This is a genomic window from Novosphingobium rosa NBRC 15208 (assembly GCF_001598555.1).
Taxonomy (GTDB): domain Bacteria; phylum Pseudomonadota; class Alphaproteobacteria; order Sphingomonadales; family Sphingomonadaceae; genus Novosphingobium; species Novosphingobium rosa.
Genome location: NZ_BCZE01000040.1, coordinates 1 through 54,539, shown reverse-complemented (window position 1 = coordinate 54,539; position 54,539 = coordinate 1). Strand labels below are relative to the sequence as shown.

Sequence of the window (54,539 nt, the reverse complement as noted above, 5' to 3'; positions counted from 1 at the left end):
CCGGGCAGAATCGCTATGCGCGCCCATTCTTCCGGCAACGGTAACGAAATTCGAAGGCGAGAATCATGTCCCGTATTTGCGAACTGACTGGCAAGGGCCGTCAGGTTGGCCACAATGTGAGCCATGCCAACAACAAGACCAAGCGCGTCTTCCTGCCTAACCTGCAGAACGTCACGCTGCTGTCGGAAGCCCTGGATCGTGGCTTCAAGTTCCGCGTTTCGACGCATGGCCTGCGCTCGGTCGAACACGTCGGCGGCCTGGACAACTGGCTGCTCAAGACGGCTGACTGCAAGCTGAGCCGCAACGCCCTCAAGGTGAAGCGCGAACTGAAGAAGGCTGCCGCCGTCGCCGCCTGAGCGACTTAAGGCAGATTTCAGCGCCAGCAAAAAAGGCGCGGCAGATTCGTTCTGCCGCGCCTTTTTGTTTGTCCGGAATCCTGAAAGCAAAAAGAAGATGCGAGGGTCATCACCCGCGCCCTCCGGCGGCAGGGACGTTTGCGCTGCCCCCTCACGTGGCGCTTCATCCGTGTCGGGAGACATAACGGGGGTGCAAGGGGCGTAACGCCCCCTGCTTCCATCCCTTCACCCCTGAAAACAAAAAGGGGCGGCCCTTTGCAGGCCGCCCCCCAATGCTCGATCAAGCCATGAAAGCTTAGAAATCGACCTTCGCGCCGATGCGGAAGTAGCGACCGATGATGTTCGCCATGCCCCAGGTCGGGTTGAAGTTGTAGTTGCCGTAGGCGGCCGAGGGGTCGAAGGTCGGCTTGATGCCCAGCACGTTCAGCACGTTGGCATAGACGGTGAAGTTGTCCGTCACCTTCACCTTGCCCGACAGGTCGACGTTCCAGGTCGCCTTGGCGCGGCATGCCACCGGGGTGGTCGTGCCCTTGTAGTAGACGATGCCCGCGCCGATGTTCTTCGAGTTGAGGCAGTCGCCAGCCACGCCGCCGTAGTCCACTTCGGCCAGATCGTAGCCCGAGGTGAAGTAGGTCGTCGCCGTCAGCGAGACCTTGCCCTTGCTGATGGTGTTGGCCCAGGTGAAGCGCCACTTGGGCGAGCCCGAGCAGGACGAGGTATCGCAGGGGCTCAGCGTGCCGTCGAAACGCTCGACGGTGTTGTCGGCGGTGGTCAGCTGATACTTGATCAGATAGTTGCCGTCGAAGCTGCTGGCCCACTTCAGCCCATGGCCCAGATCGTAACGGGCATTGGCGCCGAAATCGATGCCCTGCACCTCTTCCTTGCCTGCGTTGTTGAACTGGAACTGGATGAAGCCGGGCAGCGCCTGAGCCGACTGGTTGGCCGGATCGACGGTGCCGGGAACCACCGTCACGCCGGGCACCACGCCGGTGGTGGTGCCATTCTTCAGATAGGCATCGAGCACCGCATTCTGCGCCGTGGACGACAGACCCGACACCAGATCCTTGATCTTGATGTTGTAGTAATCGACCGTGAAGGACAGGTGGCGGTTGGGTTCGATGATCGTGCCCAGGGTCCAGCTGGTGGACTTCTCAGGCTTCAGATTGGCGTTGGAGAACGAGGTGCGGCCCAGCGAATAGGCGGCGGTGGCATAGCCGTTGTTGCCATGCGCGGCGCAGAAGGTGGTGTAGACCGCGCAATTGACGGTCGGCTGGGTGTAGCCGGTCGTCGGATCGCCGCTCGCCTCGTTGAAGGAGGGGATACGGAAGCCCTTCGACCAGGTGCCGCGCAGCGCGAACTGGCGGATCGGCGTGAACTTGGCTTCCAGCTTGGGCGAGAAATTCGACTGGCCCGACGAATAGCTGTCGTAACGGCCCGAGGCGTCGAATTCCAGGCTCTTGAGCAGGGGCAGGCCCAGCGCGAAGAAGCCCGAACGCACATTGCGGCTGCCCGAAGCGGCCACGGCGTTCAGACCGTAGTAGCGCATGTAGGGAGCGGCAGCGTTGGCCGGATTGGCCGAGGGATTGGTGATCGCCTCATGACGATAGGCGCCGCCCACCGCCAGCTGGGCCGGGCCGCCGGGCAGCTCGAACAGGCGGCGCTGGATCTGGGCCTGGACCTGCCACAGATCCGAGGTCGAGACGTTGTTGACCGCGGGCGAGATGTAATCGCGGATCGCCTGCGAGTTCAGCCAGGGGCTGACGAAATTATAAGCGCCCGTCGCGGCCACATCGGCGATGCGCTGCGGGATCAGATAGTTTTCATACAGCAGGCCCAGGCGGACATGCGAGGCGGTGAAATCGAGCGAATAGTTCCACTCGTCATCCTTGCCCAGCTGGCCCTGAACGCCCAGCGCGCCATGCAGCTCGGTGGTGTTCGAGGTGATCCCCACCGGCCGGTCATACAGACCCTTCAGCTGAGCGGTCTGGCCCGCGGCGGCATAGGGGTTGTTGGGGTTGAGCACGCCATTGGCGGCGCTGCAACCCGTGCTGATGTTCGAAGCCCCGCGGATGGTGCCCACGCCATTGGCGCAGACATAGACCGGCAGGATGACGTTGGTCAGCTTGACCGGGTCGGTCGGGTTGGTCGAAGGCGTGGTCTGGCTGGCGAAGGCCTGCGGCGCGAGCTGCGTGGAGGTCTTCACATGCATATATTCGAAATCGCCGGTCAGCTGGGCGCGGTCGCCCAGATCGGCGACGCCATGCACCACAAAGCCATAGCGCTCGGTGTCGGGACGCAGCGTGCGATATTGCGCGCGCAGATCCTGCTGGCACTGGTTGGCATTGTACAGGGGAGCCCCTGTCGAGGGATTCAGCTGCTGGCTCGGCGTCAGCGTCACAGCCTTCAGACCGAAGGCCGAGCAGCCCGTGGTGTTCAGCTGCGAATAGATCCCCGGTGCGGAGATGGCACCGGCCGACGAGACGGTAATCGGGCGGACCAGCGGCGCGATGGTGGTGGTGCCGCCAGACAGCGTGCCATCGGCGTTCTGGCCGAACTGCAGGCCCGAGGAGGCGATGCCCACGCAGTGACCGGCGCCATCGCACAGGCCCGAGAGATCGCCATTGTTGAAGGGATAATCGCGGCTGTTGACGTTGATGACGTCCTTCTTGCGATAGGTGCCCGAAACATAGATGTTCCAGCCCTTCTCGCGCAGGTCGCCATAGCCGGCGGTCAGATCGACAGCCCGCTCGCCACCATCACCACGCTGGGAAATGCCGCTGGAGGCGTCCAGATGGATGCCCTTGATTTCCTTCTTCATGATGACGTTGACCACGCCGGCCACGGCGTCGGCGCCGTAGGTCGAGGAGGCCGAATCCTTCAGCACGTCGATCTTTTCGACCACCGCATCGGGGATCGTGCCCAGATCGACGAAGTTGCGATGGCCGTCATCCGCCTTGGGATAGGGAGCCATGCGCAGGCCGTTGAACAGCGTCAGCGTGGCTTGCACGGTCAGGCCGCGCAGCGACACGGCATTGGCGCCGGTGGCGAAGTTGCTGCCGTTGTTCCAGCCTTCGCTCAGTGCGCCCGAGCCGTTGGCGGCCATGCGCTGCAGGCCTTCGGAAACGGTGTTCACACCGCGATCCGACAGTTCGCTGAAGGTCAGGGTCGTGACCGGCGCGGGCGTTTCGGTGTTGGTGCGGCGCAGGATCGAGCCTGTCACCACGATGGTCTGTGCTTCTTCTGCCTTGGGTTCTTCCGGCTTGGCCGCATCCTGTGCGAAGGCCGTGCCGGACATCAGGCACGCGCTCAGAACGAGCGGCGCAGCGCTGCCCAGCAGCGCATTGTACAATGCAACTTTCATGTTTCACCCCTGTTCCAGTGAATGGCGCCCCCGCCATTCACGGTGTTGTTCCCACGATCAGTCTGGTTCCGGTTGCCCTCGCCTCGTTCCCATCCCGGGGAACGAAGCGACCGAAGCCGCGTGAAAACGAAATGCGATCATGGCAAAGCGCATCTGGCGCGAAAAGATGCTGACATGGGTGTCAGCAAAAAACCGCCATAATGTTGCGAAACTGTCACAATCCATTGCAGAAAACACAATTGGTATGAATGTGACGCAAAGGGCGATCTGGTATTTTACCGGAAGCGCCTTGATAGATTCCCGCATCCTTTGGATTTTTTGTCACGATTTTGAGACATAAAATATCATGGACTGTCGGAAAACGAGCAAATCGGCATGGATTGCTCAAAAAGCACGGCTTTAAAAATCCGCTGAAAAGGCGCAAAACGCCCGTTCTGCGAATTGACACATAATATCCATGTTTTTGAAAGATTAAGCGCCCGTCACCCGGCGGAGGGCAAAATCAGCAGCGGGTCCAATCGCGCCGCGCGCCAGCGCAGGCTCCAGTGCAAATGCGGGCCAGTGGCACGACCGGTCATGCCGACCAGACCCAGCGGCTGCCCTTGAGGCACCCGATCCCCCTCACGCACCAAAAGGCGCTGGGCATGCAGGAAGGCCGAATTGAGCCCCATGCCATGGTCCAGCATCAGCAGATTGCCTTCCTGCGTGAAGGGCGCCTGCGCCGCCAGCACCACCACGCCATCGGCGGGCGCAACATAGGTCGCCCCCGCGCCCGGCGCGATGTCCAGACCGCTGTGATAAGCTCCCGGCGTGCCGCGATAGATGCGCTGCGACCCGAAACGTCCTGAAATCCGCCCATGCGCGGGCCAGACAAAGGCCTGCCGCCAGCCCGTGGCGCCGGTCACCTGCGCACGCGCAACCTCGATCCGCGCCAGCTCCACCGCGCGGAGTTTGGCGAAAGCCTCATCGGGCACGGCGGGGGGATGGAAGGGAGCATCCACATGCTCGATCGGCCAAGCCCGCGGGGCGATGGCCAGCGTGCGGCTGCTGATGCCTGCAGCGCCATAATCGGCGGTCAGTGTGGCCGTGGGCGGCGCATCGCGGTCAAAGGCGAGGAAGAAGCGGCCATCCGGATCGCAATCCACCGCCTGACCGCCAAGCGACAGGCGCGGCTTGCCCGTCACCTGCCCGCGTGCCCAGCCACCTTGCATCAGCACGCCAATCGGATCGGCCAAAGGAGGCGCTTTCGGGGCGGCTGCCCCAAGCTGCACGGGGATCAGGCTCAGCCCCAATCCGGCCAGCGCCCCGCGGCGGGAGATCACAAGCCCAGCATGCGCTTCGTGGCGATCTCCGGGCTGGCATAGGCTTCCTGCCACTCGACACTCCAGTAACGGAGCGAGTCGAGCGGGATCTTTTCACCCGTAACAGCGCAGACAACATGGCTGCCCGGGCTCACCATACGGAAGCCACTGGGTTCATAGCGCAACACGGCGATACGTTCGGCAGAATTCATCAACATCTAACCTTACTACCATCTTTGGCGCCACGCTCCAATGCCATCGGGCGCGTCAGCCGAACAGGTCGTCCTGTACGGGCTTTTCCGAGGTTTCACTGCGGCGCGGCGCGGCCTTACGGGGAGCCGGACGCGGCTGAACCGCCTCTGAATCCAAGGGGGCAACGTCGAGCAGGCCATCGCGGAAATGCAACGTCAGCCGCGCCTCGGCCGAGGCCTGAGCATGGCCCACCAACGTGCGGCCATCCTCGCCGGTCACCCGCACATAGCCCCGCGCCAGCACGGCATCAGGATTAAGACTGGCCATCACCCGCGTCACGCCATCGAGCCGCCGCCCATCCTCACGCAGGCGCGCCGAGAGCAGCGCGGGATTGAGCCTCTGTGCCGCCAGCCTTTCGCGCGCGCGTTCCAGTCGCGCCGCCAGCAAAGGCAGCGAGAGCCGCCCGGCGACGCGCTGCAACTGCGTGCCAGCAACCTGAGCCCGCCCGGCCAGACCGCGACGCAGCTTTTCGCCAGCTTCATCCAGCGCCTGGGTCGGCTCTTCCAGCAGCGTGCGGGCCGAAGGCAGGCGCTGCGCCCGCACCGCCAGCCTCTCGCGCGACAGGTCCAGCCCGCGCGTTACGGCCCGGCGCTGACGCAGGGCGAATTCGCCCACCGTGGCCAACAGATCCTCGCGCACCGGCACGGCCATTTCGGCGGCGGCGGTGGGGGTGGGCGCGCGGCGGTCGGCGGCGAAATCGGCCAGCGTTGTGTCGGTCTCATGGCCGACGGCGCTGATCACGGGGATCGGGCTCTCGGCGATGGCGCGCACCACCTCTTCTTCGTTGAAACTCCACAGATCCTCGATGCTACCACCGCCGCGCCCGACGATCAGCACATCGGGGCGCGGCACCGGCCCGCCCGGTGCCAAGGCACCAAAGCCGCGCACGGCGGCGGCGACCTGCTGCGCCGCCCCCTGCCCCTGCACCAGCACCGGCCAGAGGATCACATGGCTGGGAAAACGGTCGGCCAGGCGGTGCAGGATGTCGCGGATCACTGCGCCGGTGGGCGATGTCACCACGCCGATCACGCGGGGCAGAAAGGGCAGCGCCCGCTTGCGCTCGGAGGCGAACAGTCCTTCCGCCTCCAGCCGCGCCTTGGTTTTCGCCAGCAGGGCCAGCAGGGCGCCCTCGCCCGCGATCTCCATGCGCTCGATCACGATCTGATAGTTCGAGCGGCCCGGATAGGTGGTCAGCTTGCCGGTGGCGATCACCTCCACGCCATCCTCGGGCAGAAAGCCCAGACGCGCCACGCTGCCCTTCCACATCACGCCATCGAGCCGCGCGCCCTCATCCTTCAGCGCCAGATACAAATGGCCCGATGCCGCGCGCTTCACGCCCGACAATTCGCCCCGCACCCGCACAAAACCGAAGCGATCTTCCACCGTTCGCTTCAAAAGCGCGGAAATCTCGGTGATGGAGAGCGCCTCTGCGTTGTCCCCGGGCGTCTGCTTCGCTACCAGCCCGCCAGGACCATCATCATCGGCATAAGGCGGGTAAGCGGGCATGAACATCCTTCTCCTGGGCTCGGGCGGGCGCGAACATGCGCTGGCGTGGCAGCTGGCGCAATCCCAAGCGGTGCGCAGCGGTGGAAAGCTCTTCGCCGCGCCCGGAAATCCGGGCATCGCGCAAGACGCCGAATGCGTGAAGCTGGATGTGACGAATCACGACGCCGTGGTCGCCTTCTGCCACCTGCAGGCCATCGGCCTTGTGGTGGTCGGCCCAGAGGCGCCGCTGGTCGATGGCCTTGGCGATTCGCTGCGCGCGGCGGGCGTGCCGGTGTTCGGCCCCTCGAAGGAAGCGGCCCAGCTTGAAGGCTCGAAAGGGTTCACCAAGGATCTGTGCGCCCGCGCCAACATCCCCACCGCCGGTTACGAGCGCGTTTCCAGCGAGGCCCACGCCATGGCCGCTCTGGAACGCTTCGGTGCCCCGGTGGTCATCAAGGCCGATGGTCTGGCCGCCGGCAAGGGCGTCACCGTCGCCATGAAGATGGATGAGGCTGTCGCCGCCGTGCAGGACATCTTCGCCGGGCGCTTCGGCTCGGCGGGCGCCGAAGCGGTGATCGAGGAGTTCATGACGGGTGAGGAAGCCAGCTTCTTCGCCCTCACCGATGGCACCAGCATCATGGCCTTCGCCAGCGCGCAGGACCACAAGCGCGTGGGCGAAGGCGACACCGGCCCCAACACCGGCGGCATGGGCGCCTACTCGCCCGCCCCGGTGCTGACGCCCGAGTTGGAAGCCGAGGTGATGGAGCGCATCATCGCCCCCACCGTCAGCACGCTGGCCGCCGAGGGAACGCCCTATTGCGGCGTGCTGTTCGCCGGTCTGATGCTGACCGCCAACGGCCCCAGCCTGATCGAGTACAACGCCCGCTTCGGCGACCCCGAAACGCAGGTGATGATGCGCCGCCTGCAGTCGGATCTGGCCGAGCTGCTGCTGGCCTGCGCCACGGGCGAGCTGGCCTCTGCCAAGCCGCCTGTCTTCAGCAAGGACACCGCGCTGACGGTGGTGCTGGCCGCGCAGAACTATCCCGAAACGCCCAAGAAGGGCGGCACCATCGAGGGCATCGACAAGGCCGAAGCGACAGGCGCGAAGGTCTTCCACGCGGGCACGGCGCTGGATGGAGACACGCTGACCATCAACGGCGGGCGCGTGCTGAACGTCACGGCGACAGGCGCGAATGTGACAGAGGCGCAAAAGGCCGCCTATGCCGCCGTGGATGCCATCACTGCGCCCGACCTGTTCTGCCGCCGCGATATCGGCTGGCGCGAAGTGGCGCGTGAGGCGGAAGGCTGATCGTTAAACGAGGAAGCTGTAGCTGGCCCCGGTGCCGTCATTCGGCAGGTTGAGATCGCTGTTGTAGGTTGGCGCCGGAGTCTCCTGCTCCTTCTGCGACTGAGTCTTCTGCTCAACCTGCGGGCGCAGCTGCTGCGGCTGCGAATCATACTGGGTCCGGGTGACCGTGCTTGATGTCACCGAACTCGTGGAAATGGCCATGGGTTGTGCCTCCTGCGCTCAGGCATTCTATGCGTATACGGCAGGACGGTAGAACATCCGGGTGTTTAAGGGGTTAAAGGAAAAAGATGATGCGAGGGTCATAACCCTCGCGCTCCCTTTAATGTCTGCGTTGGCGCCACGGGTTCGGCCTTGCGCCAAGTTTGCAGCGCCGCAGGCAGGAAATGCCAGCGCTGCGCTATCATCATAGGGTTGAAAGCCTGCGGCGCCTTAGGTCTCGCAGGTGGAGAGCCGAGGCGCAAGGATCGGGCGCCGCTGCCGCTTCGTCGGAAGACGTTATGGGAGCGCGAGGGGGTAACCCCCTCGCACTTTCCTTTTAAGCCTTAAGCCCCGATCTTCTCGGAAACCAAGGCCTTCAGATCCACCTCGGGCCGGGCACCGAAATGGCTGATGATCTCGGCCGCGCAAACCGAGCCCAGAGTCAGACATTCCTCCAAAGAACGCCCGCGCACGAAACCGAACAAGAAGCCCGAAGCGAAGAGATCGCCAGCGCCAGTGGTGTCCACCACGCGCTCGATGGGCTGCGCGGCGACCTGCGCCTGCTGCCCATCGGACACGGCCAGCGCACCTTCCGAGCCGCGCGTCACCACCACCGTGGGCACCTTGCCCGTCAGCGAGGCGAGGCCTTCGTGGCAGTCCTCAAGGCCGGTCAGGGCGGCGAGTTCTTCCTCATTCGCGAAGAGGATATCGATCAGGCCCTCGTTGATCAGGGCGTTGAAGTCGTCGCGGTGGCGGTCGATCACGAAGACGGCCGAAAGGGTGAAGGCCACCTTGCGACCGGCATTCTTGGCGGCGGCAATCGCGCGGCGCATGGCGTTGCGCGGCTCTTCCGGATCCCAGAGGTAGCCTTCAAGGTACAGGACCTGCGCGTCGGCGATGGCCTTGTCGTCCAGCGCGCTGGCGGGCAGGAACTGGCTGGCGCCCAGAAAGGTGTTCATGGTGCGCTGGCCATCGGGCGTCACGAAGATCAGGCAGCGGCCGGTGGGCGAGCTGGCCGGGCCGACGGGCGTGTCGAAGGCGATGCCGCCCGAGCGGATGTCATGAGCGAAGACCTCGCCCAGCTGGTCTTGCGCGACCTGGCCGATGAAGGCGCACTTCGCGCCCAGCAGGGCCAGACCGGCCAGCGTGTTGGCCGCCGAGCCGCCGGAGATTTCGCGCGCCGGGCCCATGGCGTCGTAGAGCACCTTGGCCTGATCGGCGTCGACCAGAGTCATGCCACCGCGCGAGAGGCCCAGCTCCGCGATCAGGGCATCCGCGCAGGGGGCCATCACATCGACGATGGCATTGCCGATGGCGATGACATCGGTGGTGGGCTGGGTCATCAAAGGGCCTTTCCTGAGGGCAATAATCTTTCAGCGCCTAGCGGGCGGGCGGGGCAAGGGCAATGGGCAGATATGCCGGAACGCCAGCAGCGCGCGACAATGCGCATGGGCGGCAATTGACCGCCCCGCATGCTCAGTCCATCACACGCGCCATGAACCTGCCTTTCCATCGCTCTTTTTTCGCGCTTCCTCTGCTGGGTTTTCTCGCCGCTTGCGGAAGCGAGCCGGTTCGGCCCGTCTCCACGCCGCGCCCGCCGCATCATGGGGGCAGCACGGCCACCCCGCCCGCCGCGATCTATCATGCGCCGCCACCTGCCGCGCGCGTGCAGTCGCTGCCGGGGCTGCAGGGGGTGATCGGCGCCACGCAGCCCGAATTGCAGCGCCTGTTCGGCACGCCGCGGCTGGACGTGGTCGAGGGCGATGCGCGCAAGTTGCAATTCAGCGGCACGGCCTGCGTGCTGGACGTCTATCTCTACCCGCCCGCGCCAGGTCAGGCGCCGCGCGCCTCCTACGTCGATGCCCGGCGCGGCACCGATGCGCGCGATGTGGACCGGGCGGCCTGCGTGGCGGCGCTGCGCAAGCGGTGACCCAGCATAGAGTGTGATATGAAAACATCACTCTACCTGAATTTTTGGTTCACTCTGCTGTAAGGGACAAAACGGCATCTCGGCTCCGGGGGCGCAACCGAAAGGACGCACGGGATGAACGAGACGAATCGCAGCCCTTTGGGCCGCCCCGCCGACCCGAACCGGCCGGGCATGAGCCCGGACGATGCCGAGGCGCTGTTGGCCATCAACATGCATGTCCGCTCACCCTCGCCCGAATGGGTGGAGTTTCTGGGCGAGACGATCTCGACCTGGCTGGTGGAACAGCGCGCGCCCGCTGGCGTGATGGATGACACCAAATCGCACTGGCTGCTGGCGCGGATCGATGAGGGCGGGGCAAGCTCGCCCGCGGCTCTGGCGCTGCTGCGGCAATGCTGCGTGAAGGCGCGGGCGGTGCCGGCGGCTTTACTGGCCTATCTGCGGCAGCAGGAAATGCAGATCAGGCTGGTGGACGCCGAAGCGATCACAACCGAAGGCAACGAACGCCGTTTGACGGGGGGCGTGACCGGCGCGTGATCGCTGCGGGCGAGAGTGATGAGGGACTCTCGCCTGAGGTAAGGATTAAACGGTAAAACTCTCACCGCAGCCGCAGCTGCCCTTGGCATTGGGATTGTTGAAGACGAAACCGGCGGTGAAATCGTCCTCCACCCAGTCCATCACCGATCCCACCAGATAAAGCACGCTGGCCCCATCGATGAAGAGCACGCCGCCCGGCGTCTCGATCTTTTCGTCGAACGCGTTGGCCGCGCTGACATAATCCACCGAATAGGCCAGACCCGAACAGCCCCGGCGCGGGGTGGACAGTTTCACGCCCACCGAACCATCGGGAGCGCTTGCCATCAGATGGGCGATGCGCGCCTCTGCCGTGGCCGTCAGCGTGACGGCGGCGGGGCGAGCGCGGCGGGTCTTGGTTTCGGTGTCGCTCATGATCACAGCATCCCCAGTTCGAGGCGGGCTTCGTCGCTCATTTTCGCCGGGTCCCAGGCGGGGTCCCACACCAGGCTGACCTCGGCCTCGCGGATGCCGGGCACGCTGGCGACGCGCAGTTCCACCTCGCCCGGCATGGATTCGGCCACCGGGCAATGCGGGGTGGTCAGCGTCATGGTGATCGCCACCGCGCCATCGGGCGTGATGTCCACGCCGTAGATCAGGCCCAGTTCGTAGATGTTGACCGGGATTTCCGGGTCATAGATCTCTTTCAGCGCATCGACCACCGCCTCATACAGTTCGCCGCCCGGTTCGTTGGGGGCCATGCCGGTGGGCTGCTGGCTGAGGAAACCATCGAGATAGTCGCGCTTGCGCTCGGCCTTTTCCTCGGCACTTTCCGAAGGGGCGGGAGTCACATCCTCCACCCGCGCGCGCGGCGGGGTGGGGGCGGCATCAACCTCTTCCACGGTGAAACGGGGGGCGCCGTTTCCGGCTGTGGACTCGCTCATCCGAAAATCCTCTTGGTTCGCTCGATGCCGCGCAGCAGGGCGGCAATGTCACTGTCATCGCTGTAAAGGCCAAAGCTGGCGCGGGCGGTGGCGGGCACGCCCAGATGCTCCATCAAAGGCTGGGCGCAATGATGCCCGGCGCGGATCGCCACGCCTTCCTCATCCAAGATAGTGCCGAGGTCATGCGGATGCACCCCGTCCATGGAAAAAGACACGATGCCCGCCGCATGATCGGGCCCGAACAGACGGATCGAGTTGAAAGCGCGCAGTTCTCCGCGCAGGCTGTCCACCAGCGAGAGTTCATGGGCGTGGATCGCATCCATGCCGATGGCTTCGACATAATCGATGGCCGCGGCAAAGCCGATCGCCTCGACGATCGCAGGCGTGCCCGCCTCGAAGCGGGTGGGCGCCGGGGCCCAGGTCGTCTTCTCGAAGGTCACGCGGTCGATCATCGAGCCGCCGCCCTGCCATGGCTGCATGGTGGCGAGAACCTCCGCCTTCACCCACAGCGCGCCGATGCCGGTGGGGCCGTAGAGCTTATGGGCGGAAAAGACGTAGAAATCGCAACCCAGCGCGGCCAGATCGAGCTTGAGACGCGGCACGGCCTGACAGCCATCGATCAGCACTTTCGCGCCAACCGATTTGGCCAGCGCCACGGCGCGTTCCACATCCAGCACGCTGCCCAGCACGTTGGAGACATGCGCCAGCGCCACCAGCTTGTGCGCCGGGGTCAGCATGGTTTCGGCAACATCCAGATCGATGCGGCCATCTTCGGTGAGCGGGCAGACATCGATCTCGAAACCGAGCTTGTCGCGCAGAATCTGCCACGGCACGATGTTCGAGTGATGCTCCAGCGTGGAGATCAGAATGCGATCCCCCGCTTTCAGAGTCGCCGCGCCCCAGCTGTTGGCTACCAGATTGATCGCCTCGGTGGCGCCGCGGGTGAAGACGACCTCATGCTCATCGCCGCCGATAAAACGGGCCACGGTGCGGCGCGCCGCCTCGTAAGCCAGAGTCATCTCGGCGCTGCGGGCATAGACGCCGCGATGGACGGTGGCGTAATCCGCCCCCATCGCGCGCACCGTGGCCTCGATCACGGCCTGCGGCTTCTGCGCCGTCGCCCCGCTGTCGAGATAATGCCACACGCCGCCCTCACGGGTTTTCAGGCCCGGAAAGTCGGCGCGGATCTCGGCGAGCGAACGGCTCACAGCGCTTCCTCCAGCAGCTTTTGCGCCAGCGACTGCAGATGGTCGCCTTCTTCGGCGCCATCGAAAGCCTCGGCGATAAAAGCCGAGAGCATCAGCGCCTTGGCCTGCGCAGGCGGCAGACCGCGCGCGGCGAGATAGAACAGCCCGTTGGCGTCCAGCTCACCCACAGCACAGCCATGGGCGCATTTCACATCGTCGGCGTAGATTTCCAGCTCGGGCTTGGCGTTGGCCGTGGCGGTGCGGTCCAGCAGCATGGCGCGCACGCTCTGTTCGCCATCGGTGCCGTCCGCGCCGGGCTCGACCTTGACCTTGCCCAGATAGGTGACGACGCCCTGCCCGCCCGCCACCGAGCGCACCAGCTGACGGCTGACCGCATCGGGATGGGCATGGGTGACCTTGGTGACGATTTCCACCGTCTGACCGGTCTGCGCCAGTTGCGCGCCGCCCAGCGTGAAGTCTGCGCCCTCATGCAGCACCACATCGATCTCAACGCGGGCATAGGGGCCGCCCGCGTTCAGCACATGCAGCGCCGCACTGGCCTTGGCTTCCAGCACCAGCGACAGGCGGGTGACGCCGCCTGCGGTCTGCACGATGGAACGCGCGAAACTGCCGCCAGCGGGAACGGTGATGGTCTCACGCTCGGGCAGCGGCCACAGATCGGCCAGCGCCTTCACATCGGCATAGCGCCAATCTTCCTCGGCGCGGGTGGGAAGGATCTCTGCGACAGCGCTCACTTGCCTGCTCCCCCGAAATTGCGGAGCTGGGCCAGAGCGATCAGACCCTGATGGCGCTTCTCGGCGATGCAAGGCTGCGCCTTGGCGACAATCGCCTGCATCTCGGAGCCGCGCGTCTTGTCGTCACCGGCGCCCTGAGCGATCGCGTTGAGGCGCTCTTCTTCGGGACTGAGGCAAGCCATCAGCGCCTGACAGCCCACCGAATCCACCGCCGAATCACCGCTGGTGTTGCGGGTTTCGCAGCCGAACTTGCCGTCATTGTAGCCCCAGCGGCCCTTCCAGACCTGAAGCTTCTTCTCCAGTTCCGAAAGATCGGAACCGCCATTGCTTTCCGCCGCCTGAGCCACGGTCTGGGCTGCCGATTTGGGCGCCTCGCCCGCGTCGGCAGCAAAACCCTGAAGGGCCAGCAGGGCCGCCAGCACGATCATGCGGCGGCTCCTTCGACAGCCTCATAGCCGCGCTCTTCGAGTTCATGCGCCAACTCGGGGCCGCCGCTCTTCACGATGCGGCCACCGGCCAGCACATGGACGAAATCGGGCTTCACGTAATCGAGCAGGCGCTGATAGTGGGTGATCAGCAGCACGGCCTTGTCGGGGCGGCGCATGATGGCGTTGATACCTTCGCCGCAGATGCGCAGCGCGTCGATGTCGAGGCCGGAGTCGGTCTCGTCGAGAATCGCCAGCTTGGGGTCGAGGATGCCCATCTGCACCATCTCGGCGCGCTTCTTCTCGCCGCCCGAGAAGCCGACGTTCACGGGACGCTTGAGCATCTCCATATCCATCTTGAGCAGCGCCGACTTTTCACGCGCGATCTTCAGGAACTCGCCGCCCGAGAGCGGAGCCTCGCCGCGGCCCTTGCGCTGGGCGTTCAGAGCCTCGCGCAGGAACTGCAGGTTGGAGACGCCGGGGATTTCCACCGGATACTGGAAGCCCAGGAACAGGCCGGCGGCGGCGCGCTCATGCGGCTCCATCTCCAGCAGGTCGGCGCCCTCCAGCATGGCCGAGCCGCCGGTCACCTCGTAGCCGGGGCGGCCGCCCAGCGTGTAGCCCAGCGTGGACTTGCCCGCGCCATTGGGGCCCATGATGGCATGCACCTCACCGGCGTTGATGGTGAGCGACAGACCCTTGAGGATCGGCTTGTCCGCGACGGTGGCGTGGAGATCGGAAATCTGCAACATGGTCAAAATTGCCTTTTAACGGGCTGAAAACAAATGGGCGACGGCGGGGTTTAGCCCACGCTCCCCTCAAGGCTGATGCCCAGCAGCTTCTGCGCTTCCACGGCGAATTCCATGGGCAGCTGCTGCAGCACCTCCTTGGCGAAACCATTGACGATCAGCGCCACCGAAGCCTCCTGATCCAGCCCGCGCTGCATGGCGTAGAACAGCTGGTCGTCGGAGATTTTGCTGGTGGTGGCCTCATGCTCGATGGTGGCGCTGGGGTTGCGCACCTCGATATAGGGCACGGTATGCGCGCCGCAGTCCTTGCCGAGCAGCAGGCTGTCGCACTGGGTGAAGTTGCGCACGCCTTCCGCCTGAGCGGCGACGCGGACCAGACCGCGATAGGTGTTCTGCGACTTGCCCGCGCTGATGCCCTTGCTCACGATGGTGGAGCGGCTGCCCTTGCCATTGTGGATCATTTTGGTGCCGGTGTCGGCCTGCTGATGGTTGTTGGTGACGGCGACCGAGTAGAACTCGCCCACGCTGTCTTCACCGTTCAGCACGCAGGACGGGTACTTCCAGGTGATGGCAGAGCCGGTTTCCACCTGAGTCCAGCTCACCTTGCTGCGCTTGCCCTGGCACAGCGCGCGCTTGGTGACGAAATTGTAGATGCCGCCCTTGCCCTGCGCATCGCCGGGATACCAGTTCTGGACGGTGGAATATTTGATCTCGGCATCGTCCAGAGCGACCAGCTCCACCACGGCGGCGTGAAGCTGATTCTCGTCGCGCTGGGGGGCGGTGCAGCCTTCCAGATAGGAGACATAGGCACCCTTGTCGCAGACGATCAGCGTGCGCTCGAACTGGCCGGTGTTTTCCGCGTTGATGCGGAAATAGGTGGAGAGCTCCATCGGGCAGCGCACACCCTCGGGCACATAGACAAAGGTGCCGTCGGAAAAGACCGCGCAGTTCAGCGCCGAGAAGTAATTGTCGCCCATGGGCACGACCTTGCCCAGCCACTTGCGCACCAGCTCGGGGTACTCGCGGATCGCCTCGGAGATCGAGCGGAAGATCACGCCCGCCGCTTCCAGTTCCTTGCGGAAGGTGGTGGCGACCGAAACCGAATCGAACACCGCATCCACCGCGACCTTGCGCGCACCCTCAACGCCGGCGAGCACCTTCTGCTCCTCCAGCGGGATGCCCAGCTTTTCATAGACGCGCAGAATCTCGGGATCGACCTCGTCGAGCGACTTGGGGCCATCCTTGGTCTTGGGCGCGGCCCAGTAATAGGCCGCCTGATAGTCGATGGGCGGGATGTTCAGCTTGGCCCAATCGGGCATGGGCATGGTCAGCCAGTGGCGATAGGCCTTCAGGCGCCATTCCAGCATCCACTCGGGCTCGTCCTTCTTGGCCGAGATGTAGCGGACCGTATCCTCGGACAGGCCCTTGGGGCCATATTCCTGCTCGATATCGGAAGACCAGCCGTGTTCATACTCGGCCACCCGGGCCGCCGCATCGCGCGCGGCCTGATCGCGGATCTCGACGACCTCGGCTTCGGGCACACTCTGCTCGCTCATTCGCTCAACTCCATCGATACGGCAGGGGCCGCCATCGGTTCATGCAACTCACCAACTTCATGCAGCGCGGCCAGCCGACTCAGCGGCACACTGGCCAGCGCTCCACGCAGCGCCTCATTCACGATCGGCCAGTGCGGACGCACCGCACAGCCCGGTTCCAGCAGGCAATCGGCCCGCCCCTTGTCCACGCAAGGGGTCAGCGCGATCGGCCCTTCGACAGCTTCCACGATCTCGGCCAGCGAGATCGCCTCCGCTCCGCGCGCCAGCGCCAGCCCGCCGCCCGCGCCGCGCGTGGAGCGCAGCAGCCCGGCGGCCACCAGCCGACTCACCAGCTTCTGCACCGTGGGCGCCGGCAAGCCCGATTCCTCGGCCAGCAGAGCAGCGTTCATCTGCGCGCGCTTGCCCCCGGCCACGGCAGTGTCGCCATGGCGCGCTGCTGCTGTCATGGCAACCACGGCATAATCGGCCATGCTGGACAAACGCATGTGGGCACCCCGCTGGGCTGGAAAAGACGGCTCGAAACGCTTCCCGATTTAAATAAGATCGAATCGTTCCGATTTCGAGCCCCTAGGCCCAGTCTTTTCATCGCGCAACGGGGCAAAGCTATCGGTAAGCACAGGAAACATCGCTGTGGCCCGCGCGCATCAGACGAAAGGCCGGGGCAAGCGGCCTAAACAAGCATCTGAGGAGGCAAGAAAAAAGGCGGCCTCTTTAGCCACGCAAGCGCGGAAAGGAGGCCGCCGTCAAGTTCGAGGTCTCGGGGTAAAAACCCTCGAGCCCTTCGGGTCGCGAGTCCGAGGTAAGGCCCAAGATGAACAAATAATTGTAAAGATCCGTCACGACCTGCGACGAGCCCCTAGGTAATCCACGATAAGCCGTTGTTGCCTGCCATCCACCATCACCATGTCCGCCATCGACAGCAGCCCCCCGCCTTGCCATAGGCACCCCATGACCCTGAGCCCCGCCGCCTATGCGCTGATCCGCCCCCTGCTGTTCCGACTCGACGCCGAAAAGGCGCACGGGTTTGCGCTCAACGTGCTGCGCAATGGCGGCCCTCGGCGCGCGCCTGCCAGCGACCCGGCGCTGGCCAGCAACGTGGCAGGCCTGACCTTCCCCAACCCCGTCGGCATGGCCGCAGGCTTCGACAAGGACGGCGAAGTGCCCGACGCGCTGCTGGGTCTGGGTTTCGGCTTTGCCGAGGTCGGCTCGATCACCCCCCTGCCCCAGTCCGGCAATCCCAGGCCGCGCCTGTTCCGCCTGGTGGAGGACCGCGCCGTCATCAACCGCATGGGCTTCAACAATGGCGGGGCGACGGCAGCCCACGCGCGCCTGTCCGAACGCAGGACTCGCGGCGGCATCCTCGGAATCAACATCGGCGCCAACAAGGACGCCACCGACCGCATCGCCGATTACGCGACCGGAGCGAAGCTGTTCTCCCCACTGGCCTCCTATCTGGCGGTGAACGTCTCCAGCCCCAACACGCCGGGCCTGCGCGCGCTGCAAGACCCCGCCGCCCTTGAGGAACTGCTCGACGGCGTAATCGCCGCGCGTGACGCCACCGGCCACCGCCCGCCAGTCTTCCTGAAAGTCGCCCCCGATCTGCAGCCCGCCGATGTGGACGCCATCGCCCGCATCGCCATCGACAAGCAGCTGGGCGCTCTGATCGTCAGCAACACCACCATCGAGCGCCCCGCCCTGCGCAGCCCCCATGCGGGCGAGACCGGCGGCCTGTCGGGCGCGCCGCTGCGCGATATGGCCCAGCAGCGCATCGTCGATTTCCGCAAGGCCACAGGCGGCACGGTGCCGCTGATCGGCGTGGGCGGGATTGCCAATGCTGCGGATGCATGGGCGCGGATTCGCGCGGGGGCCTCTCTGGTGCAGCTCTACAGTGCGATGGTCTATGAGGGGCCGGGGATTGCCCGGGCCATCAACAAGGGATTGCTGGCATTGATGCGGCGGGATGGGTTTGCCTCGATTCAGGAAGCTGTTGGAACATAAAGATAAAAAGAGAAATGCGAGGGCATCGCCCTCGCGCTCCCTTTACTGTCTTCGTTGCGCACAAGGTTCAGCCTTAGAGCAACGTTGCTGCGCCGCAGGCTTTCAACAGCCCTGCTCAGCGACAAACAATCCTGCCTGCGGCGCAACCCGGGCACCGTTCAAGAGTTCAGACAGAACGCAGCCCAAAAAGCCAACCTACCGTCGGGAGACGTTATGAGCGCGTGAGGGGGGCAACCCCCTCGCATTCTCCCTCTATCCCCTTCTTCTTGCCTCCCCCTTCCCACCCTCCTAAAACCCTGAACAAGGGGGACAGGACCATCACCGTGCAGCTTACCGAATTTTCCACCACGCCGAATCTGGTCGCGCTGTTTCTGGCCCGCGCGGATGAGAAGGGTGATGCGCCTTTCCTGCGCGCCAAACGCAACGGGCAGTGGCAATCGATCAGTTGGAAAGAGACCGCACAGAAGGTCTGCCTGCTGGCCGAAGGCCTGATCAAACTGGGCCTGCGCCGTGGCGATCCGGTGATGCTGGTGTCCGAAAACCGTCCGGAATGGGCGATTGCCGATCTGGCGATCATGGCGGCGGGCTGCATCACCGTCCCAACCTACACCACCAACACCGAGCGCGATCACACCCATATTCTGGAAAACTCCAGCGCCTGCGCGGTGATCGTCTCAGGCGCGAAACTGGGTAAGGCGCTGCTGCCCGCCGTGCTGCGCTCGGGCCATGGGCGGCATGTGATCGGCATGGAGCCGCTTGGCGCGACTCAGGCCGGCGCGCTGAACTACCACGATTGGGATTCCCTGCTCGAGGGCGATGCCGCCGCCGCCCGCAAGGCCGTCGAGGCCCGCATCGCCACCATCGGCCGCGCCGACACCGCATGCATCATCTACACCAGTGGCACCGGCGGCGCCCCGCGCGGCGTGATGCAGCACCACGGCGCCATTCTGCACAATGTGGCAGGCGCCGCGCGCATTCTGGCCGAGGATTTTGGCTGGGGGGATGAGGTCTTCCTCTCCTTCCTCCCCCTCTCCCACGCCTATGAGCATACCGGCGGCCAGTTCCTGCCCATCGGCATGGGCGGCCAGATTGCCTATGCCGAAGGCCTCGAAAAGCTGGGCGCCAACATCGAGGAGGTGCGCCCCACCATCATGGTGGTGGTCCCCCGCCTGTTCGAGGTGCTGCGCACCCGCATCATCAAGGGCATCGAAAAGCAGGGCCGCCTGCCCAACTATCTGATGGACAAGGCCATCGATCTGGCCTCCCGCCGCGCCGAGGGCAAAAAGCACCTCAGCGATCCCATCCTTGAGGCCGTGCTGGAGCGCACGCTGCGCCCCAAGGTCCGCGCGCGCTTCGGCGGGCGGATGAAGGCGCTGGTTTCGGGCGGCGCGCCGCTCAACCCCGAGATCGGCCTGTTCTTCCAGGCGATGGGGCTGACGCTGCTGCAAGGCTATGGCCAGACCGAATGCGCGCCCGTCGCCGCCGTCAACCGGCCCAGCGCGGGCATCCGCATGGAAACCGTCGGCCCGCCCCTGCCCGATACCGAAATCCGCATCGCCGAGGATGGCGAAATCCTCATCCGCGGCGAGCTGGTGATGCACGGCTATTGGCGCAACGACGCCGAAACCGCCAAAGTCCTGAAGATCGACCCCGCCGAACCGGAAAAAGGCCCGTGGCTCCACACCGGCGACATTGGCCTGATCGATTCCGCCGGTCGCATCCGCATCACCGACCGCAAGAAGGACATGATCGTCAACGACAAGGGCGACAACATCTCGCCCCAGCGCGTCGAGGGCATGCTGACCCTGCAGCCGGAAATCGCGCAGGCGATGGTGGTGGGAGATCGGCGGCCCTATGTCGTGGGCCTGATCGTGCCCGATTGCGAATGGGCGCTGGATTGGGCGCAGGCCAATCAGATCCATTTCGACATGAAGAGCCTGCAAGGCGACCCCGCCTTCCGCGCTGCGGTGCGCGAGGCGATGGATCGGGTGAATTCGGATTTGTCGGTGGTGGAGAAGGTGCGCCAGTTCGCTTTCGCGGATGAGCCATTTGCCATCGATAATGAGGAAATGACGCCTTCCATGAAGATTCGCCGCCATAAGCTTAAGGAGCGATATGGGGCTCGGTTGGATGCGCTTTATAAGGGGTGAGAAGGAAGGAAAGATGCGAGGGTGTTACACCCTCGCATATCTCTTTTTGAACCTTTAATTCCTCAAACCATCAAAAAACCTTCAATCGCTGCCAAGTGCTTTGGCTGCACCCCCAACCGGTGCAATTCGCTGACCAGAGCCACCCCCGGCTGATGCCCGGCGCGCGTGGCGCAGGCAAACCGGCGCAAAGCCTCCAGGCGGGGATGGGCCAAAGGCCGGGGCGCATCCCCTTCCCCGAAAACCCACGTCACCAATCGCCCAAAAAACCCAAGCGTTTCACGTGGAACGCTCGGCTGACGGCAGCCATAGCGCTGAAAATCCTGAGCGCCGATCGAGGCGGCCAGCCAGTCTTCGCGAGTCAGGGTGGTCATCACAGGTCTCCCACAAGGTCGGTGTTGACGGCAGAACCGGCGGTCAGCGTCTTATGGACCGGGCAGCGGTTGGCGATCGACAGCAGTTCCTCGCGCGTCGCAGCATCCAGGCCGGGGGCCAGGGTGATGACGCGGTCGAAGCGGTCGGCGGGGCTTTGCTTGGCGTCGCGATGGTGGGTGACATGGGTGCTGACCTCGCCAATGTCCCAGCCCTTGCGCTGGGCGTAGAAGCGCAGGGTCATGGTGGTGCAGGTGGCCAGAGCGGCGGCGAGCAGATCGTAAGGGCCAGGGCCGGTGCCGAGACCACCCAGATCCACCGGCTCATCGGCGATCAGCGGGGTTCCGGCGATGTCGAGCTGGCTCTGGAACAGGCCGGCGCCGGTGGAGGTGGCGCTGGCATTCGGGGTGTGGGTCTCGGCCATGGCACGTGCTCCTTACTTCAGCTTCACGCCGGGGACGTCGGGGGGCAGCGGGATAAACTCGTCCTCGCCGGGCACATGGGCGAAGCGGTCCTCGCGCCAGTCTTCCTTGGCCTGCTCGATGCGATCGGCGTCGGAGGAGACGAAGTTCCAGTAGATATAGCGCTTTTCGGGGAAGGGTTCGCCGCCCACCAGCATCAGGCGGGTGGGTTCCTCGGTGGTCAGCACCACCTCGGCGCCGGGCTTGAGCACCACAAGCTGAGTCTGGCCGAAGGCGCCTTCCTGCCCCTCGATCCGCAGCGAGCCGGAGACGACATAGACCGCGCGCTCGACATGATCGCGGGCGAAGGCATAGCGGGCGCCGGGGGCCAGCGTCAGATCGCCATAGATCATGTCCGAGAAGGTCTCGACCGGCGAAACCAGCCCATCGGCGGTGCCCGCGATCAGCGTCAGTTTCGCGCCCTTGTCCTCGGCGACGGGGATTTCGTCGGCCTTGTAATGGCGGAAGGAGGGGGCGGTTTCCTCGTGCTTTTTGGGCAGGGCCACCCAGGTCTGCAGGCCGAACAGGCTGCCGCCCACGCCGCGCTGATTGTCAGGCGTGCGCTCGGAATGGACGATACCGCTACCCGCTGTCATCCAGTTGACCTCACCGGGGCGGATCGCCTGCAGGCTGCCCAGCGAGTCGCGGTGCATGATCTCGCCATCGAGCAGGAAGGTCACCGTGGCGAGGCCGATATGGGGATGCGGCCGCACATCCAGAGCCTGCTCGCCTGAAAACGCCGCCGGGCCCATCTGATCGAAGAAGATAAAGGGGCCGACCATGCGCCGGTTGGGGCTGGGCAGCGCGCGGCGGACGGAAAAGCCGTCACCCAGATCGCGCACCGGGGGCAGGATAACCGAATCGACGGGGTTTTCAGCGGGGGACAGGCTCATGGCGGGGTACTCCGTGGGTGGAGAAAACGGGTGGCGCGGAGTCGGGGGCCTCCGCGCCGGGGGATATTACAGCGTATCGACCAGAACGATCTCGGCATCTTCCAGAGCGGTGATGCTGATCGTTTCGACCTCGGCGATGGCCACGCCGTCACGGGTGTTGGCCTTCACGCCATTGACCTCGATGGCGCCGGTGGCGGGGACAAGGTAACCCTTGCGCTCGGTGCCCAGCACGTAATCGACCGTCTCACCGGCGCGGATCGTGCCGCCCACGATGCGGGCCTCGGTGCGGATCGGCAGGGCATCGCCGTCGTCGCCGTAGCCGCTGGCCAGCACCACCAGTTGGCCGGCGCGCTCGCCCTTGGGGAACTGGCGGGCGCCCCAGCTCGGCTGCTCGCCGGTGCGGGTGGGCTGGATCCAGATCTGGAAGAGCGTGGTGGTCTCATCCTCAAGGTTGTATTCGGCATGGGTGATGCCGGTGCCGGCGCTCATCACCTGAACGTCGCCCGCCTCGGTGCGGCCCTGGTTGCCCAGCGAGTCGCGGTGGCTGATCGCGCCCTTGCGGACATAGGTGATGATTTCCATGTCGCGGTGAGGGTGAGGGGGAAAGCCGCTCTTGGCCGCGATGGTGTCGTCGTTCCACACACGCAGGTTGCCCCAGTGCATGCGGTCGGGCTCGTAATAATCGGCGAAGGAGAAGTGGTGGCGGGCGTCGAGCCAGCCATGGTTGGCATGGCCGATGGAAGCGAAGGGGCGCAGTTCGATCATGGGTATTCTCCGTGCCGCCAGAGTGTCTCTCAGATGTCTCTGTGGCTGTTGAGGCCAATTTAGAGATTGCGCAGAGGAAAGAAATGGCAATGATGGAACTTCACCAGTGAAAGAATTTTATCGATGCTGCCCGATCTGGAGGCCTGGGCGATCTTCGCCCGCGTGGTGGACACCGGCTCTTTCGCCGCCGCCGCCGAGGCGCTGGGCCTCTCCAAACCCACAGTTTCCAAGGCGGTCACGCGGCTGGAGGCGCGGCTTGGTGTACCGCTGCTTCACCGCACCAGCCGCCGTCTGGCGCTGACCGAAAGCGGGCGCGGCGTGCTGGACAAGGCCCGCCGCATCCTGGCCGATGGCGAGGCCGCCGAGGCGCAGGCCAGCGCCGAGGGCGATACGCCGCGCGGCCTCGTGCGACTGGCCGTGCCGATGAGCTTTGGTCTGCGCCATGTCGCCCCGATCCTGCCTGAGTTTCTGGGCGCTTTTCCGCAGGTGAATGTGGATGTGGACCTGTCCGATTCGCTGGTCGATGTGGTCGGCGGCGGGCATGATGTGGTGCTGCGCATCGCCGGGCTTGAGGATTCCTCACTGCGCGCGCGGCGCCTGTGCACCGTGCGCCGCCCGCTGGTGGCCAGCCCGGCCTATCTGGCGGAGCATGGGGCTCCGGCCCATCCGCGCGATCTCTCGGCCCATACCGGGCTGCTCTACACCAATCTGGAGGCGCCGGGCACATGGCGCTTCAGCCATGCGACGCAGGGCGACTATATGGTGACGATCAAGGGCCGTCTGGGCGCCAACAATGCCGATGCTCTGGCCCCTGCTCTGCTGGCCGGGCAAGGCATGGCGCTGCAGCCCGATTTCATGGTGTGGGAGCATCTGGCCAGCGGCGCTCTGGTGGAGGTGCTGCCCGACTGGCGCATCCCCGATATCGCGCTGCATCTGGTGACGCCGCCCGGGCAATTGCGCCCGGCGCGGGTGCGGGTGCTGATCGAGTTTCTGGCCCGGCATCTCTCCGCCGCGCCCTGGGCAACGCAGGGGTGATCCGCGCAGGGCTGATTCTTGCTGTCCGCCGCCGATCTGGCATAGTTCAGACCTGCATCGCAAAGGGGGATGGGCATGCGCGGGAAACATTGGTTCTGGCTGACGGCTCTGGGGTTGATCGCAGCACCCGCCATCGCGCAGCAGGCCGCCCTCACGGCCCCGCCCCCTCCCATGCCCGGTCTCTTCATGAATCAGGCGGCCATCGAGCAGACCATCGATTTGATCGCCTCTCATCTCAAACCGGACCAGGCGGTGGCGTTCCAGCCGCTGGTGGGGCTGGGCAACTATCGCGCCATGCTGGAATATCGTCAGGCTGTGTCCGGCGCGGCCACCCATGAGGCCGATGCGGAGTATATTCAGGTGGTGGATGGCAGCGGCTCGCTGGTCACCGGCGGCACCTTGCAAGGGGCGCATCGCACCGCCCCCGCCCAGCTGGCTGGAACCGGCATCATCGGAGGCAGCATGCGCCCGATCGCCAAGGGCGATATGGTGATGGTGCCCGAAGGCACGCCGCACTGGTTCAGCCAGATCAACGGGCGGCTGATCCTCATCACCATGAAGCTGCCGCGCGGGGTGCCGCCTAAACCGTAAAGGAATGAGCCGGGGCGGGAGGGCGACCACCTCTCCACCCCGGCTCATGGTGCTGCGTGGGTAGCTTAGAAGGTGGCAACCTTCAGCACGACACGCAGGGAGCGACCGGGCATCATCACCAGATCCTTGTTGAAGGAGGTGGCGAGGCGTTGAACGTCATTGGTCAGATTCTGGCCGATCAAAGCCAGTTCCACGCCGGGATACTGCTTGAAGGGGCGCACCGCCGCCTGAGCGCTCAGCGAATTGTAACCGGCGGTGGCGGAGTCAAAATCGCCGTAATCGTTCTGGCGGCCATAGTGGATGAAGGTCACCCCGGCATCGACCAGCTTGCTCTGCCAGTTCAGCCCGCCGCCAACGCGATAGGGCGGAATGCGCGGCACATTGCTGCCACTGTCCAGCGTGGCGCGGGTGTAATCGCCCAGCACCTTGGCGGTCAGCGTGCCATGGGGCCCCTGAATCAGATCATAAGTGGCCTGCGCCTCAAGGCCCCGGAAACGGGCGCCCTGCTGGCGGTAGATCACCTCGCGCAGCTCCTCGCTGTCACCCACGACGCAATCGCCGTCATCGTCACAGGTGCGGCCGGTCAGATCGCCGTAGATGTAGTTCTTGTACCAGGTGTTGTAGAGGCTGCCGTCGAAGCGGAAGGGGCCCTTGCGGATGCGCAGGCTCAGCTCCAGCGAGTTGGCGCGCTCGATCTTCAGATTCGGATCGCCGGTCTCGAAGGTCTGCGGGCCGTCATGGCCACCGCGCGCGAACATTTCCGTCAGTGCCGGGGCGCGGCCCGTGCTGGAGAAGTTCAGCCCCAGCTTCACGCCTTCCGTGGCGGTGAACAAAGCGCCGATGGCGCCGCTGACGGGCGTGAAGTTGCGGCGGGTGAACACATCATCGGCAGGCGTGCCGGTGATGCTAACATGCTCGACGCGGCCGCTGGCTTCCAGATGCAGCGCCTTGGCGATCTCCACCTCGGTGAAGAGATAGCCCGCGACATTCTCGCTGGTGGCGGGATTCAGATAGGAGCTGTCCTCGCCGATGGCCGAGAAATCACGGTGCTGATACTCGAAGCCCACCGCCGTGTTGCGCACCGCGCCGATGCGGTTGAGCAGCAGCTCGGCGCGGGCATTGCCTTCCTTGTTCTTGAAGGTGGTGTTGATCGAGCCGTCGGGGTTCTTCTCGGCATGCTCATAGTTGGCATAGCTGCCATCGACATTCAGCGTCTTGAGCAGGCCGGTGCCCAGATCGAAGCTGTTGCGGCTCATGATCTTGGTCTGGCGCATGTCGATGAAGGTGGTGTCGCTGGGGATGCCATATTGCGCATCGTAATGCGTCACCGCCACGCCGACATGGCTATCGCCGCCGCCGAGGAAATACGACCCGCCGACCGAACCGCCGCGCCCGTGGAAGAAGGAGTTCTGCTGAACGCCTTCAGGCGTGCCGTAATCGTCAGAGTGGCGGTAGAAACCATCGGCATGCAGCGCCAGATTGCCGATCCGGCCATCGACCAGACCCGAAGCCTCGTTGGAATCATTGATGGTGGTGTGGGCCACGGTGGCCTCGGCGCTGATCGCTCTGTCGGGCAGGCTGGTGGGCACACGGTTGTTGAGCGTGTTGACCACGCCGCCAATCGCCTGGCTGCCGTAACGCAGCGTGGCGGCGCCACGCACCACCTCGATACTGCGCGCGGCGAGCGGGTCGATGGGGATACCATGGTCCGGCCCGATGTCGGACACGTCCGAAGAGCTGGTGCCATCCTCCAGCAGGCGCACGCGGGCCGCATCCATGCCGCGGATGATCGGGCGGCTGGCGCCCGCCGCAAAGCCGCTGACCGAGACACCGGGCACATCGCGCAGCGCATCGCCAATGCTGGCGCCGCCGGCGGCCAGGATCTGGTCGGCATTCACCTTGGTGGAGAGCGTCGGCGTTTCGTCAGCCGTATGGCGGAAGGGGGTGGCGGTCACGATGATGTCATCGCCGCGCGTGGTCGGGCCGCCGGATTCGGTGGTGGCAGCGGCTTCGCTTGCCGTATCGGCAAGAGCCATGGGGGCCACACCGGCATAGGCCAGCGCCAGCACGGCCGCGCCGGCCAGATGAATCGAACGCATAGAAACTCCCTTGTTCACGTCTTCGCAGGCCACAGGCCATCTTCGCGGCGCGCAGCCCATCGCCCGCGCGGATGCTCCCCCAAGCTCCGCACGGCTGGACCACTTGTCTCGCCGCGCATGGATGTAACGTTATATCACGATTCAGGGAAAGGCCAGACCCTATAATGAAATTTTATATCATTACTCTGCGATAAGGGCGGCCAAGTGGTCAAATGCCCGATCCGGCATTTGCGTGGCGTTGAAGCGCATAAAGCGTTCCGCCGTCTCGGATGGGCTGAAGACATTGCCGGGGGCCAGCACCAGCCCCCGCTCAAGCCCGGCACGGGCCAGACGGCGTGAATCCATCCCCTCGGGCAGGCGGCACCACAGATAGAAGCCGCCCTGAGGCATCAGCCATGGTTCGATGCCCAAGGCTGTCAGCCTCACACCGACCTCGCCGCGCAACCGGGTCAGTTTGCGCCGCAGATCGTCCATATGCTTGCGATAGGTGCCGCTGGAGAGGACATGCGCCACCACCGCGCTGGCCACCGGGCTGGGGCCGCCAAAATTGGTCGCCACCTGCAGATCGACCAGCGCATTGACCCATTCAGGCCGCGCCGCAATATAGCCGCAGCGCGCGGCGGCCGAGAGCGTCTTGGAAAAGCTGCCGATGCGGATCACATCGACCAGCCCGTCCAGCACCGTCAGTCGCGGCGAGGGCTGGCTCTCGAAATCGACGAAGATATCGTCTTCCACGATGGTCATCCCCACGCTGGCCGCGATGCCCAGCACGCGATGCGCCACACGCGGCGAAAGGCTGGCCCCTGTGGGATTATGCAGCGCCGAATTGGTGATGTAGAGCCGGGGTCGCTCGGCCTGCGCCAGTTGCTCCATCAGAGCGACATCGGGGCCGGTGGCCGTGTAAGGCACGCTGACGATCCGCGCCTGATGCGCCGTGAGCAGCGCCTGAAAGTTGAAATAGCAGGGATCGTCCACCAGCACGGTGTCGCCGGGGCGCAGCAGAAAGCGGCAGATCAGATCGATCGCCTGCGTGCCCGAGGCGGTGAGCATGATCTGGTCGACATCCACCGCCAGCCCCTCACCCGCAAAGCCCAAAGCCAGATGCCGCCGCAGCGCCGGATTGCCGCGCGTGCTGCCGTAATCGGTGAGCAGACTGTCCGCGCCGCGCAGCACCTCGCGCATGGCCCGGCGCAGGGGTTCCTGAGGCATCATCGCGGCGGGCATCCAGCCGCAGCCCGGTTTGATGGTGTCCTCCGGCGTATCGAGCGCCTGACGCGAGACCCAGAAGGGATCGATCTCGGGCGGGCGCGCCGGGGCCAGTTCGGCCAGCGCCATCGGCGCCACACCGCGCCGTGCAACGAAAAAGCCCGATTTGGGGACGGCGCGGATCAGCCCCTCGGCCACGAGACGGTCATAGGCCTCGACCACCGTGGCAGGGGAGACGCCCATCGCGCCCGCCAACCGGCGGATCGAGGGCAGCTTGTCCCCTGCCCCCAGCATGCGGCCTTCGATGCGGGCGCGGATCGCGGCCATCACCGATTGGGTGCGGGTGAGAGGGGCATCGCTCATCTGTATGGGCCTTTCTGATGATACAGATTACGCCAACTGTATCGATCTGTCCCTGTGTTCGCCAGCCCCCTCGCCCTAACCAGAGCGCAGGTTTCGTAAGGAGGATACAATGCGCGTCAGCTCGTCGGGCTGGGTGAACGGGATGATCGGGGTGGTGCTGTTCAGCGGGTCGATGCCCGCCACGCGCGCCGCCATCATGGGCTTTTCCCCCATGTTCCTCACCGCCGCCCGCGCGCTGATTGCCGCCGCGCTGGGTGGGCTTTTGCTGCTGGCGCTGCGACAGAAACGCCCGGCGCGCGGGGATCTGCCTTCGCTGGGGATCGTGGCAGGCGGAGCGGTGATCGGCTTTCCGCTGCTGACGGCGATTGCGCTTCAGCATATCACGGCGGGGCGATCGCTGGTGTTTCTGGGGCTGTTGCCGCTCTCCACCGCGCTCTTCGGCGTGCTGCGCGGTGGCGAGCGCCCCCACCCCGCCTTCTGGGCTTTTGCACTGGCTGGGGCCGGAGCGGTGGCGGGCTTTGCCCTGAATCGCGGTGCAAATGGCTCGGCGCTGGGCGATGCGCTGATGGTGGTGGCCGTGGTGCTTTGTGGGCTGGCCTATGCCGAGGGCGCGGTGCTGTCACGCAGGCTCGGCGGGTGGCAGACGATCAGCTGGTCGCTGGCGGTGTGTTCGCCGGTGGCTGCGCTGCTGGCCTTGCTGACATGGCCCGCCACCCTCGGCGGCCTGCCGGCGATGGCCTGGGGCGGGCTGGCCTATGTCTCGATCTTCAGCATGTTGCTGGGTTTTATCTTCTGGTATCGCGGCCTGGCGCTGGGCGGCATCGCCAAGGTCGGACAGCTGCAACTTTTGCAGCCCTTCATGGGCCTCGGCCTCTCGGCGTTCTTCCTGCGCGAGACAGTGGCACCCTCCATGATCGCCGCCACCGCCGCCGTGGTGCTCTGCGTGGGTGGGGCCCGGCGTTTTGCCTGATGAATGCTGATCCGTGACAAATCGTTTCGGCGTCCGGATCAGGCTTGAAGCAACACGGACCCCACAGGCAGGGCAGGCGGATGACTTGCTTTCGCCCTGCCATCTTTGCCCTGTCGCTGACCACCTGCGCCACCACCGCACAGGCCCAGACTCACCCCTTCGCGCTTGATGAGCAGCTCACGCTGGCCCCGATCGTCGATGTCCGCGCCCGCTGGGAGGATGTCGATGCCACCAGTCGCGATGCCCATGCCGAAAGCCTGCGCCTGCGCGCCGGGGCCGAGCTGACTCACAAGCCCAGCCACATCTCGCTGCTGGTCGAGGGCACCGGCACCACCCATTTCGGATCGGGCTTCAGCGGCTTTTCCTATGCCACGCCCAGCGACCAATACCGCCCCAATCGCGCCACCATCGCCGATGGCTCCACCGTGGCGCTCAACCGGCTGCAACTGCGCTATGCCACCAGGCCACTGACCGCGACGGTGGGCCGCCAGCGCATCATCCTCGACGACCAGCGCTTCGTCGGCAACGCCCCCTGGCGCCAAACCGAGCAGACCTTCGATGCCGCCCGCATCCAGACCGCTCTCGGCCCGCTGGTGCTGGATGCAACACATGCCATCCGCCAGAACACCGTCAACGGCAGCGACGGCGCCCCGCGCGATCATCTGCGCGGCGACTTCACCTTCATAACGGGCGGGATCGTGGCAAAACAGGCCTCGCTGAAAGGCTTCGCCTATCTGCTGGATTATGAGTCCACGCCCTTCCTGAATCAGCCCGGCGCCCGATCGCAGCTGGACAGTTCTCAAACCTACGGGTTGCGCGCGACCACGACTCTGCCGCTGGGCCACCACGCATCGCTGGCGCTGGCGGGCAGCCTTGCTTGGCAGAGCAGCTATGGCCGCAACCCCAACACCTATGCCGCCACCTATTCCAGCATCGAGCCTGCGCTGACTCTGGGCCAGCACACGCTGACTCTCACGCGCGAGGTGCTGGGGGCGGACGCCAGGGCGCAAGGCGGCGCATGGTCGTTCCAGACACCGCTCTCCAGCCTGCACAAGTTCAACGGTTGGGCCGATGTGTTCCTGACCACCCCCGCCAACGGACTGCGGGACCATGCCGTGACTCTGACCGGCAAGCTGCCCAAGATCGAAGCCCTGCCCCGCGTGACCTACACCGTGGCGCACCACTGGTTCGACGCCGATCTGGGCGGCGCGCATTACGGCAAGGAAATCAACGCTTCGCTTGGGTTCTCGACCAAGCCGATCAACTGGTTGCTCAAATTCGCTCAGTATCAGGCGCGAGGGTTCGGGTCCGATACGCGCAAGATCTGGGTGCAGGCGGAGTTTGTTTTTTAAAGGGAATTGGAAGGGGTGAATGCGAGGGTGTTACACCCTCGCGCTCCCTTTCATGTCTACCTTACGCTTCGGGTTCGGCCCTGTGCCCAGCTTGCTGCGCCGCAGGCCTTTAAACGGGAAAAGGCGCCAGAGGCATGACTGCCTGCGGCGCCTTTATGTTGTGCAGGTGGAGAGCCTGCGCGCTACGATGCGGTGCCCCTGCCAGTGCGTCGGAAGACGTTCCGGGAGCGCGAGGGGATAATCCCCTCGCACCTTCCCTTTAAACCTTAAGCCGCTTCCTTCTCCACCCACTCGGGGAAGAACTGCGGCTCTTTCGTTGACCAGCCCGGCGCTGTGGCAGCAGCCTCGCTGATCGACTGAAGCAACTTCTTGCGGCGCTCCGGGCGGATCTGCGGCAGGGCGGCGGCAGCGCAAAACGCAGCAGGCAACCAAGGGCGGGCAGCGGCACCCAGCAGACGCTCATAGAGGAAACGGAAGGCCGAAAAGCCCGTCAGGCGGTCCTGCGCCAGATCGAAGGCCGTCAGGCGGATCAGCGTGCCCAGATAGGTGTCGAGCGCTTCGAAGCTCTGGTCGGTCGGCGCGGCGGCGCGCAGGATCTTCAGATCCTGATAGGCGACGTACTGGCTGCGGATGCTGCCGATTTCGTCAACATCGCGCGCCCAGAGCTTGAAAGCATCCTGACGCCCCAGCCCGACGTCGAGGCTGCGCTTGATGTAGCGCTGTTCACAAGGCGTAAAACCGGCAAATTCACGGAGTTCCGCGATGGCCAGAGGCGCAGAAGAAGTCGTCGCCATGATCGTCAAGTCCCTCACCAAAGATCCCGCTTCGGAGTCGATGCCAAAGGATTGCATGAAAGAGGTTATCGGCAGCTTAACCATTATCCGGGGAATCCCGGGATGGAGGGCTGAAAAAGATAAAAAGCGAGGGTTAACACCCTCACGCTCCCGGGCCGTCTTCCGGCGTTAAGGCGGTGGCACCCGATCGTTGCGACCGACCTCTCCACCTGCCCGACGCCAAAACGGCGTAAGGCAATCAATCATGATTTCAAACGATTGCGGACAACGATTTCAAGTGCCTGCGGCAAGATGAATCTGGGCACCACGCTTAGTCGGCACGCAACGAAGACAGTAAAGGGAGCGCGAGGGGGTGACACCCTCGCACCTTACTTTTTCTGACTCAAATCATCCCCGCCAAAGGACTCGAAGGATCGGCATATTTCCGAGTCGCCATCCGGCCCGAGAGATAGGCATCACGCCCCGCCTGCACCGCCAGCTTCATGGCGCGGGCCATGCGGATGGGGTCCTTGGCCTCGGCAATGGCGGTGTTCATCAGCACGCCATCGACCCCCAGCTCCATGGCCACGGCAGCATCGGAGGCCGTGCCCACCCCGGCATCGACCAGCACCGGAACCTTGGCGCCCTCCACGATCAGACGGATGGTGACGCGATTCTGGATGCCCAGACCCGAGCCAATCGGCGCGCCCAGAGGCATGATCGCCACGGCCCCGGCCTCCTCAAGCTGCTTGGCGGCGATGGGATCGTCCACGCAATAGACCATGGGGTGGAAACCTTCCCTGGCCAGCACCTCGGTGGCCTTCAGGGTCTCGCGCATATCGGGGTAGAGCGTGCGCGCCTCGCCCAGCACCTCCAGTTTGACCAGATCCCAACCACCCGCCTCGCGCGCAAGGCGAAGGGTGCGGATGGCATCGTCAGCGGTGAAGCAGCCGGCGGTGTTGGGCAGGTAGGTGACCTTTTTGGGATCGATGAAGTCGGTCAGCATCGGGGCGTTGGGATCCGACACATTCACGCGGCGCACAGCCACGGTGACGATCTCCGCGCCCGAGGCTTCCAGCGCGGCGGCGTTCTGGGCGAAGTCCTTGTACTTGCCGGTGCCCACGATCAGGCGCGAGTTGAAGGTGCGCCCCGCCACCGTCCAGGAATCATCCACGCTCACGTCGCCACCTCCTACAAAATGCACGATTTCAAGAGTATCGCCCTCACCCAGCGCCACCTGCGCCAAAGTCGAGCGCGGGGCGATCTCGCCATTGCGCTCTACGGCGACCTTGGCGGGATTGAGGCCAATCTCCGCAACCAGATCGGCCACGCTGGCGCCCGATGCGATGCGGCGCTGCTCGCCGTTGACGGTGATGGTGATGTTTTCAGACATGGGCTCGCCCATGCCGCGTTAGTCGCCGTGGCGCAAGTTGGCGATATGTCCAGTGGCCAGCAGGGTGACGCCCGCGATGGTCAGCGCGGCCTCGGCCAGACCGTGCGGCGCCAGCAGACCCATGCCCATCAGCGCCAGGCCGAAGCCGCCCAGCGCCAGCGGACCGCGCTTGCCATGGCGCAGCATGCCCATGCCCAGCCCCAATGCGCCGATCACCAGCGCCGCTGCCAGACCGATTTCATGGATGCGCGGGTTCATCAGCACACCGCCGCCCACGCCAAGCAGCGCCACCAGCACCACGCTCGAAACGCAATGCACCATGCACAGCGCCGACAGAAGCACGCCAATGCGATCGATGCGGCCACGAATCATGGTAGCGATGGTGCTCATGGCATGGCATTTATGTAATAACATCACATTTCGCAAGGCCCCTTGGACATCCTTTCACCTTGCCTCACCCGCCAACTGCCGCCAGTAACGCGCAAACCCGCCGTTTTGCGGCATTCTGCGAAAGGACACAGCTGCCATGGCGGCGACAGGCACCACCTCCTCAACTCAGGCTCGGTTGATGGCGCGCTGGCTGCTGGCGGTGGCCGCGCTGGTGGTGCTGATCGTGGTGGTGGGCGGCATCACGCGCCTGACCGAATCCGGCCTGTCGATCACCGAGTGGAAGCCGATCAGCGGCACGCTGCCTCCGCTGACTCAGGACGCCTGGGATCAGGAATTCGCGCATTACCGCCAGATCGACCAATATGCCGCCGTGCATGCGGGCATGACCCTGTCCGAGTTCAAGGGCATCTTCTTCTGGGAGTATATCCACCGCGTGCTGGGCCGGATCATCGGCATGGCCGTGGCGCTGCCCTTGGCGTGGTTCTGGGTGCGGGGCACGATTCCGGCAGGCTATAAACCGCGGCTGTTCGCGCTGCTGGCGCTGATCGGCCTGCAGGGCACTTTGGGCTGGCTGATGGTGCATTCCGGCCTGCAGAAGGGCATGACCGAGGTCGCCCCCCTGTGGCTGGCCGCGCATCTGATCACCGCGCTCTTCACCCTCTCCGGTCTGGTGTGGACGGCGCTCGACCTGCTGGCGCTTTCCAAAAATCCCGCCGCCAAGCCCGCCAGCCTGACTCCCTTCGCCGCGCTGGCTGGGCTGGGTCTGGCCGTGCAGCTGGTGTGGGGCGCGCTGATGGCAGGCCTGCGCGCGGGCCGCGTCACCAATGAATGGCCGCTGATGAACGGCAGCTTCTGGCCCGGCGCCAGCCAGAACGGCGAAAGCTTCCTGCATGCCATCACCACCGATCCCGCCATCGTTCACTTCATCCATCGCTGGTGGGCCTGGGGCGTGGTGGCGCTGCTGGTGATGCTGGCCCGCAAGGTGAAGGCCGCCGGAGACCGCCGCGCCGCCATCGCCATTCACAGCGCTTTCGGCACGCAGGTGCTGCTGGGCATCGCCACCGTGATGACCGACGTTTCGATCGGCATCGCCGTGCTGCATCAGCTGGTTGGTGCTTTGCTGGTGGCCGCCACGGCCTGGGGCGCCCACGCGGTGGGTCGCCGGGCATGAGCGCCCTGATCTGGTGCCCCTTCCCCGATTCCGTCCGCGCCGAATCCGCCATCGCCACGCTGCTGGATGAAAGGCTGGTGGCCTGCGGCAACATCCTGCCCGGCATGACCTCGCTTTATGTCTGGCAGGGCGAGCGCCACCGTGACACCGAGGTTGGCGTGCTGCTGAAAACCGATGCCTCCCTGCTGGAGCAGGCCATCGCGCGGCTTTCCGCGGTCCATCCCTATGATACGCCCGCGATTCTGGGCTGGCGCTGCGATGCCGCCGCCCCGGCCACCGCCGCATGGCTAGGCGCGCTGCCAGGCTGAAAAATCCCCCTCCGGCACGCCATGAAATCAAACGGTATTATTTTACCTCCACGAAAACAGCCCGGAAACCTTGACTCCAGAAGGCCTTTCGCACATTGGCCGCTCCAATCTCCCGCTGGCATGCGCTGGTGGGGTTGCTGTTCATAGGGGCCCTCCCCTTCAAAAACGGGAATCGTAAAGCCATGAAGGCTCTTTCCAAGATGACCGCGTCGGCCAAGCCGGCCGAGGTCGAAAAGAAGTGGCATCTCATCGATGCCGAAGGTCTGGTCGTCGGCCGCGTCGCCGTGATCATCGCCAACCTGCTGCGCGGCAAGCACAAGCCCAGCTACACCCCCCACGTCGATTGCGGTGACCATGTCGTCGTGATCAACGCCGAGAAGGTGAAGTTCACGGGCAACAAGCTCAAGCAGCAGACCTACTACAAGCACACCGGTTATGCCGGTGGCCTCAAGGAAGTCACCGCCGACAAGGTTCTGGCCGGTCGCTTCCCCGAGCGCGTGCTCGAGAAGGCCGTTGAGCGCATGATCCCCCGTGGCCCGCTGGGTCGCGATCAGATGCGCGCCCTGCACCTCTATGCCGGCAGCGAGCACCCGCACGGCGGCACCCAGCCCGAGCTGCTGGACGTTGCTGCCCTCAACCGCAAGAACAAGGTTGGCGCATAATGTCTGAGACTCTGAACACTCTCGCCGATCTGGCCGGCACCACCGTTGCCGAAGACACCGGCGTCGTCACCCCTGCCGCTCCCACTGCCCCGCTGCGCGAGAAGCAGATCGACGCCCAGGGCCGTTCGTATGCCACCGGTCGTCGTAAGGACGCCGTGGCCCGCGTGTGGATCAAGCCCGGCTCGGGCAAGATCACCGTCAACGGTCGCGATCAGGAAGTGTACTTCGCTCGCCCGACCCTGCGTCTGGTGATCAACCAGCCCTTCGGCGTGGCCGACCGTACCGACCAGTACGATGTCGTCTGCACCGTCAAGGGTGGTGGTCTGTCGGGTCAGGCCGGTGCCGTGAAGCACGGTATCGCCCAGGCTCTGGCCAAGTTCGAGCCCGCTCTGCGCAGCGCCGTCAAGGCCGCTGGCTTCCTCACTCGCGACCCGCGCGTCGTCGAGCGTAAGAAGTACGGCCGCGCCAAGGCTCGCCGCAGCTTCCAGTTCTCGAAGCGCTAAGTCGCTTCGGCAACTGCCGATACGGAAAAGGGGGCTTTTCAGCCCCCTTTTTTGCGCCCGCGTTCCACGTGGAGCAATTCAGCTGGCGGTGACGACCTGCACCTGCAGCCCATCCTGCACGGTCCAGTCCAGCCGGTTGTAGCTGGGCGGCGTGGCGCGCACCCGTTCGGACAGCGTCCCCGCGCCGATGACGCGGATCGGGCGTCCGCCGGCATCGATCGTCATATCGAAAGGGTCATGCACATGGCCCGAGAGCACTGCATCGGCCCCCGCCGCCGCCAGTTGTGCCAGCGCCGCCTTGCCGCCGCGCGTCTGGCCCGAGCCATGGGTGTCAGCGTCGATCAGCGGATGGTGGCAGGCCACCAGCTTCAGCCCCGCCGAAGCCGCGTTCAGATCTTGAAGCGCACGCGCCAACACCGGCTGAGTCACCCGGCCCTTGGACCAGTTCAGTCGCCACTGCGCGGGCACGATGGTGGAGAGCGAGACCACCGCCACACCCGGAACCTGCACATCCTTCTGAGCCTTGGCGCGGGCCGCCTGAAAGCGGTCGAAGGGGCGGCGCAAGCGGTGCCACATTTCCCAGTAATAGGGCATGTCGTGGTTGCCCGGCTCGATGCTGACCGGGGCCTCCAACGCGGAGAGCCAGGCCACCGCCGCCTCGAACTCGCGCGGGGTGCCGCGCATGGTGAGGTCTCCGGTGCAGATCACCGCATCGGGGCGCTGCTCACGCACGGAGCGGGCGAACCAGTCGAGCGCATGGGTGTCCTGCGCCCCGAAATGAATGTCGCTGATATGGAAAAGCGTGGCCATGCAAGCGTCTTACGCGCTGGCCAGCGGTGAAGCTAGATACGCCGCGACAGGATCAGCCAGATCGCCACGCCATTGGCCGCCGTATAGAGGCCATAGCCCCAGACCCAACCGCCTGACCCGCGATCGGTCATCAGCATGCAGGCCAGCAGCATCAGATATTCGGTGATGAGGCCGAAGCCATAGCCCATGCGGCGGCTCGCCCAGGGCATCTGCGCCAGCAGCGGATGGCCGCTGTCACTTACCGCGCGATGGATCGCGAAATTCACGATCCCCATCGCGAACAGCAGGATCAGCGCCATGGATTATCTCCACCCATGGCGCCGATCCGCTGCATCAGACCAGCAGGCCTTCCTTGGCGATCTTGTCCTTCCACACCAGCGGCGCCAGCTGGTGGACATTCTTGCCCTCGGAATCGACGGCCACGGTCACCGGCATATCCTGCACGGTGAACTCATAGATCGCCTCCATGCCCAGATCCTCGAAGGCGACGACCCGCGATTCCTTGATCGCGCGCGAGACCAGATAGGCCGCGCCGCCCACCGCCATCAGATAGGCGCTCTTGTGGTTGGCGATGCCCTGGGTGGCCGCCGGGCCGCGCTCGGACTTGCCGATGCTGGCCAGCAGGCCAAGATCGAGCATCATGTCGCTGAACTTGTCCATGCGGGTGGCGGTGGTGGGGCCGGCGGGGCCAACAACCTCCTCGCGCACCGGATCGACCGGGCCGACGTAATAGATCACGCGGCCGGTGAAATCGACGGGCAGTTCCTCGCCCTTGGCCAGCATGTCGGCGATGCGCTTGTGCGCGGCATCGCGGCCGGTCAGCATCTTGCCGTTGAGCAGCAGACGGTCGCCCTGCTTCCAGCCCTGCACCTCTTCCGCCGTCAGCGTGTCGAGGTTGACGCGCTTGGCCTCGGCGCTGGGGGTCCAGTGAACCTGCGGCCATTCCTCCAGCTTGGGCGTTTCGAGGAAGGTCGGCCCGCTGCCGTCCAGCGTGAAATGGGCGTGGCGCGTGGCGGCGCAGTTGGGGATCATCGCCACCGGCTTGCCCGCGGCATGGCAGGGGGCGTCCATGATCTTCACGTCGAGGATCGTGGCCAGACCGCCCAGACCCTGCGCGCCGATGCCCAGCGCATTGACCTTGTCGAAGATCTCGATGCGCAGGGCTTCCAGATCGTTCTGGGGCCCGCGCTCTTTCAGCTGGGCCATGTCGATCTGCTCCATCAGCGCCTTCTTGGCGAGGAGGACGCAATGCTCCGCCGTGCCGCCGATGCCGATGCCCAGCATGCCGGGGGGGCACCAGCCCGCGCCCATCTGCGGCAGCATCTCGATCACCCAGTCGACGATCGAATCGCTGGGATTCATCATCTTGAACTTGGACTTGTTCTCGCTGCCGCCACCCTTGGCCGCGACATCGATGTGAATCTTGCTGCCCGGCACCATATCGACATGCAGCACGCAAGGCGTGTTGTCGCGCGTGTTGCGGCGGGTGAAGGCCGGATCGGCCAGCACCGAAGCGCGCAGCTTGTTGTCAGGATTGTTGTAGGCGCGGCGCACGCCCTCATCGACCACATCCTGAAGCGACTTTTCCGATTCCAGACGGCAGTTCTGGCCCCATTTGATGAAGACGTTGACGATGCCGGTGTCCTGGCAGATCGGGCGGTGGCCTTCGGCGCACATGCGGCTGTTGGTCAGGATCTGCGCGATGGCATCCTTGGCCGCCGGGCCCTGCTCCACCGCATAGGCGTCACCCAGCGCGCGGATGTAGTCCATCGGGTGATAATAGGAGATATATTGCAGCGCGTCGGCCACGCTCTCGATCAGATCGTCTTCGCGAATGGTCACCATATCGGCCATGATATGCTTGTCCTTTGAGTCTGATTGCGCGCCCGGTTCGGCGCCGCCTGTCCCTTGTGGCAAGCCCCATAAGCGCCTTTGCCGCCTCTCGCCAACAACAAACCCCCCGGATGCCACCAAAGTTGGGCGTTTGCCCCCCAACTGCCCTCTTGGCTTTGCCCCCCGCCTTGCCCTAATAGCGCGCGCAAACCCGCGTCACCCACGCGCGGGTCATCATCACAGGCATTGCATTGCTGTATTAAGCATGCAATACAGGCCCGGGGAAACGCAGATGACCACCACGCAATACACCACCGCCGTTGCCGCAGTGTCGGGTGCCGCGCCAGGCTCGGCCCGTCGCGCCATGATCGACAGCCAGCTGCGCACCAGCGGGGTGAACGAGCCCTATGTACTGGGCGCCATGGCCCGCGTCGCCCGCGAGGATTTCGTGCCCGAGGCCCTGCGCGACGCCGCCTACATCGACCGCGCTCTGCCGCTGGGCAATGGCCGTTTCCTGCCTGCCCCCACCGTGCATGGCAAGATGCTGGCCGCCGCCGCGCCCACCAGCGATGACAATGCGCTGATCGTGAGCAACGGCAGCAACTATTTCGCCGAAGTGCTGCGCCCGCTGGTCGGCACGCTGACCATCGTCGACGCCGCCGAGATCGACAATGGCCTGCCCAATTCGCCCTATTCGCTGATCGTGATCGACGGCGCCATCGAGGCCCTGCCCGAAGCGCTGACTCTGGCGCTGAGCGCCGGTGGCCGCATCATCACGGGTCAGGTCAACAAGGTGATGACGCGCATCGTGCGCGGCACCAAGCATGCCGAAGCCGTGGCTTTCGACCCCGTGGCGGACGACAATGTTCCGCTGCTGCCCGAATTCGCCGCGCCCAAACGCTGGAGTTTCTGAGTGACTGGAAGAGAGCGCGTATCACGACTGCTGGCCGGTTGGCTCACCATCGGCGCTCTCTTCCCGGCCTTCCCTGCGGCGGCTGACGATCTGCGCGGCGCGCTGGGCGCCGCCTATCGCAGCAATCCCACGCTTGCCGCCGCCCGCGCCGGGCAGCGCGCCATCGATGAAAATGTGCCGATCGCCCGCGCCGACGGCTTGCCCAGCCTGATCACCACCGTCACCGAAACCGAATTTGTCCGCCAGAGCCCGGTCTCGGGCACCGATCTGCCGCGCATGCTGGGGGCCAGCACCACGCTGAACGTGCCGGTCTATTCCGGCGGCGGGGTGCGCCATGCCCTCACCGCCGCGAAGATCCGCGTGGGCGCGGGCAAGGACGATCTGCGCTCCACCGAGGGCACGGTTTTCGCCCAGACCGTGGCCGCCTATCTCGATGTGATGCGCACCGAGGCCATCGTGCGGCTGAACAAGGCGCAGGTGCAGACGCTGGAATTCGATCTGTCGATGACCTCGGACCGGTTCCAGATCGGCGACCTCACCCGCACCGATGTCGCCCAGTCGCAGAGCCGCTTGGCGGTGGCGCGCGGCAATCTGCGCACCGCCGAGGCCAATCTGGTCTCCGCGCGCGAGACCTATATCCAGGTGATCGGCGAGCCGGCGGGCGTGCTGGACTCGCCCCCGCCCCTGCCCGATCTGCCCGCCACGGTGGAAGAGGCGGTGGGCTATGCGCTGGACAACAACCCCGATCTCTCCGCCTCGCGCCAGCGAGTGACGGCGGCGGGGCATGATGTCTCCTCGGCCAAGGCCAGCCGCATGCCCACGGTCAGCCTCTTCGCCGATGGGAACTATACCGATTACCTCGGTTCGCTCAGCTATATCGGCTTTGTCTCGGGCAGCGTGCCCCAGCGCTACACCGCCGCCGATGTAGGCATCCGCGCCCGTATCCCGCTGTTTCAGGGCGGCCGCCCCGCAGCGCAGGTGAGGCAGGCGCAGGCGCGGGAGGATCAGGCGGCGGAAACCGCCATCGGCACCGAGCGGCAGGTGATCGCCAATGCCCGCTCGGCCTGGGCGACATGGGCGGCGGCCAATGATGTGATCACCAGCAGCCAGACCGCCGTGGATGCCGCGCAGCTCAGCCTTGAAGGCGTGCGCGCGGAAAACACCGTGGGCAACCGCACCGTGCTCGACATCCTCAATGCCGAGCAGGAGCTGGTCAACGCGCAGGTCACGCTGGTGACGGCGCGGCGCAACGCCTATGTGGCGGGCTTCAACCTGCTGGTGACGATGGGCCGGGCGCAGGCGCGCGATCTGGGCTTCGAGCAGGACGCGATCTACGATCCGGACGCCCATTACAAGCGCGTGAAGGGCACGCTGTGGGATTGGGCGACAGACCCCAAAATGGGGCCAACCGCCACCCGCACCGTTGACACGCCGGCCCAGACAGGTTCAATTCCCTGAGATTCGGCTCGCCACCTCTCCGGCCAGCCGCTTGGGGAGTTTTGTGCGATGCGCCAGCCGGGCGAACCTTCGGTCGAGGAAATTCTGGAATCGATCAAGAAGGTGATCGCGCATGATACGCGCGCCGGTGACACGCGCCGCAGCCGCGCCGACACCGTGGTTCCTCCCCCCGCCGCTGCCCCGGTGGCGCAGCAACCGCTGATCGATGATGAGGATGATGTGCTCGATCTGGCCGCCAGCGCGCGCTTCCTCGACGATGTGGACGCCGAGGAGGCCGATGAGGTTTCGGTCGAATCGCTGGTGCAGGATCATGTCCGCTCCTCGATGCGCGAATCGCTGGCCGCTCTGGCGATGATGGCCCAGCCCGCCGCCCAGCCGCAGATCGTGCGCAGCGGCGAAACCTCGCTTGAAGGGCTGACCCGCGATTTGCTGCGCCCGGCGCTGTCGGCCTGGCTGGACGCGAATCTGCCCGCCATGGTGGAACGCCTGGTGGCCGAGGAAATCGCCCGCATCGTCGGCAAGAAGCTCTGATCTGGCAACGGCCATGAGCAAGGATGAGCTGGCTCTGGCCGCGCGCGCGCTTCACAAGGTCGCGCATGATCCGGAAACGCCCGGCGGCATCAACCGCCATATCTTCCTCTGCGCCGAGCCGCAGAAGGGCGAATGCTGCTCCCACGCGGTGGGCAGCGCAGCGTGGTCCTATCTGAAAAAGCGCGCCAAGCAGTTGGGCCTGCCTGAAAAAGGCATCCACCGCAGCAAGGCCGATTGCCTGAAGATCTGTTTTGCCGGGCCGGTCGCCGTCGTCTGGCCCGATGGCGTGTGGTATCACTCCTGCACCGAAGAGGTGCTGGAGCGGATCATTCAGGAGCATCTGATCGGCGGCGTGCCGGTGGAGGATTACCGGTTGCGGCCCTCTTCGGGCGGCTGATCCCCCTCCGCTTCATCAGGCTTGGCCACGGCGGCATCATGCCCGCTGGCGTTGGACAGAAACACCAGCCCCATCAGCCCGGACGTGAGCAGCATCGCGAAAGACACGCCCACCGCCACCGCGATGTAGAAATGGATCGAGACCCGCCCCTCCTGCCTATACAGCACGGAGAGCGCGCCAATCACCGTGGCCAGCGTGATCAGGAACATCCAGCGCATCAGCCGCCGGAAACGCGCCCAGATCGCCACCGCCGTCGCCGGATCGTCCAAGGGTGAGGAAGGCCGCGTCATCCCCGCGTCATGCGCCTGCCCAAGGGTGATGGCAATCGGATTTCACACACGCCATCGCACCCCCGCCACGCCCCATAAACGGCCCCCTCGCCAAGCCCTGCGACTCATGTCATAGTCAGGGTCCCAAAAGATAAACAGGGAGAGTCGCCGTGACGATTGCGCGTCTCATTGAAGGGCACAAAGATCGCCCCATCATCCATGTTTCTATCACTACGCCTGTCCAGGAAGCTGTCGATCTGCTCGCTTCGCAACGCATCGGCGCTCTGCCGGTGATGGATGGCAACGCCATCGCCGGAATCTTCTCCGAACGCGATGTCATCCACCAACTGCGGGCCCATGGTCCCTCCATGCTCGACAAACTCGTCGGGCAGGTGATGACCTCACCGGCCATCACTGTAGAGCCTTCCACCGGCGCTCTCGAAGCGCTGGAGCTGATGACGATGCGGCGCATCCGCCACCTTCCCGTGCTGAAAGCCGGGCGGATGGTGGCCTTCGTTTCCATCGGCGACCTCGTGAAATACCGCATCGAGCGGATTCAAAGCGAGGCCCAAGCCATGCGCGACTACATCCAGACGGCCTGAAACGGCGAGCCCGCCTTGCGAGGCGGGCTCGCCATGCCTACATGGAAGACATGACCGCAGTCCCCCTCACCCTCAGCCCCTCGGCAGCCGCGCGTGTGGCGTTCATCGCCACCAAGCAGGCCAAGCCGGCAATTCTGCGCTTGTCTGTGGAAGGCGGGGGCTGCTCCGGTTTCCAGTACCGCTTCGGCCTGGCCGACGCACCCGACGCCGAGGACTCGGTGACGGAAACCGATGGCGTGACTCTGGTGGTCGATCCGGCGAGCCTTGATCTGGTGTCAGGCTGCGTGGTTGACTACGTTGAATCGCTGGGCGGGGCGGCCTTCAAGGTCGAGAACCCCAACGCGGTCGCCGGATGCGGGTGCGGGTCTTCCTTCGCGGTTTGAAGAAGGAAGGATAGATGCGAGGGTCATGACCCTCGCGCTCCCTTTACTGTCTGCCTTGCGCATCGGGTTCGGCCATAGAGCAACGCCGCTGCGCCGTAGGCTTTGGATCGCCTGCACTGCCCATAGATCATGAGATTCATTGCCTGCGGCGCCTGCAGGTGGGGAGCCTGAGCGCATGGATTGGGTACCACTGCCCTTGCGTCGGAAGACGTTCCGGGAGCGCGAGGGCAATGGCCCTCGCATCTTCCTTTCTTCCTACTTCCCTGAAAACCTCTGCAAGGCCGCTCCGGGCTTCACCGTCAAAATGCGCGCCAACTTCGCCCTGAAGGCATCCATCTCGGCCTTGTCCACGCCCGCCCGCACCGTGAAATGCATCGACATGGGATCGACCGAGGCGCCATCGCGGAACACCTCGTAATGCAGATGCGCGCCGGTCGACATGCCCGTGCTGCCCACATAGCCAATCACCTGCCCGGCCCGCACGCGCATGCCCGGCGAGACGACAAAGCGGCTCATATGGCCGTAACCGGTGGCCAGAGCGCCGCCATGCTCCAGCTTCACGTAATTGCCATAGCCGCCGCGCCAGCCTGCGTAGGTGACCAGCGCATCGGCCACCGCATAGATCGGCGAGCCCCATGGCACGGCCAGATCGGTGCCGGAGTGCATGCGTGAAAAGCCCAGAATCGGGTGATAGCGCATGCCGAAGCTGGAGGTGATCCGCGCGCCCGCCACCGGCATGATCAGCGCGTTGGACGTCCGCTGTTCGGTCATGGCCTGGGCGTCAAAGAATTGCGCATCGCCTGAGTCATGCGCACCGCTCCAGCGCAACAATTGCGTGCGCGGTTTGCCGTCATGCTCGATGCCGGCGTAGAGCAGATCGCCCACTTCGGTCTCGCCACGGGCGGAGCGCTTGTAGCCGACGATCATGTCGAAGGTGTCGCCCGGCGCCACTTCGTCGAGGCTAAAATGCGCGTCGATGGCGTGGAGGAATTGCTCGATGGCCTTCATCGGCGCGCCTGCAGCCCGTGCGGCGTGATAAAGGCCAGGACCGACAGGACCGCGAATGCGCAGCGGCGTGGTGTCCACCGCGATGGCGTGGCTGCCCAGAGCCAACCCGCCCGCGCCCCGGCTGACGGCCAGATCGAGATCCATCCGAGCCCGGAAATCGAGCTTGTCCAGCGGGCGCGGCTGACCGGGGGCCGATGCCTTGCCCAAAGTGATATCGAAGCGCGTGCCGGGGGCGATCTCCTCCGGCGGCATGGTCGAGGCGATCAGAGACAGCGCCTGCGCGCCATCCGCCGCGCCAACCCCGGCTCGTTCCAGCATCCGCCCCAGCGAATCCCCCTGCGCCAGAGTCGCCACCAACGAGATGCTCGGGCGTTCCGGCACGGCGGCGATGGGCGTGACGGCACGGGTCGGGGCCATGCGCTGGCCCTTCTCCGCGCCCAGCGCCATGGGACGCAAGGTCTGGCTGCGCCATTCGTTCGTGGCAGTGGCATCCAGCGGCATCGCCATCGCAGCCTCGAACCGGGCATGGCCCGGCGCCAAGGTGAGGGCACATGCGATGGCGGTGGCCAGCACGCCCATCCCTCGCCACCAGCGCGGCGTGCCGATGTCCTCGGCCAGATCATGGGCGATATCGAGTTTGCGGTAATGAGTCAGAAAGCGCAGCCACAGGCCTTGCGATGATTCAGCCGCAGTGGCGGGCATGGCTCCGCCGGGGGCTTGCAAATCGTCGCTATGGCGGAATGCGTACACTTCGTCTGCCTGTGTGCGTGATGCCGCTTTAGCCCTGCATGAGTTGGGTTAATCAATGGATAAGGACGAGTTAAAGCGAAGGAATTTGGAAGAGGAAGATGCGAGGGTGTTACACCCTCGCGCTCCCGGAACGTCTTCCGGCGAAGCGGCGGTGGCACACGATCCAAGCGCTTTACCTCGCCGCGCCGCAGGCCTTCATTCCTGCCTGCGGCGCGGCAAGCCAAGCGCAAGGCCGAACCCGATGCGCAACGTAGACACTAAAGGGAGCGCGAGGGTTATGACCCTCGCATTCTCTCTCTTCGCCTTACTTCCCTGTGAAAAACTGCCTCCATCCCTTGTCGCCTGCCTCCTGCACTGCCATCTTATGGAAGACATGGCGAAGCACTCCCCTGCTCCCTTTCGCGGCCTCGGCACATCACCGGCCCGCGACACCGGTCAATCCCGTGTGAAGGCGGTGCTTGGCCCCACCAACACGGGCAAGACTCACCTCGCGATTGAGAGGCTTTGCGCGCATTCCTCCGGCATGATGGGCTTTCCTCTGCGTCTGCTGGCGCGGGAAGTTTACGAGAAGGTGGTGGCGATCAAGGGGCCCGACCAGGTCGCGCTGATCACCGGCGAGGAGCGGATCGAGCCGAAAAACGCCCGCTGGCTGCTCTGCACGATGGAAGCGATGCCGGTGGGGCGCGATGTCGCCTTTGTGGGGCTGGACGAGATTCAACTCTGCGCCGACCGGGAACGCGGCCATATCTTCACCGACCGCCTGCTGCATGCGCGCGGGCGTGAGGAGACGATGTTCCTGGGCGCCGCCACGATGGAGCCTCTCATCAAGGCGCTGGTGCCCGGGGTGGAAATCGTCAGCCGCCCGCGCTTTTCCACGCTGAGTTATGCCGGGGCGAAGAAGCTGTCGCGCATTCCGCCGCGCAGCGCGATTGTCGCCTTCAGTGCCGAGCAGGTCTATGCCGTGGCCGAAATGCTGCGCCGGTTTCGCGGCGGGGCCGCGGTGGTGATGGGCGCGCTCAGCCCCGAGACGCGCAACCGGCAGGTGGCGCTCTATCAGGCCGGAGAGGTCGATTATCTGGTGGCGACCGATGCCATCGGCATGGGCCTCAATCTGGATATCACCCATGTCGCCTTTGCCGGGCTGTCAAAGTTTGACGGCGTGCGGCAGCGGCGGCTGACTCCGGCGGAAATGGCGCAGATCGCCGGGCGCGCGGGGCGGCATCAGCGCGATGGCACCTTCGGCACATTAGCAGGCGGGGCGCATGAGGCCGAATTCGCCGATGAAGAAATCTACGCCATCGAGGAGCATCGCTTCCCACCGATCGCCCGCCTGTTCTGGCGCGAGGCCGAGCCGCGTTTCGACTCTCTGGCCACGCTGATCGCCGATCTGGAGGCGCCTCCCGAACGTATCGAGCTGATTCCCGCCCCTCAGGCCATCGATCTGGCGGTGTTGAAGCGGCTTGCGGAGGACTCGGCTGTCACCGATACGCTGAAATCGCCGGGCATGCTGCGTCGCTTCTGGGATGTGTGCCGCCTGCCCGATTTCCGGCAGCAGGGGGCAGAAACCCATGCCCGCTTCGTGGAGCGCCTGTGGCAGGAGCTGGCGCATGGGCCTTTGGCCAGCGATCACGCCCCGCGCGCCATCGCTCAGCTCGACAACACCAGCGGCGACATCGACACGCTGCAGGGCCGCATCGCCGCCGTGCGCAGCTGGTCCTACATCTGCCAGCGCCGCGACTGGGTGCTGGCTCAGGAGGAGATGGCCGAGCGCGCCCGCGCCGTGGAGGCCCGCCTTTCCGACGCCTTGCATGGCCGTTTGACCGAGCGTTTCGTCAACCGCCGCACCGCCGTGCTGATGAAGAAGCTGGGGCCGGATGCGGGGCTTTTGCCGGTGCGTCTGGAGGGCGACACGGTGTTGGTGGAGGAAGAAGCCATCGGCACGCTGGCCGGTTTCCGCTTCCGCGTCGATCCCACCACGCGCCTGGCCGACCGCAAGCTGCTGCTGGCCGCCGCCGAAAAGCATCTGCCCGCGCTGATCGCCGGGCGGGCGCGGGACCTCACCGCCAAAATCACGGCAGGCGAAGAGACCAGCCTGAAGTTCGAGAACAGCGCGATCCTCTGGGAGGGTGAAGCGCTGGCAAAGCTCTCGGTCACGCGGCGTCTGCTTGCGCCGCATCTGGCCCCTGCCGCTTTGCTCGATCCCATGCCCTCGGCGGAACGGCATACGCTGGTCGAGGCCTTGCAGGGCTGGCTGGGGGAACGCCTCAAGCCACTGGCCCCGCTGGCGCGACTGGAAGCGGCCAGCCTTGAAGCGCAGGCCGGGCCGGAGTTGCGCGCCTTGCTGATCCGGCTGGTCGAAGCAGGCGGCATGATCGCCCGCGCCGGTTCCGGCATCGAACGGCTGGACAGGGCCCAGCGTGAGAGGTTGCGGCATCTGGGGGTGAAGGCAGGGGCGCTCGATCTTTTTGTGCCCGCCATGCTGAAGGCCAGCGCGCAGTCAGCATGGGCTGCGCTGCATGGCCGCGCCGGAATCGAGTCCATGCCGATGCTGATTCCCGCGCCGCGCAAGGGTAGCGTGCCGGGCTATCGCCTGCTGGGCCCTCAGGCCCTGCGCATCGACCGCGCCGAAGCCCTGCTGCGCGAAGCCCATGGCCGCCGCGTCGCTGCCCGGAATCGTCCTTTTATGCTCGATCCCGCTCCCGCCCTGCGCATGGGGCTGAGCACCAAGGCCTATGCCCATCTGCTGCGGCTCGCCGGTTTCCGCGCCATCATGCCGCGCGTGTTGGGAGACGCCGTCTCCGGGCCGCCCGCTCCGGTGGTGTGGCGCTGGCAGCCACCGCGCCTTGAAGCAGCGGCCAGCCTGGAACCGGCTCCCAGCGGCGGCGCCTTTGCCGCGCTCCATCATCTGATGGCCAGACAATTGGTGACGGGATGAGCATGCGCATCGACAAGCTGCTGTGGTTCCTGCGCCTCTCCCCCACGCGGCCGCGCGCGCATGACTGGGTGCTGGAGGGCCATATGCGGCTCAACGGGCGACGCGTGGAGCGCCCCGGCGCGTCGGTCAAATCCGGCGATATTCTGGTGCTGCCCCTGCCGCATGGCGTGCGCGTGATCGAGATTCTGGTGTTGCCCCCGCGTCGCGGCCCCGCCCCCGAAGCCCAGGCCTGTTATCGCGTGCTTGACGAAACGCGTGTTTCCGCCCTAGCAGCGCCCCCAAGCATTAGCGCTGATTTGGCTTACCTAGCGAAAGGGGATTTGCAGCCATGACCTATGTCGTCACCGACGCCTGTATCCGCTGCAAATACATGGATTGCGTGGAAGTGTGCCCCGTGGACTGCTTCTACGAAGGCGAGAACATGCTGGTAATCAACCCCAGCGAATGCATCGACTGCGGCGTCTGCGAGCCCGAGTGCCCCGCCGAAGCGATCCTGCCCGACACCGAAAGCGGTCTGGAGCAGTGGATGGAGCTGAACGCCAAGTTCTCGGCGGAATGGCCCAACATCACCGTCAAGAAGGACGCGCCGGACGACGCCGACGAATGGAAGGGCAAGGACGGCAAGTTCGAAACCCAGTTCTCGGAAGCCCCCGGCGAAGGCGACTGAGCTTGCCATCAGCGCCTGCCGGCAGGCGCTGAGCCAGACTTTGAAATGCAGCACCCCCGGCGCGTTTCATCACGCCCTGGGGGTGATCTGCCTGTTTCCGCCAATCGGCGCCATGGCCATGCAGGCCCATGCACAAGGCGCTCTCACCCCGTAATCCGCGTTTTCGCTGAGGTGAGCGTTCTGCCTCTGGCAATTTTGTTGCAGATGGGATATATAATACCCCGCGCGACTGGAACCGTCTTCCCAAAATCGGTCTACAGCCATCGCATACCCGGGTCGAAACCCAAACACCATGAAAGGCAGGTTTGCTGACCTTCGTTGACAGGCGCTGTTGGCTTCTCCCGCCATGACAGCGCCGTTCTCTTTCAGAGTCAACCCCTTGGTCGCAAGCCTTGCCGCGCGAAAGGACGATAGATGACCGCCAGGGCTCACGCCTTCGATGTTGGAGATTACGTCGTTTACCCCAAGCACGGTGTCGGTCGGGTGATCGAACTGCTCGAGCAGGAAATCGCCGGCATGAAGCTTGAACTTTATGTGCTGCGATTCGAAAAAGAACGCATGACTCTGCGCGTGCCCGTCAACAAGATCGAAGCCATCGGCATGCGCAAATTGTCCTCGGACAAAACGCTGCGCGAGGCGCTCGATACGCTGAAGGGCAAGCCCAAGGTCAAGCGCACCATGTGGTCGCGTCGCGCCCAGGAATATGAAGCCAAGATCAACTCGGGCGACCTTGTGTCGATCGCCGAGGTGACCCGCGACCTGTTCCGCGCCGACGACCAGCCCGAGCAGTCCTACTCCGAACGCCAGATCTTCGAGGCTGCTTCCAGCCGCCTCGCCCGCGAACTGGCGGCCATGGAAAAGACCGACGAACCCGCAGCGCTCAAGAAGATCCTCGTGATCCTCAACGAGCATGCGCCCAAGTACTACGAAGCCGCCGCGGTCTGAGTTTTCAGCCACGGTGCGAAGAAGGGGCTGCCCGCGAGGGTGGCCCTTTTTTTGGTTTTGAAGAGGACAGATGCGAGGGGGTTACCCCCTCGCGCTCCCATTCCGTCTCCCGGCGATAAGGCAGCGGCACCCGATCCTTGCGCCCAGCCTCTCCGCGCCGCAGGCAGTCAGATCTGGAATGGAAGGAAATCTGCCTGCGGCGGCGGCGACGTTGCTCTTTGGCTGACCTCTGTGCGCCACATAGACATTAAAGGGAGCGCGAGGGTGATGACCCTCGCATTTTCCCCTTCTTGTTCTTCCTTCCCATGTGTATTATACAACCAACACACATCCGAGAGGAGACCCACAAGATGGACATCCGCAAATTTGGCGCGCTGATTCCGCTGGGGCTGATGATGGCGCTGTCCGCCTGTGACTCAGCCGATATCTCGATCAATGGCGAAAAGGGCAAGCCGCTTGCCGAGCTCGACCTGACTCATGCCGAGGCCAATGAGCTGGTGCTGCTCGGCCCTGATACGGTGAGCGTGCATCAGGGTGAAAAGCTGGCGATTCGCGTCTATGGCGACACCGACAATGTGCTGCGCTTCACGCTCAAGGATGGCACTTTGGGCATTCTGCGCAAGCCGGGTGTCAGCAATCAGGGGTTGATCACGGTGGACGTCACCATGCCAGCGCCCAAATCGCTGACAATGGCAGGATCGGGCCACATCACCGCCGTGGCACTGGCTCAGAACTCGCAGATTTCTGTCGCGGGTTCGGGCACCATCCAGACGCCGCAAATCGCCGTCACCAAGCTGGAGGTGAACATCGCCGGCACCGGCAATTACGAGGCGGGCGGCACCGCCGGCGGGCTGGAGCTGAACATCGCTGGCACCGGCAACGCCCATATGGGCCATCTGAAGGTCGACAAGGCGGAGATCAACATCGCCGGAACGGGCGATGCCGAATTCGCCTCGGATGGCGACATCAAGGCCAGCATTCTGGGCACAGGCTCGGTGCATGTGAAGGGCCGCGCCAAATGCGAGGTCCATGCCATGGGCACCGGCAAGGTGGTGTGCGAGGCCTGACTCAGGCGGCGGCGCGGCGCAGGCGATCGTTGATCGCCTCGCCAATGTCGCTGTTCGGCACGGGGGCGACGGCCACGCGCGGCTGATCCGCCTGCGCCGAGGCATGGAGCGCGGTGTAAAGATTCGCCGCCGCTTCAGCCAGATCGCCGGAGGGCGACAGATTCATCGCCCCGGCAATCGCGCCAAAGCCGATGTGGAATTCATCCGCCTCTGCCTCTCGCGCATTCAGGCGCACTGGTTTGCCAGGGGCATAATGGCTGGTCATCTGGCCAGGCGCCTCGATCCCGGCATTGGGTGACAAGGCCCGTTCACCCTCCCCAAGCACCTGCGCGATCGCCTGAGCGGTGATCGGGCCCGGGCGCAGCACCTGCCACCCCCCGCCCTCACGCAGCACGACAATGGTCGATTCCAGCCCCTGAGCGCAGGCTCCGCCATCAAGCACGAGCCCGATGCGTCCGGCCAGCGATTCAGCGACGTGCCCGGCCCGTGTCGGGCTGACTCCGCCGCTGCGATTGGCCGAAGGCGCGGCCAGCGCCAACCCCGATTGCGCCAATATCTGCCGCATCACCGGATGCGCCGGGCAACGCAGCGCCACGGTCGGCAAGCCCGCCGTCACGGCCTCAGCCAGCGGAGCGCCTTCGCGGCGCGGCAGCACCATCGTCAGCGCACCGGGCCAAAAGGCCTGCGCCAAAACTCGCGCCCGCTCATCCAGCACAGCCAGTCTTTCAGCCGCCGCCACATCGCTGACATGCACGATCAGCGGGTTGAAATCAGGCCGCCCCTTGGCGCGATAGATGGCCGCCACCGCCTCGGCGCGATCCGCGCGCGCGGCCAGGCCATAGACCGTCTCGGTGGGCACGGCGACGGGTTCGCCCGCGGTCAGGCGCGCGATGGCCTGCGCCAGCCCGGCCTCATCGGCGGGCAGAAGGATGGGGGTGCTCATCGCCTCGCTATAGGCACAGGCGCCGAAAGCGCCAAGAGAGGCTTCCCCTCCCCGCTCGAATTTGCAAGGTGTGCCGCGACATTTGTCTGTGGTCGCGTTTTCCGAGCCGCCGGATTGACATCCGGCTCGAAAACGCTCCGTCTGAGAGAGAACCATGAGCGATCAACTCACTGCCCAGATCGAGCGCGTCATCGCCGCGCTGGAGCGCATCGCCGCCCCCACCGCCAGCCCCATCGACTGGTCCGCCGCCCCAGCCTATGTGTGGAACGGCATCCAGCCCCGTGCCGTCGCCACCATCGAGGCCGCCTCGCTCGACCTGATCTATGGCGTGGACGAACAGAAGGCAAAGGTGGTCGACAACGTGCTGCGCCACGCCCACGGCCACGCCGCGCATGACATGCTGCTGTGGGGATCGCGCGGCATGGGCAAATCCGCCCTGCTGCGCGCCAGCCTGCGCCACGCCCGCGAGGACCATGGCACCGATCTCGCTCTGGTGCAGGTGGCGCCCGACGCGCTCTCCTCGCTGACCACGCTGTTCTCGGTGCTGCGCGATGTGAACCGGCCCTTCCTGGTCTTCATCGACGACCTGGGCTTCGAGGAAGGCGACACCGCCGGCCCCCGAGCCCTGCGCAGCTGGCTGGAAGGCGGCGTGGAAGCCCGCCCGCGCAATGTGCGTCTGGCCGTCACCGCGAACCGCCGCGCCATCGTCTCACGCCACATGTCCGAGCAGGACGACCCCATCAACCCGCGTGACGCCGTGGATGACCAACTGGCTCTGGCCGACCGCTTCGGCCTCTCCATCGGCTTCCACAATTGCAGCCAGGACGATTACCTCGGAATTATCCGGGGCTATGCGGCGGCCTATGGGCTGGAATGGGAAGTCTCCGACGCGCTGGAATGGTCGAAGCGGCGCGGTGGAAGGTCAGGGCGTATCGCTTCGCACTATATCACCGAATTGGCGGGACGAGTGGGGAAGCAGATTTAAGAAGGAAAGACAATGCGAGGGGGTTACCCCCTCGCGCTCCCGGAACGTCTCCCGACGCAACGACAGCGGCGCCCGATCCTTGCGCCTGACCTCTCTGCGCCGCGGGCAGTCAGATTCTGGTCAGAACGCCAACGGATTCTACACACAGCGGCGCAAACGAAGCGCAAGGCCGAACCCGATGCGCAACGTAGACACGAATGGGAGCGCGAGGGTGTAACACCCTCGCACTTACCCCTTACTGCTTAACCTTTGAATCAGCCTGAAAATCGGCACTATACTGCCTATTCGGATCCTTCAGATCCTTGGGCGCAGGCAGATGCTCGGTCGGCAAAGGCTTGGGCGCCATCGCCGGCTTCGCGCCCGGAGCGAACACGCGCCAGATAATCCCTGCCGTATCGTCGCTGACCAGCAGAGCCCCATCCTTGGCCCACTGCAGCCAGACAGGCCGCCCATGCGCCCCCTTGCTGTCGAAGAAGCCGGTCAGGATCGGCTTGGGCAGACCCTGCGGATTGCCGTGATCGTCGAACTGCACATAGACCACATCGTAACCCACCGCCGGGCGGCGATTCCACGAGCCATGGCGAGCGATGAAGGCGCCGCTGGCATATTGCTCGCCAAGGTGCGAACCATCCTGCCCGAACACCAGACCCAGCGCCGCCACATGCGGCCCCATGGCGTATTCCGGCTTGCGGACATAATCGGTGAGGTACTCGGGGATCGGCGCATCGACGCGATCGTCCTGCTTGTCCTTCCAGTAGTACCAGGGCCAACCGTAATGCGCGCCGGCGGGCACGTTGGTCAGATAATCCGGCACCAGATTCGGGCCGAGCTGATCGCGCTCGTTGACCACGGTCCACATCTCGCCGGTGGCGGGATTCCAGGCCATGCCGTTGGGATTGCGCATGCCCGCCGCATAGCGACGCGCGGGCCATTTGCCGGTGGCGATCTTGGCGATGTCGATCTGCTCGATCATGGCGCGGCCTTCCTCGGCCTGCATGCCCCGCTCGCCGATGTTGGAGGCCGATCCGATGGCCACGAACATCGTCTTGCCATCCGGGGCCATCAGCAGGTTGCGCATCCAGTGGTTGCCGCCGCCGGGCAGGTCCATGACCTTGTGCGGCTTGCCGGTCAGCGTGGTGTCGCCAATCTTGTAGTCGAAAGCCAGAACGGCATTGTCATTGGCGATGTAGAGCTTGCCATCGGCATAGGCCATGCCGCTCGGGCTGTGCAGATCGTCATGGCGCAGCACGAAACGCTGATCGGCCTTGCCGATGCCCTTGCTGTCACGCAGCAGCACGATCTCATCCGCCGAGGTATCGCCACCGCCGACAAAACCCACCAGCGTGCGCTGGATAAAGCCGAAGATCCCGCCCGAGTCATTGCCCTTGGGCGGGCCGGTCAGCGCGGCCAGCACATCGCCATTGGGCAGCGTGTAAAGCGTGCGCGGATGCGCCAGCCCTTCGGCAAAGCGAGTCACCTGCATGCCCGGCGCCGCCTGAGGCGCAGCGCCCGCATCCCAGCCAGCGGGCTTATAAACCGCGATGCTGGGGATCTTTTCGGGCTGCGGATCGACAATGCGGGGCTTGGTGCCCTCGAACTGCTCGATGGGCTCCGCCGAGGGATTCCCATACCACACCCAGCCAGTGAAGGCGCCGAGACCGACCACGGCAATGCCCGTGCCGATCAGCAATTTGCGAAGAAAAGGGCTCATCGCATGTGGATAGGACAGCACGCCCTAGGCGGCAAGCACCAGAAGCAGTATGACGGGGCCCATGTTCGACTTTGCCCCCCTCCCCGGCCAATCCAAGGCCGAAACCTATCGCGACCTCACCCAGGCCGCCCAAGCCCTGATCGCCGGAGAGCCCGACAAGGTGGCCAACATGGCCAACGTCGCAGCGCTGATCTGGCAGATGCTGCCCACGCTGAACTGGGCCGGCTTCTACCGCAATGTGGAAGACGAGCTAGTCCTTGGCCCCTTCATCGGCAAGCCAGCCTGCATCCGCATCCCCTTCGGCAAGGGCGTTTGCGGCACGGCGGCGGCCTCCGGGCTGACGCAGCTGGTCGCCGATGTGCATGCCTTCCCGGGCCATATCGCTTGCGACGCAGCCAGCCAGTCAGAGCTGGTGGTGCCCGTGGTGCGGGATGGCAAGGTGATCGCGGTGATCGACCTCGACAGCCCGGAGAAGGCGCGTTTCGATGAAGAAGATGCGCAAGGGATCGAGGCGCTGGCCTTGGCGATTGCTGAAGCGATTTAAAGTTTGAGAAAGACAAGT

At 65.1% G+C, this 54,539-nt stretch carries 58 protein-coding genes; 28 read left to right on the top strand and 30 right to left on the bottom strand.

The features are described 5' to 3' along the window. The first annotated feature begins 65 nt into the window (after positions 1-65). Positions 66-356, top strand: coding sequence for a 50S ribosomal protein L28 (gene rpmB, locus SR3_RS16115; RefSeq protein WP_068088274.1), 291 nt, complete (start codon positions 66-68; stop codon positions 354-356). A 295-nt stretch (positions 357-651) separates the two neighbouring features. Here rpmB and SR3_RS16110 read toward each other — a convergent pair whose 3' ends face one another. Beyond that, entirely contained in the window at positions 652-3,717 is a 3,066-nt protein-coding gene (locus SR3_RS16110) for a TonB-dependent receptor plug domain-containing protein (protein ID WP_084455629.1), read from the bottom strand. A 139-nt stretch (positions 3,718-3,856) separates the two neighbouring features. Between SR3_RS16110 and SR3_RS31360 the strand changes: the two genes are divergently transcribed. Next, positions 3,857-4,057: a hypothetical protein gene (locus SR3_RS31360; RefSeq protein ID WP_157098893.1), complete on the top strand. Its 201-nt coding sequence runs from the start codon at positions 3,857-3,859 to the stop codon at positions 4,055-4,057. A 142-nt stretch (positions 4,058-4,199) separates the two neighbouring features. Here SR3_RS31360 and SR3_RS16105 read toward each other — a convergent pair whose 3' ends face one another. The 3 genes from SR3_RS16105 to xseA are packed head-to-tail and all read right to left on the bottom strand — an operon-like array spanning position 4,200 to position 6,776. Next, positions 4,200-5,039, bottom strand: a complete 840-nt coding sequence (locus SR3_RS16105; protein WP_068088268.1) for a M23 family metallopeptidase — start codon at positions 5,037-5,039, stop codon at positions 4,200-4,202. Continuing rightward, on the bottom strand, positions 5,036-5,236 hold the full coding sequence (locus SR3_RS16100) for a DUF2093 domain-containing protein (RefSeq protein WP_068088265.1): 201 nt from the start codon (positions 5,234-5,236) through the stop codon (positions 5,036-5,038). The genes SR3_RS16105 and SR3_RS16100 overlap by 4 nt, the downstream gene beginning before the upstream one ends. 49 nt (positions 5,237-5,285) lie before the next feature. Further along, positions 5,286-6,776 carry an exodeoxyribonuclease VII large subunit gene (gene xseA / locus SR3_RS16095; protein ID WP_157098892.1) on the bottom strand — a complete coding sequence of 497 codons (1,491 nt, stop codon included), beginning with the start codon at positions 6,774-6,776 and terminating at the stop codon, positions 5,286-5,288. On the opposite strand from xseA, the gene purD reads away from it, so the two are divergent. Further along, complete coding sequence (gene purD / locus SR3_RS16090) at positions 6,775-8,064, top strand: phosphoribosylamine--glycine ligase (protein ID WP_068088262.1); 1,290 nt, start codon at positions 6,775-6,777, stop codon at positions 8,062-8,064. The two genes, xseA and purD, sit on opposite strands and share 2 nt — an antisense overlap. A 3-nt stretch (positions 8,065-8,067) precedes the next feature. Here the strand turns inward: purD and SR3_RS16085 are convergent, their stop codons facing one another. Together SR3_RS16085 and SR3_RS16080 are read right to left on the bottom strand one after the other, a co-directional pair. Beyond that, a complete protein-coding gene (locus tag SR3_RS16085; RefSeq protein ID WP_068088260.1) occupies positions 8,068-8,265 on the bottom strand; it encodes a hypothetical protein in 198 nt (65 codons plus the stop codon). 341 nt (positions 8,266-8,606) lie between these two features. Then, positions 8,607-9,605 carry an adenosine kinase gene (locus SR3_RS16080; RefSeq protein ID WP_068088257.1) on the bottom strand — a complete coding sequence of 333 codons (999 nt, stop codon included), beginning with the start codon at positions 9,603-9,605 and terminating at the stop codon, positions 8,607-8,609. Between the two features lie 62 nt (positions 9,606-9,667). On the opposite strand from SR3_RS16080, the gene SR3_RS30660 reads away from it, so the two are divergent. Beyond that, positions 9,668-10,192 (top strand): DUF1367 family protein, encoded by a 525-nt coding sequence (locus tag SR3_RS30660; protein WP_245653947.1) that lies wholly within the window; start codon positions 9,668-9,670, stop codon positions 10,190-10,192. A gap of 114 nt (positions 10,193-10,306) precedes the next feature. After that, complete coding sequence (locus tag SR3_RS16070) at positions 10,307-10,726, top strand: hypothetical protein (RefSeq protein WP_068088254.1); 420 nt, start codon at positions 10,307-10,309, stop codon at positions 10,724-10,726. A 45-nt stretch (positions 10,727-10,771) separates the two neighbouring features. Here the strand turns inward: SR3_RS16070 and SR3_RS16065 are convergent, their stop codons facing one another. From SR3_RS16065 to SR3_RS16030, 8 genes are read right to left on the bottom strand one after another with little or no spacing between them, the layout of a single operon-like run. Then, positions 10,772-11,137: a HesB/IscA family protein gene (locus tag SR3_RS16065; RefSeq protein WP_068088252.1), complete on the bottom strand. Its 366-nt coding sequence runs from the start codon at positions 11,135-11,137 to the stop codon at positions 10,772-10,774. Between the two features lie 2 nt (positions 11,138-11,139). Then, positions 11,140-11,646 carry an SUF system Fe-S cluster assembly protein gene (locus SR3_RS16060; protein ID WP_068088249.1) on the bottom strand — a complete coding sequence of 169 codons (507 nt, stop codon included), beginning with the start codon at positions 11,644-11,646 and terminating at the stop codon, positions 11,140-11,142. After that, positions 11,643-12,854 carry an aminotransferase class V-fold PLP-dependent enzyme gene (locus SR3_RS16055; RefSeq protein ID WP_068088244.1) on the bottom strand — a complete coding sequence of 404 codons (1,212 nt, stop codon included), beginning with the start codon at positions 12,852-12,854 and terminating at the stop codon, positions 11,643-11,645. The genes SR3_RS16060 and SR3_RS16055 overlap by 4 nt, the downstream gene beginning before the upstream one ends. Continuing rightward, positions 12,851-13,588: a SufD family Fe-S cluster assembly protein gene (locus tag SR3_RS16050; protein ID WP_068088241.1), complete on the bottom strand. Its 738-nt coding sequence runs from the start codon at positions 13,586-13,588 to the stop codon at positions 12,851-12,853. The genes SR3_RS16055 and SR3_RS16050 overlap by 4 nt, the downstream gene beginning before the upstream one ends. Further along, positions 13,585-14,016 carry a hypothetical protein gene (locus SR3_RS16045; protein ID WP_068088239.1) on the bottom strand — a complete coding sequence of 144 codons (432 nt, stop codon included), beginning with the start codon at positions 14,014-14,016 and terminating at the stop codon, positions 13,585-13,587. Before SR3_RS16045 ends, SR3_RS16050 begins: the two co-directional genes overlap by 4 nt. Further along, complete coding sequence (gene sufC / locus SR3_RS16040) at positions 14,013-14,765, bottom strand: Fe-S cluster assembly ATPase SufC (RefSeq protein ID WP_068088236.1); 753 nt, start codon at positions 14,763-14,765, stop codon at positions 14,013-14,015. Before sufC ends, SR3_RS16045 begins: the two co-directional genes overlap by 4 nt. A gap of 50 nt (positions 14,766-14,815) precedes the next feature. After that, the gene (gene sufB / locus SR3_RS16035) at positions 14,816-16,318 is read right to left on the bottom strand and encodes a Fe-S cluster assembly protein SufB (RefSeq protein ID WP_068088230.1); all 1,503 of its coding nucleotides are present in this window, start codon (positions 16,316-16,318) and stop codon (positions 14,816-14,818) included. Beyond that, positions 16,315-16,803, bottom strand: a complete 489-nt coding sequence (locus SR3_RS16030) for an RrF2 family transcriptional regulator (RefSeq protein ID WP_068088223.1) — start codon at positions 16,801-16,803, stop codon at positions 16,315-16,317. Before SR3_RS16030 ends, sufB begins: the two co-directional genes overlap by 4 nt. Before the next feature lie 463 nt (positions 16,804-17,266). On the opposite strand from SR3_RS16030, the gene SR3_RS16025 reads away from it, so the two are divergent. Together SR3_RS16025 and SR3_RS16020 are read left to right on the top strand one after the other, a co-directional pair. Continuing rightward, on the top strand, positions 17,267-18,316 hold the full coding sequence (locus tag SR3_RS16025) for a quinone-dependent dihydroorotate dehydrogenase (protein WP_068088220.1): 1,050 nt from the start codon (positions 17,267-17,269) through the stop codon (positions 18,314-18,316). Between the two features lie 323 nt (positions 18,317-18,639). Beyond that, positions 18,640-20,466 (top strand): AMP-dependent synthetase/ligase, encoded by a 1,827-nt coding sequence (locus SR3_RS16020; protein WP_068088219.1) that lies wholly within the window; start codon positions 18,640-18,642, stop codon positions 20,464-20,466. 62 nt (positions 20,467-20,528) lie between these two features. On the opposite strand, the gene SR3_RS16015 is transcribed toward SR3_RS16020, so the two are convergent. The 4 genes from SR3_RS16015 to SR3_RS16000 form a co-directional block, all read right to left on the bottom strand. Further along, positions 20,529-20,837, bottom strand: a complete 309-nt coding sequence (locus SR3_RS16015; RefSeq protein WP_068088212.1) for a hypothetical protein — start codon at positions 20,835-20,837, stop codon at positions 20,529-20,531. Next, positions 20,837-21,259 carry an OsmC family protein gene (locus SR3_RS16010; RefSeq protein ID WP_068088209.1) on the bottom strand — a complete coding sequence of 141 codons (423 nt, stop codon included), beginning with the start codon at positions 21,257-21,259 and terminating at the stop codon, positions 20,837-20,839. The genes SR3_RS16015 and SR3_RS16010 overlap by 1 nt, the downstream gene beginning before the upstream one ends. 12 nt (positions 21,260-21,271) lie before the next feature. Continuing rightward, positions 21,272-22,189 (bottom strand): pirin family protein, encoded by a 918-nt coding sequence (locus SR3_RS16005; protein WP_068088207.1) that lies wholly within the window; start codon positions 22,187-22,189, stop codon positions 21,272-21,274. A 66-nt stretch (positions 22,190-22,255) separates the two neighbouring features. Beyond that, a complete protein-coding gene (locus SR3_RS16000) occupies positions 22,256-22,954 on the bottom strand; it encodes a pirin family protein (protein ID WP_068088204.1) in 699 nt (232 codons plus the stop codon). A gap of 123 nt (positions 22,955-23,077) precedes the next feature. Here SR3_RS16000 and SR3_RS15995 point away from each other — a divergent pair, with 123 nt between their 5' ends. Together SR3_RS15995 and SR3_RS15990 are read left to right on the top strand one after the other, a co-directional pair. Then, positions 23,078-23,989: a LysR family transcriptional regulator gene (locus SR3_RS15995; protein WP_068088201.1), complete on the top strand. Its 912-nt coding sequence runs from the start codon at positions 23,078-23,080 to the stop codon at positions 23,987-23,989. Between the two features lie 75 nt (positions 23,990-24,064). Continuing rightward, the gene (locus SR3_RS15990; protein WP_157098891.1) at positions 24,065-24,580 is read left to right on the top strand and encodes a cupin domain-containing protein; all 516 of its coding nucleotides are present in this window, start codon (positions 24,065-24,067) and stop codon (positions 24,578-24,580) included. Between the two features lie 65 nt (positions 24,581-24,645). On the opposite strand, the gene SR3_RS15985 is transcribed toward SR3_RS15990, so the two are convergent. Continuing rightward, positions 24,646-26,679 carry a TonB-dependent receptor gene (locus tag SR3_RS15985; protein WP_068088196.1) on the bottom strand — a complete coding sequence of 678 codons (2,034 nt, stop codon included), beginning with the start codon at positions 26,677-26,679 and terminating at the stop codon, positions 24,646-24,648. Between the two features lie 180 nt (positions 26,680-26,859). Beyond that, positions 26,860-28,248, bottom strand: a complete 1,389-nt coding sequence (locus tag SR3_RS15980; protein ID WP_068088194.1) for an aminotransferase-like domain-containing protein — start codon at positions 28,246-28,248, stop codon at positions 26,860-26,862. Positions 28,249-28,357: 109 nt separating this feature from the next. On the opposite strand from SR3_RS15980, the gene SR3_RS15975 reads away from it, so the two are divergent. Together SR3_RS15975 and SR3_RS15970 are read left to right on the top strand one after the other, a co-directional pair. Then, the gene (locus SR3_RS15975) at positions 28,358-29,218 is read left to right on the top strand and encodes a DMT family transporter (RefSeq protein WP_068088192.1); all 861 of its coding nucleotides are present in this window, start codon (positions 28,358-28,360) and stop codon (positions 29,216-29,218) included. An 80-nt stretch (positions 29,219-29,298) separates the two neighbouring features. After that, positions 29,299-30,570 (top strand): alginate export family protein, encoded by a 1,272-nt coding sequence (locus tag SR3_RS15970; RefSeq protein ID WP_068088189.1) that lies wholly within the window; start codon positions 29,299-29,301, stop codon positions 30,568-30,570. Positions 30,571-30,836: 266 nt separating this feature from the next. On the opposite strand, the gene SR3_RS15965 is transcribed toward SR3_RS15970, so the two are convergent. The 3 genes from SR3_RS15965 to SR3_RS15955 all read right to left on the bottom strand — a co-directional run bounded on the left by SR3_RS15965 (position 30,837) and on the right by SR3_RS15955 (position 33,126). After that, positions 30,837-31,364, bottom strand: coding sequence for a hypothetical protein (locus tag SR3_RS15965; protein WP_068088353.1), 528 nt, complete (start codon positions 31,362-31,364; stop codon positions 30,837-30,839). A gap of 382 nt (positions 31,365-31,746) precedes the next feature. Beyond that, entirely contained in the window at positions 31,747-32,736 is a 990-nt protein-coding gene (gene thiS, locus SR3_RS15960) for a sulfur carrier protein ThiS (protein WP_084455628.1), read from the bottom strand. Between the two features lie 18 nt (positions 32,737-32,754). After that, positions 32,755-33,126: a MerC domain-containing protein gene (locus SR3_RS15955; protein ID WP_068088188.1), complete on the bottom strand. Its 372-nt coding sequence runs from the start codon at positions 33,124-33,126 to the stop codon at positions 32,755-32,757. Positions 33,127-33,262: 136 nt separating this feature from the next. Between SR3_RS15955 and SR3_RS15950 the strand changes: the two genes are divergently transcribed. The 4 genes from SR3_RS15950 to rpsI all read left to right on the top strand — a co-directional run bounded on the left by SR3_RS15950 (position 33,263) and on the right by rpsI (position 35,770). After that, a complete protein-coding gene (locus SR3_RS15950) occupies positions 33,263-34,297 on the top strand; it encodes a COX15/CtaA family protein (protein WP_068088187.1) in 1,035 nt (344 codons plus the stop codon). Next, entirely contained in the window at positions 34,294-34,605 is a 312-nt protein-coding gene (gene cutA / locus SR3_RS15945) for a divalent-cation tolerance protein CutA (RefSeq protein ID WP_068088184.1), read from the top strand. The genes SR3_RS15950 and cutA overlap by 4 nt, the downstream gene beginning before the upstream one ends. A 182-nt stretch (positions 34,606-34,787) precedes the next feature. Continuing rightward, positions 34,788-35,267, top strand: a complete 480-nt coding sequence (gene rplM, locus SR3_RS15940; RefSeq protein ID WP_068088181.1) for a 50S ribosomal protein L13 — start codon at positions 34,788-34,790, stop codon at positions 35,265-35,267. Continuing rightward, entirely contained in the window at positions 35,267-35,770 is a 504-nt protein-coding gene (gene rpsI / locus SR3_RS15935) for a 30S ribosomal protein S9 (protein WP_068088178.1), read from the top strand. The genes rplM and rpsI overlap by 1 nt, the downstream gene beginning before the upstream one ends. Positions 35,771-35,848: 78 nt before the next feature. Here rpsI and SR3_RS15930 read toward each other — a convergent pair whose 3' ends face one another. Genes SR3_RS15930 through SR3_RS15920 form a run of 3 tightly spaced genes read right to left on the bottom strand, consistent with a single transcriptional unit; the run spans position 35,849 to position 38,434 of the window. Then, positions 35,849-36,580 (bottom strand): metallophosphoesterase family protein, encoded by a 732-nt coding sequence (locus SR3_RS15930; RefSeq protein ID WP_068088175.1) that lies wholly within the window; start codon positions 36,578-36,580, stop codon positions 35,849-35,851. A 32-nt stretch (positions 36,581-36,612) separates the two neighbouring features. Beyond that, positions 36,613-36,879 carry a hypothetical protein gene (locus tag SR3_RS15925; protein WP_068088172.1) on the bottom strand — a complete coding sequence of 89 codons (267 nt, stop codon included), beginning with the start codon at positions 36,877-36,879 and terminating at the stop codon, positions 36,613-36,615. 34 nt (positions 36,880-36,913) lie between these two features. Beyond that, on the bottom strand, positions 36,914-38,434 hold the full coding sequence (locus SR3_RS15920; RefSeq protein ID WP_068088169.1) for a fumarate hydratase: 1,521 nt from the start codon (positions 38,432-38,434) through the stop codon (positions 36,914-36,916). A gap of 271 nt (positions 38,435-38,705) precedes the next feature. Here SR3_RS15920 and SR3_RS15915 point away from each other — a divergent pair, with 271 nt between their 5' ends. From SR3_RS15915 to SR3_RS15900, 4 genes are read left to right on the top strand one after another with little or no spacing between them, the layout of a single operon-like run. Continuing rightward, positions 38,706-39,326, top strand: coding sequence for a protein-L-isoaspartate O-methyltransferase family protein (locus SR3_RS15915; protein ID WP_068088158.1), 621 nt, complete (start codon positions 38,706-38,708; stop codon positions 39,324-39,326). Next, positions 39,327-40,784 carry a TolC family outer membrane protein gene (locus SR3_RS15910; protein ID WP_084455627.1) on the top strand — a complete coding sequence of 486 codons (1,458 nt, stop codon included), beginning with the start codon at positions 39,327-39,329 and terminating at the stop codon, positions 40,782-40,784. It abuts the gene before it with no gap. A gap of 48 nt (positions 40,785-40,832) precedes the next feature. Next, positions 40,833-41,315 (top strand): DUF2497 domain-containing protein, encoded by a 483-nt coding sequence (locus SR3_RS15905; protein ID WP_068088155.1) that lies wholly within the window; start codon positions 40,833-40,835, stop codon positions 41,313-41,315. A 13-nt stretch (positions 41,316-41,328) separates the two neighbouring features. After that, positions 41,329-41,712, top strand: coding sequence for a (2Fe-2S) ferredoxin domain-containing protein (locus tag SR3_RS15900; RefSeq protein ID WP_169805648.1), 384 nt, complete (start codon positions 41,329-41,331; stop codon positions 41,710-41,712). Here the strand turns inward: SR3_RS15900 and SR3_RS15895 are convergent. Beyond that, the gene (locus SR3_RS15895; protein ID WP_068088153.1) at positions 41,682-42,002 is read right to left on the bottom strand and encodes a hypothetical protein; all 321 of its coding nucleotides are present in this window, start codon (positions 42,000-42,002) and stop codon (positions 41,682-41,684) included. The genes SR3_RS15900 and SR3_RS15895 overlap by 31 nt on opposite strands. A gap of 149 nt (positions 42,003-42,151) precedes the next feature. Here SR3_RS15895 and SR3_RS15890 point away from each other — a divergent pair, with 149 nt between their 5' ends. Together SR3_RS15890 and SR3_RS15885 are read left to right on the top strand one after the other, a co-directional pair. Beyond that, a complete protein-coding gene (locus tag SR3_RS15890; RefSeq protein WP_068088151.1) occupies positions 42,152-42,583 on the top strand; it encodes a CBS domain-containing protein in 432 nt (143 codons plus the stop codon). 50 nt (positions 42,584-42,633) lie between these two features. Then, entirely contained in the window at positions 42,634-42,966 is a 333-nt protein-coding gene (locus SR3_RS15885; protein WP_068088148.1) for a HesB/IscA family protein, read from the top strand. Between the two features lie 255 nt (positions 42,967-43,221). Here SR3_RS15885 and SR3_RS15880 read toward each other — a convergent pair whose 3' ends face one another. Further along, a complete protein-coding gene (locus SR3_RS15880; RefSeq protein ID WP_068088144.1) occupies positions 43,222-44,676 on the bottom strand; it encodes a M23 family metallopeptidase in 1,455 nt (484 codons plus the stop codon). 421 nt (positions 44,677-45,097) lie between these two features. On the opposite strand from SR3_RS15880, the gene SR3_RS15875 reads away from it, so the two are divergent. From SR3_RS15875 to SR3_RS15855, 5 genes are all read left to right on the top strand, one after another. Further along, positions 45,098-47,659, top strand: a complete 2,562-nt coding sequence (locus SR3_RS15875) for a helicase-related protein (RefSeq protein WP_068088341.1) — start codon at positions 45,098-45,100, stop codon at positions 47,657-47,659. 2 nt (positions 47,660-47,661) lie between these two features. Next, positions 47,662-47,991, top strand: a complete 330-nt coding sequence (locus tag SR3_RS15870; RefSeq protein WP_068088137.1) for an RNA-binding S4 domain-containing protein — start codon at positions 47,662-47,664, stop codon at positions 47,989-47,991. Next, complete coding sequence (gene fdxA, locus SR3_RS15865) at positions 47,988-48,326, top strand: ferredoxin FdxA (RefSeq protein WP_068088133.1); 339 nt, start codon at positions 47,988-47,990, stop codon at positions 48,324-48,326. The genes SR3_RS15870 and fdxA overlap by 4 nt, the downstream gene beginning before the upstream one ends. A gap of 414 nt (positions 48,327-48,740) precedes the next feature. After that, the gene (locus tag SR3_RS15860) at positions 48,741-49,271 is read left to right on the top strand and encodes a CarD family transcriptional regulator (protein WP_068088129.1); all 531 of its coding nucleotides are present in this window, start codon (positions 48,741-48,743) and stop codon (positions 49,269-49,271) included. 350 nt (positions 49,272-49,621) lie between these two features. Next, positions 49,622-50,338 (top strand): head GIN domain-containing protein, encoded by a 717-nt coding sequence (locus SR3_RS15855; protein WP_068088126.1) that lies wholly within the window; start codon positions 49,622-49,624, stop codon positions 50,336-50,338. A 1-nt stretch (position 50,339) separates the two neighbouring features. On the opposite strand, the gene SR3_RS15850 is transcribed toward SR3_RS15855, so the two are convergent. Beyond that, positions 50,340-51,281 carry an L-threonylcarbamoyladenylate synthase gene (locus tag SR3_RS15850; protein WP_068088125.1) on the bottom strand — a complete coding sequence of 314 codons (942 nt, stop codon included), beginning with the start codon at positions 51,279-51,281 and terminating at the stop codon, positions 50,340-50,342. A gap of 154 nt (positions 51,282-51,435) precedes the next feature. Between SR3_RS15850 and SR3_RS15845 the strand changes: the two genes are divergently transcribed. Next, a complete protein-coding gene (locus SR3_RS15845) occupies positions 51,436-52,266 on the top strand; it encodes an ATP-binding protein (RefSeq protein ID WP_068088124.1) in 831 nt (276 codons plus the stop codon). Between the two features lie 235 nt (positions 52,267-52,501). Here the strand turns inward: SR3_RS15845 and SR3_RS15840 are convergent, their stop codons facing one another. Then, a complete protein-coding gene (locus SR3_RS15840) occupies positions 52,502-53,977 on the bottom strand; it encodes a PQQ-dependent sugar dehydrogenase (protein ID WP_068088121.1) in 1,476 nt (491 codons plus the stop codon). 61 nt (positions 53,978-54,038) lie between these two features. Between SR3_RS15840 and SR3_RS15835 the strand changes: the two genes are divergently transcribed. Then, on the top strand, positions 54,039-54,521 hold the full coding sequence (locus SR3_RS15835) for a GAF domain-containing protein (RefSeq protein ID WP_068088337.1): 483 nt from the start codon (positions 54,039-54,041) through the stop codon (positions 54,519-54,521). Positions 54,522-54,539: the final 18 nt, after the last annotated feature.

Excerpts from the sequence above, each read along its gene's own strand:
- SR3_RS15860 (WP_068088129.1), top strand. The coding sequence starts at position 48,741 with ATGACCGCCAGGGCTCACGCCTTCGATGTTGGAGATTACGTCGTTTAC.
- SR3_RS16010 (WP_068088209.1), bottom strand. The coding sequence starts at position 21,259 with ATGGCCGAGACCCACACCCCGAATGCCAGCGCCACCTCCACCGGCGCC.
- SR3_RS16025 (WP_068088220.1), top strand. The coding sequence starts at position 17,267 with ATGACCCTGAGCCCCGCCGCCTATGCGCTGATCCGCCCCCTGCTGTTC.
- SR3_RS16015 (WP_068088212.1), bottom strand. The coding sequence starts at position 20,837 with ATGACCACCCTGACTCGCGAAGACTGGCTGGCCGCCTCGATCGGCGCT.
- rpmB (WP_068088274.1), top strand. The coding sequence starts at position 66 with ATGTCCCGTATTTGCGAACTGACTGGCAAGGGCCGTCAGGTTGGCCAC.
- SR3_RS15985 (WP_068088196.1), bottom strand. The coding sequence starts at position 26,679 with ATGCGTTCGATTCATCTGGCCGGCGCGGCCGTGCTGGCGCTGGCCTAT.
- SR3_RS15980 (WP_068088194.1), bottom strand. The coding sequence starts at position 28,248 with ATGAGCGATGCCCCTCTCACCCGCACCCAATCGGTGATGGCCGCGATC.
- SR3_RS15955 (WP_068088188.1), bottom strand. The coding sequence starts at position 33,126 with ATGAGCACCATCGCTACCATGATTCGTGGCCGCATCGATCGCATTGGC.
- xseA (WP_157098892.1), bottom strand. The coding sequence starts at position 6,776 with ATGCCCGCTTACCCGCCTTATGCCGATGATGATGGTCCTGGCGGGCTG.
- SR3_RS16110 (WP_084455629.1), bottom strand. The coding sequence starts at position 3,717 with ATGAAAGTTGCATTGTACAATGCGCTGCTGGGCAGCGCTGCGCCGCTC.
- SR3_RS31360 (WP_157098893.1), top strand. The coding sequence starts at position 3,857 with ATGGCAAAGCGCATCTGGCGCGAAAAGATGCTGACATGGGTGTCAGCA.
- SR3_RS15845 (WP_068088124.1), top strand. The coding sequence starts at position 51,436 with ATGAGCGATCAACTCACTGCCCAGATCGAGCGCGTCATCGCCGCGCTG.
- SR3_RS15880 (WP_068088144.1), bottom strand. The coding sequence starts at position 44,676 with ATGCCCGCCACTGCGGCTGAATCATCGCAAGGCCTGTGGCTGCGCTTT.
- SR3_RS16000 (WP_068088204.1), bottom strand. The coding sequence starts at position 22,954 with ATGATCGAACTGCGCCCCTTCGCTTCCATCGGCCATGCCAACCATGGC.
- SR3_RS15925 (WP_068088172.1), bottom strand. The coding sequence starts at position 36,879 with ATGGCGCTGATCCTGCTGTTCGCGATGGGGATCGTGAATTTCGCGATC.
- SR3_RS15905 (WP_068088155.1), top strand. The coding sequence starts at position 40,833 with ATGCGCCAGCCGGGCGAACCTTCGGTCGAGGAAATTCTGGAATCGATC.
- SR3_RS15990 (WP_157098891.1), top strand. The coding sequence starts at position 24,065 with ATGCGCGGGAAACATTGGTTCTGGCTGACGGCTCTGGGGTTGATCGCA.
- SR3_RS15870 (WP_068088137.1), top strand. The coding sequence starts at position 47,662 with ATGCGCATCGACAAGCTGCTGTGGTTCCTGCGCCTCTCCCCCACGCGG.
- SR3_RS15965 (WP_068088353.1), bottom strand. The coding sequence starts at position 31,364 with ATGGCGACGACTTCTTCTGCGCCTCTGGCCATCGCGGAACTCCGTGAA.
- SR3_RS15915 (WP_068088158.1), top strand. The coding sequence starts at position 38,706 with ATGACCACCACGCAATACACCACCGCCGTTGCCGCAGTGTCGGGTGCC.
- SR3_RS15930 (WP_068088175.1), bottom strand. The coding sequence starts at position 36,580 with ATGGCCACGCTTTTCCATATCAGCGACATTCATTTCGGGGCGCAGGAC.
- SR3_RS16045 (WP_068088239.1), bottom strand. The coding sequence starts at position 14,016 with ATGATCGTGCTGGCGGCCCTGCTGGCCCTTCAGGGTTTTGCTGCCGAC.
- SR3_RS16030 (WP_068088223.1), bottom strand. The coding sequence starts at position 16,803 with ATGCGTTTGTCCAGCATGGCCGATTATGCCGTGGTTGCCATGACAGCA.
- SR3_RS16085 (WP_068088260.1), bottom strand. The coding sequence starts at position 8,265 with ATGGCCATTTCCACGAGTTCGGTGACATCAAGCACGGTCACCCGGACC.
- sufC (WP_068088236.1), bottom strand. The coding sequence starts at position 14,765 with ATGTTGCAGATTTCCGATCTCCACGCCACCGTCGCGGACAAGCCGATC.
- rplM (WP_068088181.1), top strand. The coding sequence starts at position 34,788 with ATGAAGGCTCTTTCCAAGATGACCGCGTCGGCCAAGCCGGCCGAGGTC.
- SR3_RS15975 (WP_068088192.1), top strand. The coding sequence starts at position 28,358 with ATGCGCGTCAGCTCGTCGGGCTGGGTGAACGGGATGATCGGGGTGGTG.
- rpsI (WP_068088178.1), top strand. The coding sequence starts at position 35,267 with ATGTCTGAGACTCTGAACACTCTCGCCGATCTGGCCGGCACCACCGTT.
- SR3_RS15855 (WP_068088126.1), top strand. The coding sequence starts at position 49,622 with ATGGACATCCGCAAATTTGGCGCGCTGATTCCGCTGGGGCTGATGATG.
- SR3_RS15835 (WP_068088337.1), top strand. The coding sequence starts at position 54,039 with ATGTTCGACTTTGCCCCCCTCCCCGGCCAATCCAAGGCCGAAACCTAT.
- SR3_RS15950 (WP_068088187.1), top strand. The coding sequence starts at position 33,263 with ATGGCGGCGACAGGCACCACCTCCTCAACTCAGGCTCGGTTGATGGCG.
- SR3_RS16100 (WP_068088265.1), bottom strand. The coding sequence starts at position 5,236 with ATGTTGATGAATTCTGCCGAACGTATCGCCGTGTTGCGCTATGAACCC.
- thiS (WP_084455628.1), bottom strand. The coding sequence starts at position 32,736 with ATGTCTGAAAACATCACCATCACCGTCAACGGCGAGCAGCGCCGCATC.
- SR3_RS15900 (WP_169805648.1), top strand. The coding sequence starts at position 41,329 with ATGAGCAAGGATGAGCTGGCTCTGGCCGCGCGCGCGCTTCACAAGGTC.
- purD (WP_068088262.1), top strand. The coding sequence starts at position 6,775 with ATGAACATCCTTCTCCTGGGCTCGGGCGGGCGCGAACATGCGCTGGCG.
- SR3_RS15920 (WP_068088169.1), bottom strand. The coding sequence starts at position 38,434 with ATGGCCGATATGGTGACCATTCGCGAAGACGATCTGATCGAGAGCGTG.
- sufB (WP_068088230.1), bottom strand. The coding sequence starts at position 16,318 with ATGAGCGAGCAGAGTGTGCCCGAAGCCGAGGTCGTCGAGATCCGCGAT.
- SR3_RS16060 (WP_068088249.1), bottom strand. The coding sequence starts at position 11,646 with ATGAGCGAGTCCACAGCCGGAAACGGCGCCCCCCGTTTCACCGTGGAA.
- SR3_RS16065 (WP_068088252.1), bottom strand. The coding sequence starts at position 11,137 with ATGAGCGACACCGAAACCAAGACCCGCCGCGCTCGCCCCGCCGCCGTC.
- SR3_RS15995 (WP_068088201.1), top strand. The coding sequence starts at position 23,078 with ATGCTGCCCGATCTGGAGGCCTGGGCGATCTTCGCCCGCGTGGTGGAC.
- fdxA (WP_068088133.1), top strand. The coding sequence starts at position 47,988 with ATGACCTATGTCGTCACCGACGCCTGTATCCGCTGCAAATACATGGAT.
- SR3_RS16070 (WP_068088254.1), top strand. The coding sequence starts at position 10,307 with ATGAACGAGACGAATCGCAGCCCTTTGGGCCGCCCCGCCGACCCGAAC.
- SR3_RS15850 (WP_068088125.1), bottom strand. The coding sequence starts at position 51,281 with ATGAGCACCCCCATCCTTCTGCCCGCCGATGAGGCCGGGCTGGCGCAG.
- SR3_RS16080 (WP_068088257.1), bottom strand. The coding sequence starts at position 9,605 with ATGACCCAGCCCACCACCGATGTCATCGCCATCGGCAATGCCATCGTC.
- SR3_RS15840 (WP_068088121.1), bottom strand. The coding sequence starts at position 53,977 with ATGAGCCCTTTTCTTCGCAAATTGCTGATCGGCACGGGCATTGCCGTG.
- SR3_RS15885 (WP_068088148.1), top strand. The coding sequence starts at position 42,634 with ATGACCGCAGTCCCCCTCACCCTCAGCCCCTCGGCAGCCGCGCGTGTG.
- SR3_RS15970 (WP_068088189.1), top strand. The coding sequence starts at position 29,299 with ATGACTTGCTTTCGCCCTGCCATCTTTGCCCTGTCGCTGACCACCTGC.
- SR3_RS30660 (WP_245653947.1), top strand. The coding sequence starts at position 9,668 with ATGGGCAGATATGCCGGAACGCCAGCAGCGCGCGACAATGCGCATGGG.
- SR3_RS15895 (WP_068088153.1), bottom strand. The coding sequence starts at position 42,002 with ATGACGCGGCCTTCCTCACCCTTGGACGATCCGGCGACGGCGGTGGCG.
- SR3_RS15875 (WP_068088341.1), top strand. The coding sequence starts at position 45,098 with ATGGCGAAGCACTCCCCTGCTCCCTTTCGCGGCCTCGGCACATCACCG.
- cutA (WP_068088184.1), top strand. The coding sequence starts at position 34,294 with ATGAGCGCCCTGATCTGGTGCCCCTTCCCCGATTCCGTCCGCGCCGAA.
- SR3_RS16005 (WP_068088207.1), bottom strand. The coding sequence starts at position 22,189 with ATGAGCCTGTCCCCCGCTGAAAACCCCGTCGATTCGGTTATCCTGCCC.